The organism is Streptomyces sp. NPDC006430 (assembly GCF_040612395.1).
Taxonomy (GTDB): Bacteria; Actinomycetota; Actinomycetes; order Streptomycetales; family Streptomycetaceae; genus Streptomyces.
In genome coordinates this window covers 112,340-160,451 of record NZ_JBEXQA010000015.1, presented here as the reverse complement: position 1 = coordinate 160,451, position 48,112 = coordinate 112,340, and the positions used below count along the sequence as shown (strand labels likewise).

38 protein-coding genes and 3 pseudogenes are annotated in these 48,112 nt (G+C 70.2%); 22 read left to right on the top strand and 19 right to left on the bottom strand.

Annotated elements, in window-relative coordinates:
• A pseudogene (locus ABZZ20_RS22345) lies at positions 1-191 on the bottom strand (cytochrome P450); the annotation flags it as partial.
• Positions 192-374: 183 nt separating this feature from the next.
• On the opposite strand from ABZZ20_RS22345, the gene ABZZ20_RS22340 reads away from it, so the two are divergent.
• A complete protein-coding gene (locus ABZZ20_RS22340) occupies positions 375-1,049 on the top strand; it encodes a helix-turn-helix domain-containing protein (RefSeq protein ID WP_356872125.1) in 675 nt (224 codons plus the stop codon).
• Positions 1,050-1,306: 257 nt separating this feature from the next.
• Here ABZZ20_RS22340 and ugpC read toward each other — a convergent pair whose 3' ends face one another.
• The 8 genes from ugpC to ABZZ20_RS22300 form a co-directional block, all read right to left on the bottom strand.
• A complete protein-coding gene (gene ugpC / locus ABZZ20_RS22335; protein ID WP_356872123.1) occupies positions 1,307-2,494 on the bottom strand; it encodes a sn-glycerol-3-phosphate ABC transporter ATP-binding protein UgpC in 1,188 nt (395 codons plus the stop codon).
• A gap of 90 nt (positions 2,495-2,584) precedes the next feature.
• On the bottom strand, positions 2,585-3,418 hold the full coding sequence (locus ABZZ20_RS22330; protein ID WP_356872121.1) for a carbohydrate ABC transporter permease: 834 nt from the start codon (positions 3,416-3,418) through the stop codon (positions 2,585-2,587).
• Complete coding sequence (locus tag ABZZ20_RS22325) at positions 3,418-4,377, bottom strand: sugar ABC transporter permease (protein WP_356872119.1); 960 nt, start codon at positions 4,375-4,377, stop codon at positions 3,418-3,420. Before ABZZ20_RS22325 ends, ABZZ20_RS22330 begins: the two co-directional genes overlap by 1 nt.
• Positions 4,378-4,447: 70 nt before the next feature.
• The gene (locus ABZZ20_RS22320) at positions 4,448-5,656 is read right to left on the bottom strand and encodes an ABC transporter substrate-binding protein (RefSeq protein WP_356872117.1); all 1,209 of its coding nucleotides are present in this window, start codon (positions 5,654-5,656) and stop codon (positions 4,448-4,450) included.
• 227 nt (positions 5,657-5,883) lie between these two features.
• The gene (locus tag ABZZ20_RS22315; protein ID WP_356872115.1) at positions 5,884-7,131 is read right to left on the bottom strand and encodes a glycosyltransferase; all 1,248 of its coding nucleotides are present in this window, start codon (positions 7,129-7,131) and stop codon (positions 5,884-5,886) included.
• A 6-nt stretch (positions 7,132-7,137) separates the two neighbouring features.
• Entirely contained in the window at positions 7,138-7,986 is an 849-nt protein-coding gene (locus ABZZ20_RS22310; protein WP_356872113.1) for an alpha/beta hydrolase family protein, read from the bottom strand.
• 430 nt (positions 7,987-8,416) lie between these two features.
• On the bottom strand, positions 8,417-15,094 hold the full coding sequence (locus ABZZ20_RS22305) for an SDR family NAD(P)-dependent oxidoreductase (protein ID WP_356872111.1): 6,678 nt from the start codon (positions 15,092-15,094) through the stop codon (positions 8,417-8,419).
• Positions 15,091-16,860, bottom strand: coding sequence for a fatty acyl-AMP ligase (locus ABZZ20_RS22300; protein WP_356872109.1), 1,770 nt, complete (start codon positions 16,858-16,860; stop codon positions 15,091-15,093). Before ABZZ20_RS22300 ends, ABZZ20_RS22305 begins: the two co-directional genes overlap by 4 nt.
• 606 nt (positions 16,861-17,466) lie before the next feature.
• On the opposite strand from ABZZ20_RS22300, the gene ABZZ20_RS22295 reads away from it, so the two are divergent.
• Positions 17,467-18,912, top strand: a complete 1,446-nt coding sequence (locus ABZZ20_RS22295; protein ID WP_356872107.1) for an MFS transporter — start codon at positions 17,467-17,469, stop codon at positions 18,910-18,912.
• Positions 18,913-18,935: 23 nt separating this feature from the next.
• Here the strand turns inward: ABZZ20_RS22295 and ABZZ20_RS22290 are convergent, their stop codons facing one another.
• Together ABZZ20_RS22290 and ABZZ20_RS22285 are read right to left on the bottom strand one after the other, a co-directional pair.
• The gene (locus ABZZ20_RS22290; RefSeq protein ID WP_356872105.1) at positions 18,936-19,268 is read right to left on the bottom strand and encodes a DUF6766 family protein; all 333 of its coding nucleotides are present in this window, start codon (positions 19,266-19,268) and stop codon (positions 18,936-18,938) included.
• Positions 19,269-19,350: 82 nt separating this feature from the next.
• Positions 19,351-19,473: a hypothetical protein gene (locus ABZZ20_RS22285; RefSeq protein WP_356872103.1), complete on the bottom strand. Its 123-nt coding sequence runs from the start codon at positions 19,471-19,473 to the stop codon at positions 19,351-19,353.
• 41 nt (positions 19,474-19,514) lie between these two features.
• Between ABZZ20_RS22285 and ABZZ20_RS22280 the strand changes: the two are divergent.
• The 3 genes and pseudogenes from ABZZ20_RS22280 to ABZZ20_RS22270 form a co-directional block, all read left to right on the top strand.
• Positions 19,515-20,024, top strand: a pseudogene (locus tag ABZZ20_RS22280) (PHP domain-containing protein); the annotation flags it as partial.
• Between the two features lie 683 nt (positions 20,025-20,707).
• Positions 20,708-21,634: a hypothetical protein gene (locus ABZZ20_RS22275; protein WP_356872101.1), complete on the top strand. Its 927-nt coding sequence runs from the start codon at positions 20,708-20,710 to the stop codon at positions 21,632-21,634.
• A 206-nt stretch (positions 21,635-21,840) separates the two neighbouring features.
• On the top strand, positions 21,841-22,251 hold the full coding sequence (locus ABZZ20_RS22270; RefSeq protein ID WP_356872099.1) for a four-helix bundle copper-binding protein: 411 nt from the start codon (positions 21,841-21,843) through the stop codon (positions 22,249-22,251).
• Positions 22,252-22,374: 123 nt separating this feature from the next.
• On the opposite strand, the pseudogene ABZZ20_RS22265 reads toward ABZZ20_RS22270, so the two are convergent.
• Positions 22,375-22,484: pseudogene (locus tag ABZZ20_RS22265) on the bottom strand (IS5/IS1182 family transposase); the annotation flags it as partial.
• 254 nt (positions 22,485-22,738) lie between these two features.
• Here ABZZ20_RS22265 and ABZZ20_RS22260 point away from each other — a divergent pair.
• The 3 genes from ABZZ20_RS22260 to ABZZ20_RS22250 all read left to right on the top strand — a co-directional run bounded on the left by ABZZ20_RS22260 (position 22,739) and on the right by ABZZ20_RS22250 (position 26,180).
• Positions 22,739-23,983, top strand: coding sequence for a SpoIIE family protein phosphatase (locus ABZZ20_RS22260; protein ID WP_356872097.1), 1,245 nt, complete (start codon positions 22,739-22,741; stop codon positions 23,981-23,983).
• A 559-nt stretch (positions 23,984-24,542) separates the two neighbouring features.
• Complete coding sequence (locus tag ABZZ20_RS22255; protein ID WP_356872095.1) at positions 24,543-25,586, top strand: zinc-binding dehydrogenase; 1,044 nt, start codon at positions 24,543-24,545, stop codon at positions 25,584-25,586.
• Positions 25,587-25,772: 186 nt separating this feature from the next.
• The gene (locus ABZZ20_RS22250) at positions 25,773-26,180 is read left to right on the top strand and encodes a hypothetical protein (protein ID WP_356872093.1); all 408 of its coding nucleotides are present in this window, start codon (positions 25,773-25,775) and stop codon (positions 26,178-26,180) included.
• Positions 26,181-26,446: 266 nt separating this feature from the next.
• Here ABZZ20_RS22250 and ABZZ20_RS22245 read toward each other — a convergent pair whose 3' ends face one another.
• Positions 26,447-27,145: a substrate-binding domain-containing protein gene (locus ABZZ20_RS22245; protein WP_356872091.1), complete on the bottom strand. Its 699-nt coding sequence runs from the start codon at positions 27,143-27,145 to the stop codon at positions 26,447-26,449.
• 85 nt (positions 27,146-27,230) lie between these two features.
• Between ABZZ20_RS22245 and ABZZ20_RS22240 the strand changes: the two genes are divergently transcribed.
• The 7 genes from ABZZ20_RS22240 to ABZZ20_RS22210 all read left to right on the top strand — a co-directional run bounded on the left by ABZZ20_RS22240 (position 27,231) and on the right by ABZZ20_RS22210 (position 34,319).
• On the top strand, positions 27,231-27,998 hold the full coding sequence (locus ABZZ20_RS22240; protein WP_356872089.1) for an IclR family transcriptional regulator: 768 nt from the start codon (positions 27,231-27,233) through the stop codon (positions 27,996-27,998).
• Positions 27,999-28,102: 104 nt separating this feature from the next.
• On the top strand, positions 28,103-29,314 hold the full coding sequence (locus ABZZ20_RS22235) for a 4-hydroxybenzoate 3-monooxygenase (RefSeq protein WP_356872087.1): 1,212 nt from the start codon (positions 28,103-28,105) through the stop codon (positions 29,312-29,314).
• A 24-nt stretch (positions 29,315-29,338) separates the two neighbouring features.
• Entirely contained in the window at positions 29,339-30,364 is a 1,026-nt protein-coding gene (locus tag ABZZ20_RS22230) for an amidohydrolase family protein (protein ID WP_356872085.1), read from the top strand.
• Positions 30,365-30,396: 32 nt separating this feature from the next.
• On the top strand, positions 30,397-31,086 hold the full coding sequence (ligK, locus tag ABZZ20_RS22225) for a 4-carboxy-4-hydroxy-2-oxoadipate aldolase/oxaloacetate decarboxylase (protein ID WP_356872083.1): 690 nt from the start codon (positions 30,397-30,399) through the stop codon (positions 31,084-31,086).
• A 5-nt stretch (positions 31,087-31,091) separates the two neighbouring features.
• The gene (locus ABZZ20_RS22220) at positions 31,092-32,009 is read left to right on the top strand and encodes an amidohydrolase family protein (protein ID WP_356872149.1); all 918 of its coding nucleotides are present in this window, start codon (positions 31,092-31,094) and stop codon (positions 32,007-32,009) included.
• Between the two features lie 23 nt (positions 32,010-32,032).
• Positions 32,033-33,343 (top strand): protocatechuate 4,5-dioxygenase subunit alpha, encoded by a 1,311-nt coding sequence (gene ligA / locus ABZZ20_RS22215; RefSeq protein ID WP_356872081.1) that lies wholly within the window; start codon positions 32,033-32,035, stop codon positions 33,341-33,343.
• Position 33,344: 1 nt separating this feature from the next.
• The gene (locus ABZZ20_RS22210) at positions 33,345-34,319 is read left to right on the top strand and encodes a Gfo/Idh/MocA family oxidoreductase (RefSeq protein ID WP_356872079.1); all 975 of its coding nucleotides are present in this window, start codon (positions 33,345-33,347) and stop codon (positions 34,317-34,319) included.
• 98 nt (positions 34,320-34,417) lie between these two features.
• Here ABZZ20_RS22210 and ABZZ20_RS22205 read toward each other — a convergent pair whose 3' ends face one another.
• The 4 genes from ABZZ20_RS22205 to ABZZ20_RS22190 all read right to left on the bottom strand — a co-directional run bounded on the left by ABZZ20_RS22205 (position 34,418) and on the right by ABZZ20_RS22190 (position 38,337).
• Positions 34,418-34,879 carry a MaoC family dehydratase gene (locus ABZZ20_RS22205; protein WP_356872077.1) on the bottom strand — a complete coding sequence of 154 codons (462 nt, stop codon included), beginning with the start codon at positions 34,877-34,879 and terminating at the stop codon, positions 34,418-34,420.
• A 68-nt stretch (positions 34,880-34,947) separates the two neighbouring features.
• Complete coding sequence (locus ABZZ20_RS22200; RefSeq protein WP_356872075.1) at positions 34,948-36,513, bottom strand: long-chain fatty acid--CoA ligase; 1,566 nt, start codon at positions 36,511-36,513, stop codon at positions 34,948-34,950.
• Between the two features lie 11 nt (positions 36,514-36,524).
• Positions 36,525-37,424, bottom strand: a complete 900-nt coding sequence (locus ABZZ20_RS22195) for an amidohydrolase family protein (protein WP_356872073.1) — start codon at positions 37,422-37,424, stop codon at positions 36,525-36,527.
• A 1-nt stretch (position 37,425) separates the two neighbouring features.
• Positions 37,426-38,337 (bottom strand): SDR family NAD(P)-dependent oxidoreductase, encoded by a 912-nt coding sequence (locus tag ABZZ20_RS22190; protein ID WP_356872071.1) that lies wholly within the window; start codon positions 38,335-38,337, stop codon positions 37,426-37,428.
• A 157-nt stretch (positions 38,338-38,494) separates the two neighbouring features.
• Here ABZZ20_RS22190 and ABZZ20_RS22185 point away from each other — a divergent pair, with 157 nt between their 5' ends.
• On the top strand, positions 38,495-38,908 hold the full coding sequence (locus ABZZ20_RS22185; protein ID WP_356872069.1) for a MarR family transcriptional regulator: 414 nt from the start codon (positions 38,495-38,497) through the stop codon (positions 38,906-38,908).
• Between the two features lie 28 nt (positions 38,909-38,936).
• Here ABZZ20_RS22185 and ABZZ20_RS22180 read toward each other — a convergent pair whose 3' ends face one another.
• Positions 38,937-39,647, bottom strand: a complete 711-nt coding sequence (locus tag ABZZ20_RS22180) for a TetR/AcrR family transcriptional regulator (RefSeq protein WP_356872067.1) — start codon at positions 39,645-39,647, stop codon at positions 38,937-38,939.
• Positions 39,648-39,740: 93 nt separating this feature from the next.
• Here ABZZ20_RS22180 and ABZZ20_RS22175 point away from each other — a divergent pair, with 93 nt between their 5' ends.
• A complete protein-coding gene (locus ABZZ20_RS22175; RefSeq protein WP_356872065.1) occupies positions 39,741-41,375 on the top strand; it encodes an amidohydrolase in 1,635 nt (544 codons plus the stop codon).
• On the opposite strand, the gene ABZZ20_RS22170 is transcribed toward ABZZ20_RS22175, so the two are convergent.
• Complete coding sequence (locus ABZZ20_RS22170; protein WP_356872063.1) at positions 41,342-42,433, bottom strand: LacI family DNA-binding transcriptional regulator; 1,092 nt, start codon at positions 42,431-42,433, stop codon at positions 41,342-41,344. The genes ABZZ20_RS22175 and ABZZ20_RS22170 overlap by 34 nt on opposite strands.
• A gap of 131 nt (positions 42,434-42,564) precedes the next feature.
• Between ABZZ20_RS22170 and ABZZ20_RS22165 the strand changes: the two genes are divergently transcribed.
• The 5 genes from ABZZ20_RS22165 to ABZZ20_RS22145 are packed head-to-tail and all read left to right on the top strand — an operon-like array spanning position 42,565 to position 47,852.
• Entirely contained in the window at positions 42,565-44,199 is a 1,635-nt protein-coding gene (locus ABZZ20_RS22165; RefSeq protein ID WP_356872061.1) for an ABC transporter substrate-binding protein, read from the top strand.
• Entirely contained in the window at positions 44,196-45,149 is a 954-nt protein-coding gene (locus ABZZ20_RS22160) for an ABC transporter permease (protein ID WP_356872059.1), read from the top strand. The genes ABZZ20_RS22165 and ABZZ20_RS22160 overlap by 4 nt, the downstream gene beginning before the upstream one ends.
• The gene (locus ABZZ20_RS22155; RefSeq protein WP_356872058.1) at positions 45,146-46,024 is read left to right on the top strand and encodes an ABC transporter permease; all 879 of its coding nucleotides are present in this window, start codon (positions 45,146-45,148) and stop codon (positions 46,022-46,024) included. The genes ABZZ20_RS22160 and ABZZ20_RS22155 overlap by 4 nt, the downstream gene beginning before the upstream one ends.
• A gap of 26 nt (positions 46,025-46,050) precedes the next feature.
• Positions 46,051-47,049 (top strand): ABC transporter ATP-binding protein, encoded by a 999-nt coding sequence (locus ABZZ20_RS22150; protein ID WP_356872147.1) that lies wholly within the window; start codon positions 46,051-46,053, stop codon positions 47,047-47,049.
• Entirely contained in the window at positions 47,046-47,852 is an 807-nt protein-coding gene (locus ABZZ20_RS22145) for an ATP-binding cassette domain-containing protein (protein WP_356872056.1), read from the top strand. The genes ABZZ20_RS22150 and ABZZ20_RS22145 overlap by 4 nt, the downstream gene beginning before the upstream one ends.
• Positions 47,853-48,112 lie beyond the last annotated feature (260 nt).

The following is a 48,112-nucleotide window of genomic DNA, read 5'->3' as shown; positions in this document are numbered from 1 at the left end:
CGCGGGTCGGCCAGGACCGACCTGACCAGGTCGTATCCGGTGATCATCCAGCCGGGTTTCCCGCCGGGGTGGGTGTAGCGGCTGATGGGGCCGTGCCTGCGTGCGTCGATCAGCTCTGCCGGCGGGTCGAAGGGACAGCCGGACTGACGCGCCGTCGGCAGCGTCGTGACAGTGTGGAGGGATTCGCCCATGACTATTCCTCACCTCGCGATAGTGCGCGTTTGATGCATCTCGAAAGCTACGTTGCATTCAGAGTGACTGCAATCCACTGAAAGGCATAAGCGCAGGTAGATGGCATCAAATTGATGCAATGACGCTGAACTCGAACGCAATGGAGCGTTGCATTGAGTAGCGGTGAAGGCAATACTGACGGCATGCCCGGAGGACGGTTGACCCAGCAGGAACGCCAGCGCATCGCGGCCGGGCTCGCCGACCGGCTCCCCTACGCCGAGATCGCCAGGCGGCTCGACCGGCCGACCTCGACGATCAGCCGGGAGGTCGCCCGCAACGGCGGCCCCGGCGGCTACCGACCACAAGACGCGCACCAGGCGACGGTCCAGCGGGCGCGGCGTGGCACACCCTCACCCCCGAGCGCGGCCGGAGCGCCGGGCGGCGCGATGGAAGAGGAGATCATCGAGCTGGCCGTCAGGTCGGGGCTACCGAGGATGACGGCGCGCGTGCACGTCGACCTGTTGTTGTCCGAGGACGGCAGGCGCACCGCGGCCGAGCTGACCCGCAGGCTGGAGGTCAGCCCGGCCTCCGTCTCCGTGGCCGTGAACTTCCTGGTCCAGCAGGGATACGTCCGGCGCGAACGCGATCCGCAGCGGCGCCGCGACGTCTACGTGGTCGACGACGACGCGTGGTACCACTCGATCGTGATCAGCTCACGCCAGACGCTCGAGTCGGCGCAGGCCGCGACGGCAGCGGCGCAGACGTACGGGCTGGACAGCCCCGTGGGGCAGAGGCTGGCGAAGGTGGGCGCGTTCCTGGAACAGGTCAGCCTGGACCTGAGGGAGTCGGCCGACCGATGCCGCGACCTCCTGGCGTGATGGGTCCCCGCGGAACCCTCTGGGCAGCCGGCGGCCCAGATCCTGCCCATCATCACCGTCCCCACACGTCCTCGCAGCCGGCACCGACCCGGACGCCCGGGGGGGCACCGGCCCCGAGGCGGCCGTATGCACACGATGCCGGACGCAACTCGGTCGCCACCTGACGCGGTCGAGCGGGTTGGTCCCCGAGTGGTTCCCGAGCCGCCTCCTGAGTCGCCGGGGACACGGATGCGGATCGCGCCCTGTGTGGTGCGTCATCAGTCCGCCCTCACCGGATGCGTAAGGTTCGCTCCTGTCGCCGGGTCGAACACGTGGGCCTTGGCCATGTCGACCTGCAGCTCTACGGGTTCGCCCTCGCGGGCACGCGTGGCGGCGTCCAGGCGAGCCACGATCTGACGGGTGTCGGCGCCGGTGTCGCGCAGGCCCGAGTCCTTGGCGAGTTCCTCCAGTTCGGTGGTCGTCGCGGGCCCGCCCTCCGCGGTGAAGTAGACATACACGTCGGAGCCCAGCGACTCCAGTACCTCCACTGTGGTGGTGAAGACCGGGCCCGTCCGGTCCCGGTCGTGTGACAGGGCGACGTCCTCGAATGCCTCCGGCCGTAGCCCTACGATGACCTCGCGGGGCGCGTTCTGCCTTTCCAGCGCCTGCCTCGTGCGGTCGTCGAGGGGTAGGTCACCCAGGGGCGAGCGCAGGGCACCGCCCTCCAAGGTGGCGTTCAGGAAGTTCATCGCCGGGGAGCCGATGAAGCCCGCGACGAAGATGTTGCGCGGCAGGTCGTACAGCTCGGCGGGTGTGCCGATCTGCTGGACCAGACCCTGCCTCATGACCACGACGCGGTCGCCGAGCGTCATCGCCTCGGTCTGGTCGTGGGTGACGTACACGGTGGTCGTGCCGAGGCGCCGCTGCAGCCGGGAGATCTGGGTGCGCATCTGTACCCGGAGTTTGGCGTCCAGGTTGGACAACGGCTCGTCCATCAAGAACGCTTTGGGGTCACGGACGATCGCCCGCCCCATGGCCACCCGCTGGCGCTGACCGCCCGAGAGGTTGGCGGGCTTGCGGTCCAGGTGCTCGGTGAGGTCGAGGATCCGGGCGGCTTCCGTCACCTTGGCGTTGATGGTGTCCTTGTCCACCTTTGCCAGGCGCAGCGGGAAGCCCATGTTCTCCCGGACGTTCATGTGCGGGTACAGGGCATAGCTCTGGAACACCATGGCGACGTCGCGTTCCTTGGGAGCCAGGTCGTTGACGACTCGGTCTCCGATGCGCAGGGTGCCCTCGGTGATGTCCTCAAGTCCGGCGATCATGTTCAGGGTGGTGGACTTGCCGCATCCCGACGGACCGACCAGGATCACGAACTCGCCGTCGGCGATCTCAAGGTCCACGTCCTTCACGGCGAGGGCCCCGTCGGGAAAGCGCTTGGTGACTCCCTCAAGGATGATCTCGGCCATGGATGGTGCCTCCTTGCCCTCGTGCCTTCCGGGTCCGAGCACTGCGGTCGGCGTCTCGGACCGGTGGCCTGTCTGCCGCGGTCGGCCCGTTCACCCCTTGACTGCCCCGGAGGTCAGTCCGGCGACGATCCGTCGCTGGAAGAACAGGACGAAAACGATGATCGGGATGGTGATCACCACAGCGGCGGCGGCGATCGACCCCGTGGGCTGCTGGAACTGGGAGCTCCCGGTGAAGAACGCGATCGCGGCAGGCACGGTGCGCGCGGACTCGGTGGACGTCAGTGAGATCGCGAACAGGAAGTCGTTCCAGCAGAAGATGAACACGAGAATGGCCGTGGTGAACACGCCCGGCGCGGCCAGCGGCACGATGACCATCCGGAAAGCCTGCGCGGGTGTCGCCCCGTCGACCTTGGCGGCCTTCTCCAGATCCCAGGGGATCTCCCGGAAGAACGCCGACAGGGTGTAGATCGCCAGCGGCAGGGAGAAGGTCATGTACGGGATGATCAGCCCGATCCAGGTGTCGAAGATCCCGATGATCCGCTCGATGTTGAACAGCGGTGACACCAGGGAGATCGGCGGGAACATGGCGATCAGCAGTGACATGCCGATGAGTACGCGCTTGCCGGGGAAGCGCAGCCGGGCCACCGCGTAGGCGGCCATGGTGCCCAGTGCCACCGCGATCACCGTGGCGATCAGGGCGATACCGATCGAATTGATCAGTGCGCGGGTGAACTCGGAGGTCTCGAAGATGCCCCGGTAGTTCTCCAGGGTCCAGTCCCTGGGGATGTAGTCGCCGTCCGTGAGGGTGCTGGGGTCCTTGAACGACAGCGCGGCGATCCACCACACCGGGAACAGGGCGTACAGCACCACCACCACGTTCAGGACACCCCATCGGGCGGCATGCGTCCTTCCTGCCGCGGCCATCAGCGCTTCACCTCCGCGCCGGGTGCGGCCGTGCCGAACAGTTTGACGAAGGTGAAGGCGATGATCCCGACGCAGATGAAGATCAGGACCGAGATCGCCGACCCGATGCCCAGGTTCAACGCGGTGAACAGGTTGTCGTACCCGAGGATGGACAGAGAGCCGGTCCCGTGGGCGCCCGCGGTCAGGACGTAGATGTTGTCGAAGATCCGGAACGCGTCGAGCGTGCGGAAGAGCAGTGCCACCAGGATGGCCGGTTTCATCAACGGCAGCATGATCTTGGTGAAGCGCTGCCAGGCTGTGGCACCGTCCACCATGCCCGCCTTCAAGGTCTCCTCGGGGACCAGCGCGAGGCCCGCGAGCAGCAGCAGGGCCATGAACGGCGTCGTCTTCCACACCTCGGCGAGGATGATCAGCCAGAGGGCCGGCCACTGCTCGGTCAGCGGGGCCTCCCCGCTGGGCAACAGTGCGGCGAGGTATCCGAGCTCCGGGGTCCAGGCGTACTGCCAGGAGAAGGCGGCGACGACGGTGACGATCCCGTACGGAATGAGGACCGACGTGCGGACGACGCCGCGCCAGAAGATCGTACGATGCATCACCAGGGCGAGCCCCATTCCGAGGACCAGTTCGATCGTCACGGACACGGCGGTGATGAACAGCGTGACCCAGAAGGCGTCCCACCAGAACGGGGAGGACAGCACCGCCCCGTAGTTGCTCAGGCCCACGAACTCCGCTCGTCCGGGAAAGCGCAGGTCGTACCGCTGGAGAGACAGATAGACGGCGTACCCGATGGGGTAGGCGGTCACGGCGATCATGACGACGACCGCGGGCGCGCAGAGCAGCCAGCCGAGCCGCCGCTCCTGCCTGGCGCCCGCTGAGAGCGCCGCCCGGCCGGGTGCCGCTTGCTCCGTCTCCGCCTCGGGGAGCGGCGGGGTTCCGGCCGGTCGCGCCCACGTGCTCATCTCGGGCCGTCCGAGGACGAGGCCCGCGCCCTGCGGCGCCGGTTGATGCAGTGGTGCGGGAGAAAGTGGTTCACGGGATCACACCCTCGGATCGCAGGGCATCGTCGATCTGCTCCCTGATGGTGTCGACGGAGCTCTCCGGTTTGATCCCGGCCGGCGGAGACAGCGTGTGGGAGACCGCGACCGACACGTTCTGGTAGGCGGGAGTGAGCGGGCGCACGCTCGCCGACTCCAGGGCGGCCAGCACCGCCTCGGAGAAGGGGTACTCCTTCATGAACGCGGGCTCGTCGTACAGGGCGCGCAGGGTGGGCGGCAGACCGCCGTCGAGCGCGGCGGTGAGTTGGTTCTCCCGGTTGCGCAGGCACAGCGCCGCCTCGAAGGCCAGGTCGGGGTGGCGCGAGTAGGCGCTCACAGCCAGATCGATACCGCCGATGGTCGGCCGTGCCGGACGGTTCGCGTCGACCCGGGGGTACGGCGCCCAGCGGAAGTTCTTGAACAGCTCGGCGTTGTTCGCCTTCATCGACGGATAGACGAACGGGTAGTTGAGCTCGAACGCCGCCGTCCCCGACTCCATGGCGAGGCGGTTCTGGTCCTCCATCTGGTTGGGCAGGGAGGGGTCCGCGGCCGGGGACGTCGCCAGATCACGCATGATCCCCGCGGCCCGTACGGCAGGAGGACCGAGGGAAGGCCCGGTCGCGCTCGCGTTGAGGATGGAGCCGCCCGCACTGTTGATCAGCGTGTTGAACCAGACCGTCAGGCCCTCGTATTGGGCGCCCTGGATCTCCACGAAGTGCGGTTTGCCCTGCCGGGCGAGGGCGCCGGCCATGTCCAGCATCTCGGCCCAGGTCTTGGGTGGGGTGGGCACCAGGTCCTCGCGATACCACAGGAGCTGGGTGTTGGTGTTGTACGGGACGGCGTACAGCTTGCCTTTCCAGGTCGAGGTCTGCAGCGGTACCCGCAGGGTGCCCTCGACTGCCTGCTGCTTCGCCGCCCCCGTCCATTCCCGGATCCAGCGCGCCTCGGCGAACTCCGCCGCCCAGGTGACGTCCAGGCCCAGGATGTCGAGCGAGTCGTCCTCGGCGGCGAGTCTGCGTACGAGCTGCTGGCGCTGGCCGTCCGCGGCCCGCGGAAGCTTGTTGTAGCTGATCCTGTAGCGGCCTCCCGACGCCTGGCTGCACCGGTCGGCCGCCTTCTGGAGCGCACCGGAGTCGTCGGGGAAGTTGTACCAGTTGAGGGTGGGTCTGCCGGAGCCCTCGTCACCGCCGCAAGCGGCGAGCACCGACGCAAGCAATGACAGTACGGCGAACGCCCGCAGCCAGCGCGGCCCTCCGGGAGGTCCCTTCTGACCCGGAACCGGCTGGCAGCCGCACCTCGCGTGCACGCGCTCCACACCTCGATTCCGGACGGTGGCACGGACCTCGGACCTCGCAGCGTTTCCCTCGCGGCTCCCACAAGTGGCTCCGGGCCCGGCAACGGAAGCGTTCGACGACGGCTTGATCACCGTGATCACCCGGATCCGACCCCGTATTGGTCCAGGACCTGACAGGCCCGGGCGGTGCCGTCCTCCGCTTCCAGGGCCCGGCCGAGCCGGCGTGCGGCCTCGGCGTAGGAGGCCTGCTGGGTGAGGGCCTGCAGGCGTTGGGCGAGGGCCGCAACGGTGAGCTCGCGGACCGGCAGGGGCGCGGGCCCCGCGCCGAGCTGGTGCACCCGTGCGGCCCAGTAGGGCTGGTCCCCGAAGAACGGGCAGATCAGGGATGGTCTACCGGCGCGCAGCGCCGAGGCCGTCGTGCCTGCCCCGCCGTGGTGGACTACAGCGGCCATCCGGGGAAACAACCAGTCGTGGGGGGTGTCGCCGACCACGAGGATGTCGTCCTCGCTGGCGGCGGGGTTGCCTGGCAACACTCCGCGCAGGTTCGCCCGACGCAGTGCCGTCCGTACGAGGTCCTCGGTCGCCTTGGGGTCGCCGGTCCTCATGCTGCCGAATCCGACGTAGACGGGCGGGGGGCCGTCGGCCAGGAAGGCAAGCAGTCGCCGTGAGGGTTTCCACAGCGGCTGGTCGTGCTGCCAGAAGCCGGTGACGTGGACGTTCGGTCCCCAGTCGGACGGCCGCGGTACGACCGTGGGGCTGAACGCACACAGCACGGGGGCTTGGCGAACCTGCCGGAAGGGGGCCGACAGGGAGAGCGCCGGGAGGCCGAGGCTCTCCCGGCGCCATGTGTTGACGAACCGCCGGAACACCATCCACGACCCGAGGTCGACCGCACCGTAACTGAGCCGGTTGCCCACGCCCCCCAGCAGCCGGGCGGCCGGTGCGAACGGGTGCGGAAAGGCCTTCGTGGGCTGGCTCGGCTGGAAGTGAATGACGGCGTGCGGGACGTGGAGGTACTGGCTCAGGTGAACGCCGAGGAAGCTGAAGGTTGGTGCCAGAACCAGATCGGCTCCCTTCGCACCGGCCTGCGTCTCCTCCAGCATCGGCATCATGTAGGGCCGCAGGACCCGGTCCATACGGCGGATGAACGCCACCGGGTTCCGTCGTCCGGCGAGGAGTTCCTGCCCCTCGGCGGACTCGATGATCTCCGTGGGGTCAACCGGAAGGGGATGGAGGTCCAGGCCCGCCTCGGCGATCAGACGCCGATAGCGGACGCTGGCCAGGATCCTTACCGTGTCGCCCCGACGGAGCAGTGCTCGCCCCAGGGCCAGGCAAGGCTGGACATCGCCGCGGGATCCCGCCGCGAAGATCACCACTGTACGCATGAACCGCTACCTGAGTGACTTCATGACCGTCGGCCAGATGGCGTGCAACTCGTTCTGCCAGTACGGCCAGGAATGCGTTCCCGGCGTGTACACATGCGTCGTGACGTTGACACCCTCCGAGCGGAGCGACCCCGCGAATCTCTCGATCTGCTTCGACAGCGGTGCCTCGCCCAGCACGCTCACCAGCAGCGCATCGGGTGAGCGTCCCGTGTCCAACGGTCCGGGATTGCTGCTGCCCGCGGATAGATGGACTTGCGTCCCGCGGAAGGAACGCGGCATGGCAACGGGGTTGTGGGCTCGCCATACTCCGGCGTTCTCCACCGGATCGCCCCACACTTCTCTGATGTCGATGCCCTCCCTCCACGTACCGAGTGAGAGTTCCAGGCGCACGGCAGGGTCGTCCAGGTCCACGTAAGAACTCATTGAGGCCACATACCGGAACATCCCCCGGTGGTGCGCCGCGTAGTTGAGGGCGCCGAGGCCGCCCATGGACAGTCCCACGACGGCTCGCGAGGGGCCCGCACGGTACTTCTTCTCCATGAGCCTCACGAGTTCGCCGGTGTGGAAGGTTTCCCAGCGGGGAGCACCGGCGAACCAGTCGCTGTAGTAGCCGGCCCTTCCGGCGTCCGGCATGACGACGAGAACGTCGGAGTTCTTCGCCAACTCTTCCACATCCGTCTCGCGCACCCAGGACGTGTAGTCGTCGTCGCCGCCGTGGTACATGTAGAGGACGGGAAAGGTGGCTTTCGGCTTTTTTCTCCAGCTCGTGGGAAGAATGACGCGGACCGGGATCGACATTCCCATCGCCGGGGAATTGACCGTGAGATCACGCGTCCGGTCGTCGATGATTTTCACGGCAGTGACACGAGCCTCTGCATGGTGAGGTCCGGACGTTCCGTCCGGTCTCCGCTCAGCCGCATGCGCATCGGTCGAGAGGAGAGCGGCGGTGAGCCAGAGGCACACCAGATTCATTCTCGCGTACTTCAGAAAAGTGACCCACACAGGCGGGAGCATGACGAAATGCGTTGGTCATCACCAGCAGACACTCCGTTAAACGGAGGGCAGTAGCCCGCACAGCCGAGCAGCGTTGGCAGGGGCAGCGTTGTTCCCGCTTTGTCGACGACGTATCCGCCGGCACAGGCCCGGGGCGCCGCACGGCCTGTCCAGCCATCAGCACGTCGGCACACCGGCAAGGCCGGTGTGCCGTGTCCCGGCTCCGCGTACCAAGTTCGGCGTCATCGTCTCGCAGGCCCGTGCTCGGGTGGGTGAGGAGCAGTTGCGCCTGTCACTGGGTGGGCCACCCCATGGCACGGGTGACGTGCTGCGCGATGACCTGGACGTGCGGGGGGTCGATGAGGGAGAGGTGGTCGCCCTCGACGGGGACGATCTCGAGGGTCTGGCACAGGGGCGCCCATCCGAGGTCGGCGTCCTGCCGGAGGTAGCGCGGGTCCAGAGCGGTGGTGAGCTGCTGCGCTTGCTTGGCACGGTAGAGGACTACGTGGCCCTCTTGGGGACCGGGGACATACCGCTCGCCGACGCGGGCATCGACGTACGAGGTCCTTTGGTGCTCCATGATCCCTGGGCTCATGTCGAGGCCCGCGTCGGCGACCAGACGCATGATCACGTCGATCTGCTGATCGTCCGGGGTGGCCGCCAGCTCTTCGTACGGCAGGTCAAGATGGTGCCCGTACGTCTTCTCGATGTATTCGGCGAAACGGCCGAAACGCTCCAGCAGGAACGCCTGTGATTCCGGTTGCGGCAAGGCGGGGGGCAGGATGGTATCGATCAGTCCGAGGAACCCGATGCCCTGTCCTTCTTGCCTCAGTTGACGAGCCACCTCATAGGCGAGACACCCTCCGAAGGACCAGCCGATCAGGTGATAGGGCCCTTCCGGCTGGATGCTACGGATGAGTGTGCGGTAGTGGGCCGCCTTCTCCTCCATGGTGTTCAACTCGTCGACGCGTTCCAGGCCATACACGGGCTGTCCGGCCGGCAACAGCTCCATCAGGGGAAGGTAGACCGAGGTCGGGCCGCCCGCGGGGTGGAAGGCGAACAGCGGGGGCTGTTGCGACCCGGCGAGTGGGGGGCGCAAGGTGGTCAGCGCCGACCGGCCGGTCCGGTTGACGACCGGCCGGATCAGTTCGGCGACGGCGGCGACAGTGCGCTGGGCGAGGATGGCGTCGGCCGTCAGGCTCAACTCGGTGTCGTCGCCGAGGCGCCGGCGAATGGCGTCCGCCATGGCCGCGGCGGCGCCCTGGTCCCCGCCGGCGGTTGCGAAGTCCTCCCGGATGTCCTCGGGCCCTTGTGGCAGGACTTCGGCCCAGGCGCTCGCAACCAGCCGCTCCGCGGCGTCCCTGGGGCCGAGGAAGCTCGGCAGCGTGGGCGTGGACGGCCCCGCCTCTCGTGTGTCGTCGGGCGCCGTCAGCTGGAAAGCGGCAGTCGGCTCCGGAGCGTCCAGACCGAGTTGTTCAAGCACCGCGCGGCCGAGTTCACGCAGGCTGGCGCCACGCAGCAGCCGGGGGGCCGGCAGGTCGATGCCGAAGTCCTGGCGGAACGCGTTGCGGATGCGCACCGCCACCAGGGAGTCCAGGCCCAATTCGGTCAGCGGGATCGTCTCGCTGAGTTCGGCGGCCATGAACCCCATGATGGCCGCTGTTCTTTTGACCAGGCGTGCGTACACCGTGTCTGCGGCGGAGCTGCCGAGACCCGCGATGCCGTGGGGGCCGACCCAGTCGTCGGCGCCGGGTGAACCGTCCTCGAGGACGTCGGAGAAGAAGGGGATAGCGGACAGGCCGGGGAACGCCCCCAGTACGCGGTCCGTGTCGAGGTGGACGACGCCTACGTGCGCGCGATTGAGTGTGACGAGTGCCTGTAGGACATCCATTCCCTCGCTCATCTGGATGGGTTCCAGGGCCGACACCGGGTTCCTGGCCGCCATGCCGACGTTCGCCCAGGGGCCCCAGGCGATGGAGGTCGCGGGCAGACCGCTGGCTCTGCGGTGGTGGGCAATGGCGTCGAGCCAGGCGTTGGCGGCTGCGTAGGCGGACTGTCCGGGCGAGCCGAGAAGTGCCGCGGCGGAGCTGTAGATCACCCACCAGTCCAGATCATGGTCTGCGATGGCCGCCTCAAGGTTGCGGGCTCCGACGGCCTTCGGCCGCAGCACCGTGTCGATGTCCGCCGGTTCGAGGTCGGTGATCACGCGGTCGTGCAGGACGCCGGCACAGTGCGCGATGCCACGCAGGGTGTGGCCTTCGGCGAGGGCGGCACGCACCAGGTTCGTGGACACGTCTGGGTCTGTGATGTCCCCTTGGACCACGACGACAGAGGTTCCCCGGTCCTGCAGCTCGGCCAGGGCGGCCTGGGCATCGGGTCCCGGGGCACGGCGTCCGTTGAGGACGATGCGCCCGGCACCCTGCTCGGCGAGCCGGCCCGCTGTCGCCAGGCCCAGTCCGGTCAGGCCCCCGGTGATGATGTACGCGCCGTCGGGACGGGTGAAGGCCACCTTGTCGTTGCGCTGTGCGCTGAGGTCGGCCCGGGCGAGACGGGCGGTCAGGCGTGTGCCGGCCCTCCAGGCGACCTCGTCCGCGTCGCCGCCCGCGAGGAGTTCGCGGGCGAGGTCGTCGACCGCGTCGGGCTGTTTGTCGATGTCCACCAGCGAGGCGCGCAGATGAGGGTGTTCGAGCGCGAGGACCCGGACGAGTCCGCGCAGGCAAGCGAGATAGGGCGTCCCTGGTTCCCCGGAACCCGTCGCCTGTGCCAGCACGGTGGCCATCCACAGGCGCGGGGGTTCCCGGTGCGTGGCGTCGGCCAGGCGGCGCGCCATCCGGGCCGCCCTGTGCAGTGGCCGCGTGTCGTCGTCGCTTTCGTGCTGCTGGAAGAACAGGACGACGGTGCTCGGGCCGTCCTGCGGGGCCTCCAGCCAGGCGTCGAGTGCGGCGTCGCAGGCGTCGTCCCGGGCACCGGTCGGCGTGACGTCGACGCCCTCGGCTTCCAGAGCCGCCACGAGCAAGGCCGTGGCACCGCCCGCGGCGTCCGGTTCGTCGCTGACGATCAGGGCACGTTGCAGGCGGCGCGCCGGCAGGGGAACGGTGGACTTCTCCCACTGGATGTCGTAGACGAACGTCTCCAGGGACCGGGGCACTTCGCACTGCTCGACGGGCCGCAGCTGAACGAACCGGGCGACGATCTCGCTCGTGGCGCCCCGGGCGGAGACGTGCCACTGGTCGACGCCTGCCTGCGCCGGGCCGACGCCGTCGACGGGGGTGCAGTGGATGTCATAGCCGGTGTCGAGGAGGCCCTGCCCCTTGATGTGCAGGGACCGTACGCCGACCGGGACGGTGTGTGCGGCGGCCTCGACGGCGCGGTCGCTGCCCGGTGGTGCAGCCGCAGCGCTCTGCGCCTCCAGCATGGCGGTCAGAACCTGTGCGTAGGACGATCGCCGGGTGGACGCAGGGCCCTCGGGGACGAAGTGCCGGACGAGGGCCGACGCCGGTTCCGACTCCAGGTCGTGCTCGCCCTGGGGTTCCGGGTCGCGGGTGACGCGGGCCGAGGCGTAGCAGCGCCATGTGGTGCCGGGGCCGCGGGCGTGGAGGGTGATGGTTCCGTGGGTTTCGGAGGCCGGTTCCCACACCGCGGTCAGGGGGGTGCTGCCGGAGATGGCGAGCCACTGATGGATCTGCAGGTCCTCGACGGCGAGGTGGGTGACGCCCTCCCGGGCCCACAGGTCCAGGCCGGCTTCGATCACCAGCTCCGCCGCCTCGACGAGGGTCAGCACCGCTCTGCCGTGGACCGTGCTGCGGGTGCCGTGCCGACGTGTGCCGACGTCTCCCCGCCACAGCACGGCGCCGGTCCTCGGGTCGTCGATGCGGCCCCCCAGCAGAGGATGGCCGCCGGCTTCCGTCGAGTGGGTGGAGCGGGAGAACCAGAAACGTTCGTGCCGCCACGCGGGAGTGGGTAGTGCGGTGCGCGCGCCGGCGGGCCACAGCCCGGGGTTCAGCGTGACGCCGGCGAAGTGCAGCCTGGCCAGCGCGGCCCGTAGCTGAACGGCGTCGTCGGTGTTCTTGTACAGGGTCGGCACGACCAGCGCCTGGTCCCCCGCCGATGTCGCTTCGAGGCTCTCCGAGAGAGGGACGATGGCGATGGGGTGGGGCGAGATCTCCAGGAACAGGGTGTGGCCGTCCTCCGCTGCCGCTGTCACCGCCTGTTGCAGGTGCACCGGACGACGGACGTTGGCGCACCAGTAGCTCGCATCGGCTGCCGTGCCTGCGCGCGGATCATCGAGGGCTGTGCTGTACCAGGGTGTGGTGGGGGTGTGCGGGTGCAGATCGGCAAGATCTTCGCGCAGTGGCGTCACGATGGGATCGACGAAGGCCGAGTGTACGGCTGCGCCGGTCTCCAGCAGTCGGGCGAGCCGGCCCTGCTCGGTCAGCTCGTCCACCAGGTCGCGCACCGCTTGGGTCGGTCCGGCGACCGTGCAGCGTTGGGGCGAGGAATGGACGGCGATCTCGACCCCGGGAAAGCGGCTGAGGATGGCCGTCCGGGACTCCACGGGAAGCTCCACCGCGGCCGTCGCGCCTGCGTGTCCGGCTGCGAGGGAAGCGAGGTGGGCCGATCGGCGGGCGATGACGCGCAGTCCGGCGCGGTCGTCGAGAGCGCCGGCGACCACGGCGGCCGTGACCTCGCCCATCGAGTGGCCGATGACGGCGGCGGGTTCCACGCCGTAGGCCTGCATGGTCCGCGCCAGGGCCAGCTGGAGTCCGAAGAGCAGCGGCTGGAGCCGGTCCACCGTCCCGGCGGAATCGGACATGAGCATGTCGGTCAGTGAGGAGCCGGTCTCCGCGAGGAAGTTCGTATCGAGCGCGGACACCTGGGCGGCGAAGAGAGCGTCGTCGCTCAGCAGGCGCCGCCCCATGCCCTCCCACTGTGAGCCGTAACCGGAGAAGACGAAGACCGGTCGGCGCGCTGTGCTCGACTGCGCGACTCGGGCGTCGGTGCACGCGGTGACCACACCGGGCACCGTCTCCCCCCGGGCCAGCGCAGCCAGCCCGGCAGCCGCCTCGGAGCGGGTCCGCGCGACGACGGCCGCGCAGGACGGGCCACGGCGGTGCAAGGCGAGCGTGTGGGCGACGTCGGTGAGGGCCGGTGCGTCGTCGGCGGCCACCCATCGCGACAGGCTCGCGGCCACGTCGGGGAGCCGGTCCGAGGTGCGGGCGGACACCACCAGGATGTGCGGGTGGTCGGCCTCTTCGTCCTCGGCCCGCGTAGGCTGCGCGGCATTCGCAGCGGTCGGCGGCGCCTGCTCAAGTACGACGTGGGCGTTCGTACCGCCGAAGCCGAAGGCGGACACACCGGCGCGCCCCGGACGGTCCCCGGAGGTGGGCCATGCGGTCGGTTCGGTGACCACGCGCAGGCCCAGCTCGGTGAAGTCGATGTGGGGGTTGGGACTGTGGAAGTGCAGGCTGACCGGGATACGGCCGTGATGCAGGGCCAGCGCGGTCTTGATCAGGCCGATGATGCCGGCCGCGCCTTCGAGGTGACCCAGATTGCTCTTGACCGATCCGATCAACAGTGGCCGGTCGGGCTCCCTGTCACGTCCGACGACCGCTCCGAGGGCGGTCGCCTCGATGGGGTCCCCCAGCAGGGTGCCCGTCCCGTGCGCCTCGACGTAGTCGACGTCGGCCGCGTCGATGCGTGCGTCGCGCAGGGCGTCGCGCAGCAGCGCTTCCTGCGCCGCCGGGTTGGGTGCCATGAGCCCCGCCGACCGGCCGTCCTGGTTCACGGCAGTGCCCCTGATGACGGCGAGCACCCTGTCGCCGTCGCGCCGGGCGTCGGCGAGCCGCTTGAGCACGACGACGCCGCAGCCCTCACCGCGGGTGATTCCGTCCGCCGCGGCGTCGAAGGGTTTGCACCTGCCGTCCGCGGCCAGCAGGCCGGCCTGTTCGAGTGAGGCCGTGACCGAGGGGGACAGGAGCAGGTTGACTCCTGCGGCCAGTGCCGTGTCGCACTCCCGGCTGCGCAGGCTGCGGCAGGCCTGGTGTACGGCCACGAGGGAGGACGAACAGGCCGTGTCGGTGGTGATGCTGGGGCCGCGGAGGTCGAGCTGGTAGGACACGCGGTTGGCCACGATGCTGGCGGCGGCTCCGGTGCTGGTCCACGCAGTCAGTCGCGCGGGATCCGAGGTAGTCAGATGCCCGTACTCGAGGGCGCTCACGCCGACGAAGACGCCGGTGGGCGTGGACTGCAGGGCGTGGGCGGGTACACCCGCATGGTCCAGCGCCTCGCAGATGACTTCGAGCACCAGCCGTTGCTGGGGATCCATGACTTCGGCCTCATGGGGCGTGATGCCGAAGAACTTGGCGTCGAATCCCTCGATGTCGTCCAGAAAGGCGCCCCACCGTGTGGTGGATTCCATCAGGGCGGTGACGTCGGGCGCCGTGCCGGCGAAGTTCGGCCAGCGTTCTTCGGGCACCTGGCCGACGGCGTCCGTTCCCGCCGTGAGCTGCTCCCAAAACGCGTCCGGCCCATGGACGTTGCCGGGCAGGCGGCAGCCGATGCCGACGACGGCGATGGCACCGTCGTCGGTGCTGGCGGTGGTGGCCGCCTCGTCGGGCGCACGGGGCTGCCGGTCCGACTGCGCGGCATCGGCCTGGTCGGCCTTCGTCAGGGTGGCGACGAGTTGTCCAATGGTGGGGTACTCCCACAGCAGCGTGGCGGGCAGTGATCGGTCGAGCATCTTCTCCAGTTCGCCGGTCAGTCCGACGGCGTCGCGGGAGGTGAGGCCGTACTCCGCCAGAGGTCGGCCGTCATCGAGTTGATCCGGCGCGATGCCGCTGATGTTCGAGACCAACTGCACCAGTGCGTTCCGCAGTTCGGCAACGCCCGGTCCGGAGCGGCCATCCGTGGTGAAGGTGGTGGCCTGGGCGTTGTTCTCGACCGACTCCTGGTGTCCGCCTGGCTGGTTCATACGTTGTCGGTTTCCCTCTGTACGTGGGTGTCGGAGGTCCAGGCACCCCGGAGGTAGTTCTCACGGCAGGCGCTGCGGGCGACCTTCCCGCTGGTGGTGTGGGGTACGGTGCCGGGCTGGGCGAGGACGAAGTCGTGCATCGCGATGGCGTGACCGGCGGACACCGCCACGCGTACGGCGCGCGTCGCCTCGTCCCGGACCGTGTGGGGTTCCGCGAGGTCACGGGCGTGCTCAGCGACGACGACCAGGCGTTCTCCGTCGTCACCGGGGACGGAGAACGCCGCGGTGTGATGGCGGCGGATCGCCGGGTGGGCGTTCTCGACAGTGTGCTCGATGTCCTGCGGATAGTGATTGGTCCCGTCGATAATCACGAGATCCTTGATGCGACCGGTGATGTAGAGGTGCTCGTCGTGCCACAGACCAAGGTCTCCCGTGCGCAGCCAGTGATGCGTCCCCTCGCCCGGGTTGTCGCCTTGGAGGGTGGCGCGGAAGGTGGCCTCGCTCTGCTCCGGGCGTCCCCAGTAGCCGCGTCCGACGTTGGGGCCGCGCAGCCAGATCTCGCCCACGCGCCCGTCCTCCAGCCGGACGAGGTGGGCCGGGTCGACGATGGCGGCCTCCTGGTCGGTGGGCCGTCCGCAGCCGACCAGGCGGGTCACGGCCTGTCCCTCGGTGCCCTCGGCCGGCCGGGCGGTGCCGGCCGCCAGCGCGTCACGGTCGAAGGAGGTGACGGTCGGTTCCGCACCGGCCGGTGAGGCGGAAACGAACACCGTCGCCTCCGCCAGCCCGTAGGACGGGCGCATCGCCGTGGGCACCGCGCCGGCCTGGGCGAAGGCCTGCTGGAACCGCCGGAGCGTCTGCTCGGCAATGGGTTCACTGCCGTTGACCATGGCGGCGACCGATCCCAGCGACAGCTTCGCGCGCTCCTCTTCGGTGACGCGGCGCACACAGTAGTCGTACGCGAAGTTGGGGGCGGCGGTGAGCGCTCCCGGGTATTCGCTGAGCAGCCGCAGCCATCGGACGGGCTGTTGCACAAAGGCCAGCGGATCCATGAGCACGGAGTGGATGCGACCGACGACGGGAACGGCGATCGCCAGCACCAGTCCCATGTCGTGGTACAGCGGAAGCCAGCCGACGGTGCAGTTGCGCCCGGCTCGGATGTCGTACGCCTTCAGGGCCTGGCGTGCGTTGGCGCAGACGTTGGCGTGGGAGATCTCCACGCCGGACGGCATGCGGGTGGAGCCCGAGGTGTACTGCAGGTAGGCACAGTCCTCGGGGCGCGGATGAGAGGGCTCACCGCCCGTCGGTTCGGCCCCTGCCGCCCAACCCGAAAGCAGCTCCTCCTCGGTGACCACGCGCACGCGCAGGCCGTCCTGGTTGGCGCAGAACTTCTCCGCGGCCTGAAGCGAGTCGGGGCTGGTCAGGGCGAGCACCGGGTCGGCGTCGGCGAGTGCGGCGGCCAGTTTCTCCGCATGGCCCGGCAGAGCCGGGGGGAAAAGAGGAACGGCGATCGCACCGGCACACGTGGCCGCGAGGAAGCCCACGACGTAGTCCAGGTTCTGCGGACCCACGATGGCCACCCGCTCGCCGGGCGCGCCGGCGTGACGCAGAGCCGTCGCGAGCGTACGTACCCGCTGCTCCAGTTGGCGCCACGTCAGGCAGCTGGAGACGCCGTTACGATCGGTGCTGAAATCCACTAGAGTGAAAGCTTTTTCCTCGGGGGTCTGCGCCGCGGCTCGGGCGAGATGATGACTGATCGTGTCTTCCATGGTTTTCAGCACTAACTCACCGAACCTTCGTTCTCGACGGGCAACGGGACTCCTCAGCCGTCAGCCTGTCAGGCGAATTGATGACCGTCGCCGCCCATCACCCATTCCCCATGGATAGTGGCAGTGGTGAGCGATCAGCCAAGCACGGCGACATACCGAGAACGCAGCGCCACGCCGAGAGCCCGGCCCGGTCGGCGTACGGAAACCGGGCGGTTTTTTCTGGCAGCACACCGGAAACCGTAATCAGGGTGTCTCAGGTCCCCCGAGACGCGGGGAAAGGTGACAGCAGGCCAGATGGGACATGGGAGGAGCCCAGACGATGGGGGCATCCGACAACCCCCGCGTATCCGGAGACGGCTCGGCTGCCTCAGCCCGATCGGCTGCGAGGAGAAGCACTACGCCAACCAGGCAGCCGCCGAACAGGCGAACCTGAAAACAGGTCGACCCACCCTGACCAGCTAGTCAGCACCTCCCGCCCAGCGGGGGAACCGCGGGCCGGAAGTCGCGCCTGCCATGCCCACGGCGCAGAGTACGCAGAGTACGCAGAAAGGGCGCGCAGAACGTGGCGGCCCCTTACCACCGCCCGCCCCGCTCAAGGCAGGTCTCGTGAGCCGACTGCGTGTCCTCGCAATCCTCGTGGCTGTACTGGTGCCGTCCTTCATGACGGCCCTGGACAACACCATCGTCAATGTGGCGCTGCCTCAGATCCAGGCCGAACTCTCTTTGCGCGACGCCGACCTCAAATGGGTTGCGGCCATTTATCCTCTCACCCTCGCCAGCCTCCTGCTGTTGGGCGGGCATCTGGCCGACACCGTAGGGCGGCGTACGACGCTGTCGCTCGGTGTCGCCCTGTTCACCCTCGCATCGGTCGGGTGCAGTGCGTCATCCTCGGGGGTGGCGCTGATCGCCTGCCGGGGGCTGCAGGGGGCGGGCGCGGCGCTGATCCTGCCGGCCTCCCTGGCGGTCCTGTCGCACGATCTGCCGCCTCGCGCGCGCAATGCGGCATTCAGTGCCACCACCGCCGCGTTGGCTTCCGCGCTGGCCTGCGGCCCCGTGATCTCCGGTGTTATGACACAGCACCTGGGCTGGCAGTCCGTGTTCGCCATCAACACGCCACTGGGCTGCACGAGTCTCCTCGTCGGCTTCCTCGTCCCCCGGCCCGGATCCTCGCCCCGTGCCGCGTCCACGCCCTCGGCCACGCTGCCGCTCCGCGTCGTGGCGTTGGCCTGTTGCTCGCTGGCGGCCCTCGCCTACTGCCTGATCGAAGGGCCTGAACAGGGTTTCGGCAGCATTCCCCTCGCCACGGCAGGGGGCATCATCGCCGCATCGGCCGTCGGTCTTTCCTACGAACTGACATCGCGCCGGAACACCGTGCTACGACTCCTCTTCCGGCAACGCCCTTTCGTCGGCGGAGTCATTACTCAACTGCTGTGGGGTCTGAGCGTGAGCGGAGTCTATTTCTTCACGTCCCAGTTCCTGCAGAATGGCCTCGGCCTCGCCCCGACGCCAGCCGGGCTGGCATTCATTCCCGTGGCCTTCTTCCTGATCGTCACCACCCCTTTCATCGCGCGTTTGGCGCGCCGCTGGGGAGACGACCGGATCTCTGCTGCGGGTCTGGTCCTGGTCGGCCTGGGGTTGCTGATGGTCGCGCTGGGCAGCTCCGGCGGGAGTCTTGTCCATATCCTGCCCGGCCTTTCGGCCGTTGGCTTCGGCTCTGCGCTGGCCGTTCCGCTGACCACCCGCGCTCTGGAGTCCTCACCCGATCACCTTTCCGGAATCGCGGCCGGATTGTTCAGCGCCGTCCGCGAGGCGTCCGGAGTCGTCGGGATCGGTCTAGTGGGCGCCATCGTGTCGTTCGTGGAACATGCCGCCGCCGCAGCCGGAGCCGAGGACTCGGATGCCTTTCTCTCCGGCTACCAGGCCGGTCTGTGTGTGGCGTCAGCGATGGTCGGGGCAGGAGCTCCCATCGCACTGTGGGCGCTTCGACACCGCAGAGGTACACCAGAAGGCGGCAGGGGAGCGTCCGAATTCACCTCGAAGCCAGGACCGTAACGGGGCAGACCCGCCGGAGCCGGTCAGCCTTCGACCCCGGTGGTGGTGTGGGCGGCGCCGACCGGCTTGGATTCGGGGGAACCGCGCTGGACGAGGTAGACGGTGCCGAAGATGTAGAGGAAGAACTGCAGGAACTCCGGCTGCCAGTTCTCGGTGACGTCCACGGCGAAGTCCGAGGACGTCAGGTACTCGCCGAAGCTGAGCGGCTGGAGGCTTTCGACCGTCATCTGTTCGTTGAACTCGGCGTGCCCGGCGATGGCCTGGCAGACCAACACCACCAGGAAGGCGATGCCAAAGGCGACGGTCAGGCTGTTCTCCCGCCAGAACCCTCTGCGCGGTTCGCGGCTGTCGGTCATCGCTGGAGCACCCCGATGATGACGAAGTAGCCGAGCCCGCCGAGGATGACCACCAGGGTGGTGACGAAGAGGATCCGCACCCTCACGCCCCCTTGATCAGGCAGTCGTAGGGCTGGTCGGGCCTCGGTGTGCAGCCGGCGGCCACCACTTTCCAGCCGGCGGTGAACAGCGACAGGAACAGGGTGTCGCCCGCCATCCGCACCATCGCCTGCCGCCCATACGCCTCGATGCCCTGGATCCCGCGCGTTGAGGAGCCAGCTGCAGGCCGTGGCCGCCGTGAACTCCAGGCTGGGCCCGGATTTCCAGCTGCTCACCAGCATCGAGTGCGACATCCTCGACGACGGCTCACTGGACCAGGACGAAGACCTGCTCGCCCGGCTCGACATCGTCGTGGCATCCGTGCACTCCAATCTCCGCTCGGAACCGGAACCGATGACCGCCCGCCTGGTGACCGCAGTGCGCAACCCGCATGTCGACGTCCTGGGGCACTGCACGGGACGGATCATCACCGGCCGGGGACGCCCCCAGTCCCGCTTCGACGCCGAGGCCGTGTTCGCCGCCTGCGCGGAGGCCGGTACCGCCGTGGAGATCAACTGCCGGCCCGAACGGCGCGACCCCCCGGACGACCTGCTCCTACAGGCGGCCGCCGCGGGCTGCCGGTTCGCCGTGGACACCGACGCCCACGCCCCCGAACAGCTGCACTGGCAGAGCACGGGTTACGCACGCGCGGCACGGGTCGGCCTGGGAGCGGACCGGCCTACGCCAGGCCCCCGAACTGCCGAGTGCCCCCGGCGAAGCGGTCCAGCCCCGTCGGAGAGAAGCGCACATGCACCGACGTACCCCGCCGGGGTAATGTCGGAGCTCATCCCTCGAGACAGCAGCGATCGAAAGGCAGAGCGGTGGGTAGCGGACAGCAAGGCAGACGGGGCGTCCCCCGGCTCCTGGCAGTGTGCGCAGTCCTGCTCGGCCTGTTCCTCATGCACGGCACGCCGGCCACTGCCGCCGAGGGCTGTCACAGTGCAATGTCCCACGTCATTCCCATGACCGACGGCCACGACCATGCGGCAATGAGCCCGGCGGCCGAGGCCGCCGCCGGTCATGGAGCGACCCTCAAGGCCTCCCCGATGCCGGGAACGGGCGGATGGTCCTGCGTCTCCACCCCCGCACACGAACGGATTCCGCCGCCTGCCCCCGGCCTCCTGGCCGTGGCCGGCCTCGGGGCGCTCATGGCAGGGCTGCCGGCGCGCCTGCGGGCAGCCAGAGGCGGGGCCGGATGGCGCGGCCCACCTGACGGCGGGCGAGATCTACTGAATCGGGTCTGCATCGCGCGGACGTGACCGGCACCGCCGAGCCCCGACCACCGGCCGGGCTCAAGCGCCGCCCCTTCACGTTCCCGCGCGCCATCGCTGTGGTGCGCCCACCCGGAGAGACCCCGACAGATGTTCGCTTCCCACCGCTTCACCGTCCGGCGCCGCGCTCTTGCCGCGGCCGGCACCGCCGTGGCCCTGGCCCTTGCCCTGGCCGCCTGCGGTTCGTCCGACGGCTCCTCGGCCATGCCCGGCATGAACCACGGCAGCACCCACTCCTCCGCCTCGCCGAGCGCATCGTCGCCGATGGGTGACATGCCCGGCATGGATCACATGGCCGCGGCGGGCCCGGGCCTGTCCGACAGCCAGGACGGCTACCGCCTCACCTCCCCGGAGACGACCCTGGCGTCCGGCAAGCCGGGCGCGTACCGGTTCACGATCAGCGGTTCGGACGGCAATCCGGTCACCGTGTTCACGCTCGAGCAGACCCAGCGGATGCACTTCTACGCCATCCGCTCCGACCTGACCGGCTTCCAGCACATCCACCCCGTCATGGCCCCCGACGGCACCTGGACCGCCGACCTGGCCGCCCTCACGCCCGGCACCTGGCGGATGTTCACCTCCTTCACCCCGGACAGCGGGAGCGGCAAGGGCAAGGACCTGGTGCTGTCGCGCACGGTGACCGTGCCCGGCAACGCCGCCGACACCCCGCTGCCCGCACCGGCGACCACGGCCGAGGTCGACGGGTACACCATCACCGTCAAGGGCCGGCCCATGGCGGGCATGGCGCACCCCCTCACCGTCTCGGTCACCAAGGACGGCAAGCCCGTCGCCGACCTCCAGCCGTACCTGGACACCTACGCCCACCTGACCGCCTTCCACGAAGGCGACCAGGCGTTCGCCCACCTGCACCCGACCACAGAGGTCACCGGCGACAACGGCGGGCCGGACCTCGCCTTCCACGCGGAGCTGCCCACCGCGGGCAACTGGCGGCTGTTCCTGCAGTTCCAGACCGGCGGGAAGCTCCACACCGCCGCCCTGACCCTGAACATCGGCTGAACCCGGCGGGCGTCGCCCAGAAGGGCGGCGCCCGGCCCGGCCACACGGTCGGCATCAAGGGTCGGAGCATCGGCTTCTCCCCACGCCACGGGATGCCCCGAAGGTGTTTGCGCGCCACGCTGGTGGTGAACCGCATGATGCCGGGGGTCTCTTCCAGGCGCGGCTGCCCCGGCCCGCCGGCCCGCGGCGCGAAGGAGGCTGCCGCGATGTCCAGCACTGTCAAAGACATGCTCGCCACCTACCCCGCCGACCTCGGCGATGTCGACCAGGCGAAGCTGACCCGCTGCATCGAGGAGTGCATCGCCTGTGCGCAGGCGTGTACGGCATGCGCGGACGCGTGCCTTTCCGAGGGAATGGTCGGCGATCTGGCCAAGTGCATCCGCACCGACATGGACTGCGCCGACATCTGCAGCGCCACCGCCGCGGTCCTCTCCCGCCACACCGGCTACGACGCCAACATCACCCGCGCGATCCTCACCGCCTGCGCCACCGCCTGCAAGGCCTGTGCGGACGAATGCGCCCGCCACGCCGACATGCACGAGCACTGCCGCATCTGCGCGGAAGCGTGCCGCTCCTGCCAGCAGGCGTGCGACGGCCTCCTCGGGGCCCTCGGCTGAAACCCGCGCCCGAAGCCGGAAGGAGTCCAAGCTCTCGCGGACCGCAGCCGGCTCGGCCAAGGACCGCTGACCTGCCAGGAGATGGCCGCCCGCTGCGGCCTTGACCCAGTGCTGGGCGGCGGCACGGTCGCCGACGTCCGCTGCGGTGACCGTCACCCCGGGGGCAGGCCAAGTGTGTCGACCACGGCGTGCCGCTTCTGGCCGTTGATCAGCTTGCTGCCGTCGAAGCCCCGGCTGTCGGCGCCGACCACCGCATCCGCCTTGACCGTGCTCGGCCACCTCGCACCGCATGCCGGAACCCGGCGCGACGGCGCCGGTGAGGCAGAGGACAGCGCCCCGGGCCCAGCAGGCGGCGTAAGACCGGCCGGCCACATGTGTGGCGCGCCGTCCACGGACCGCCGGTTGGCGGATCACGACGGGCGCACGGCCGCGCTCCCCGATTGGATGGGCGAGAACTCGGGGACCGGAGAGGACTGGCACAACGACCGTGACGTTGGAGATCGACTACAAGGCGCTGTTCGTGGCCACGCCCAGCCCGTACCTGGTCCTCGGCCCCGATCTGGTGATCGTCGATGTCAACGAGGCTTACCTGCGGGCTACCAGCCGTAGCCGGGAGGAGCTGGTCGGGCAGTACCTGTTCGACGCCTTCCCCGACAATCCGGCGGACCCGAGCGCGGACGGGGTGCGCAACCTGGACGCCTCCCTGCACCGGGCCCTGCGCTCGAAGGAGCCGGACGCGATGGCGGTGCAGAAGTACGACATCGCCGTCCCCGGCCGGCCCGGGGTGTTCGAGGAGCGGTGGTGGTCTCCGATCAACACCCCAGTGCTGGGCCCGGACGGGCAGGTGGCGTGGATCATCCACCGGGTGGAGGACGTGACCGAGTTCGTGCTGTCCCACACCGGCCGCCCGTCCGGCGGCGGGGGCGGGGCGCTGTCCGGGCGGGAGGCGATGGAGGCCGAGCTGTACGCGCGGGCGCGCGAGCTGCTGCGACTGAACGAGGAACTGCACCAGGCCCACGCCCGGGAGCGCCAGATCGCCGTCACCTTGCAGGAAGCCATGCTCCACTCACCGGATCTGGCCCGGCATCCCGATATCGCGGTGCGCTACCTGCCCGCCGCCGGGTCCTTGAACGTGTGCGGCGACTGGTACGACGTCGTCGACCTGCCCGACGGCGGCTTCGCCGTCGCGGTCGGTGACGTCGTCGGGCACGGCCTGGAAGCGGCCGCCGTCATGGGCATGCTCCGCAGCGCGCTGTCCGCCGCGGTCCGGGCGTTGCCCGAGCCGGCCAGGTCGCTGGAGGTCCTGGGCCTGTACTCCCGGTCCGTCGAGGGGGCGCTGGCCACCACAGCCCTGCAGGCGGTCATCGACGCCGGCAGGCGAACGATCACCTACAGCAGCGCCGGTCATCCCCCGCCGATCCTGTTGCACCCCAACGGCACCTGCGACCTGCTGGACCAGGCCACCGACCCGCCGCTGGGCGCGCGCCCCCAGCACGCCTCACGGCCCCAGGCCGGCCTGTCCTACACCCCCGGCGACACGCTCGTTCTGTATACCGACGGGCTCATCGAACGACGGGGCGAGGACATCGACGCCGGTCTGCACCGGCTCATGGACGCCCTGGCCCGCTACGCCCAGTACGGCACCGAACGCCTCGCCGACGCGCTGCTGGCCCGCCTCGGCGTGGTCAGCGGCGCCCGCGACGACATCGCCCTGATCATCGTGCGCCTGTGACACCCGACAGCACGCCGCCACTCGTCCGGCCGGCGCAGATCGGCCACATCCCGATCGTTCGCCTGACCGCGACAGCACAGACCCACCGCCCGCCCCGTCACGACGCGGCCAGCTAGGGTGTGGCTGAGCTGTGCCGACACCTCCGATGCACGATTCGCAGACCCGCTGGGCGGGGCGGACCATGGGAAGTGATCCATGTGTCCGATCGCGGAGGTGAACTGCGATAACGCTGCCCGTACACCGCCGGCCCGGCCGGCTCTGAGACGGCCAGGCCGCCGCACGTCGAGATCAGCGGAAGCTGACCGCAGCGCGGAGGAGGAACATCGACTCCGTACGGGGCGCCGACGAGCGGCGCTCCGACCATGCCGAACGGCAGGCCGGGTGCGCCGACACACGCGGTCCGCGCGGTGGGCGCGCGGGCGCGCGGGCGCGCGGGACGAGCCCGACCCGGCTGGTGACGCCGAAACCCATTGCGCCGTACCGCCCCTTGGCGCCGACAGCGCCCCTGCGCCGAGCAGTCGGTTCCCGGCACGGCGTCCGGGCTCGCGGAGGTGAAACGATGACACCGAAGACCATGCGTGCGGCGCGTTTTTCCCGCGAAGGCCGCCGACTGCGGGTGGCGGAGGTGCCGGTTCCGGCTCCGGGGGCGGGCGAGGTAGTGGTCCGCGTCGAAGCCTGCGGCATCTGCCTGTCGGACGTCCACATGATCGACGGCACTCTGCCCTGTCCGCTGGAGCAGGTCACCCCCGGCCACGAGCCGGCGGGCACGGTCGCCCGGTTGGGGTCCGGGGTGCCGTTCTGGCAGCCGGGTCAGCGAGTGGTCATCGCGCCCGGAAGGGGCTGCGGTACGTGTCGCCACTGCGGGGACGGCCAGCCCTGCCTCGCCCCCCAGGTGATGGGGCAAGACTGGGACGGAGCCTGGGCCGAGTACGTCACCGCCCCGTACCAGACGCTGGTAGAGGTGCCCGACAGCGTGCCGATCGAGCAAGCGGCGATCTGTGCCGACGCGGTGGCCACACCGTTCTCCGGGCTCATCGACCGCGGTGGCCTGCGCCCGGGCGAGACCGTCGGTGTGTGGGGCGTCGGCGGCCTCGGTGTCCACGCCGTCCAGATCGCCCGCCTGGCCGGTGCGAGCCTGATCATCGCCGTGGACACCCTGGAAGCCGCCCGCCGGCGGGCCCTGGAGGCCGGAGCCGACCACGCGCTGGACCCCCGTACGGGCGGGTTCCGCGAGGAGGTCCTGAAGCTGACCGACGGTGAGGGACTGGAGTTGGCGGTCGAGTTGTCGGGGGTCGGCAGCGCGCTGGACCAGGCGGTCTCCAGTCTCGGCCGGCACGGGCGGGCGGTCATGATCGGCATGTCGCCGGAGTCGATCCACCTCGCCGAGAGCACGGTCCTCTTCGGCTGGTACAACCACTCCGTCCTCGGCCACGACGGGTACACCACGCGCCATCTCACCCGCCTGATGCGCCTGCTGGCCTCCGGGCGTCTCGATCTGACGCGCTCGGTCTCCGACGTACTGCCCCTGGAAGAGATCACCCGGGGTGTCGAGCGACTGCGGACGAAGGAGGGCAACCCCGTCCGCATCGTGGTCAAGCCGTAGCCAGGACAGCGACCCGTAGAGCGTGGAGAGCTCATCGGTCGATGCCGGTACGGCGGGCACGGGCGACTGAGTCCGGAACCGCCCGGAGGTCCCCTCCGGTTGCCGTGGCTCAGGGCCCCGGCGATGGTGGAAAGCGGGGTTCCGGGGCCGGCGAAATTCGGGCAAGCCCAATGGAGGTGCACGGAGATGAGATGGCGACTCGCGAGCGCCGCAACAGCGGGCGCTGCTGCGGTTCTCATGATGCTCGGCGCGTGTTCCGATGACTCGACTCCCGCACAGACGCCCACCACCCAGGCCTCGTCGCAGTCGGTGACGCCGTCCAGGACGGCTTCCGGGCCGATCCCCACATATCCGGGCGCAACCGTGGTCAGCCACGTCGGTGGGTTCACGCTGCTGCACACCGACGACTCGGTCAGCAAGGTGGGTTCGTTCTATGTGGACGCTCTCGCCCGGGACGGATGGACCACGGTCTCCAAATATCAAGGGGAGTTCAGTGTCAACCTCATGGCCAGGCGGGACGGCAAGGGAGTAACCGTCCAGGTCAGCCCGACCGGTTCGGGCACCTCGATCTCCATCACGACCTACTCCGTGTAGCAGTGACCGGATCGGCCCGGCGCCGGACGGCCAGACCACCGGCGGCCCGGCGCTCCTCCAGGAGCACCGCGGGGAGCCCCGCGGGGGCGAGCTGCCGGCAGCACATGGCCCCCACCTTCACCACCAACGACGGGCTCACCCACGTGGGCTTCCCGGCGAAGGACTGCCTGCCCCAGTTCACCGCAGAGCGGCAAGGCGCGTTCGACCGGTTCATCGGGTGCCTGCCGGGCGCCGCAGCTGCCCCGGGCTGCCCGGCACGCGGTGCGTCATGCGCTGCGGCTGTTCCCCGAAGCCCGCATGCCCCTGGCACGAGCGGTCCTGGACCCCATGTCGGAACCGAAGAGATCGAGGACCTCGAGAGCGAGGCCCGGCTGGGAGGCTGAGGACAGTACGCCTCCGCCGAATGTCGAGTTTATGGCGCTGTCACCTGGCAGCGGTCCGGCGATGACTACGCCCGGCAGGTCCATCAGCTCGCTGCGTTGCTGAAACGCCAAGTCGGCCTGGCCACAGGACAGCAGGCTTCCGGCCGGCACGCCCGGCGGTGCCTGGACAAGCCGGCCGGCGAGCGCGTCGGCAAGACCCAGCCGGCTGATCAGATCGATCAGGTCCGTCCCGCTGGGACCGGTGGAGTAAGCGATCTTCTTCGCGGACCGCAGAACGGCCCGCAGGTCGGATTCCGAGTCGAGCACCGGAACCGGTGAGCCCTCTGGCACGGCGGCGACGACCTGGGAGGTCCACAGCGGTCGCGCCGTGCCTGCCAGAAGAAGTCCCTCCTTCTCCAGCGCGGCCAGCGCTCCGTCAGCGAGCACGAGCAGATCGGCCTCGGCGCCCTCGCGCACCCGCCGCGCGATCTCGACCCCGCCGGCGGCCTCGAAACGCACGGGGAGTCCGTGCACGAGCCGGATGTGCTCGGACAGCTCGGCCAGCAGCGGTCGTGTCGCCATCGAGGACAGCCCGGAGATCACTCTGTTCACGTCGCCTCCTTGGTGTCCGGCAGATGGTACGGCGCTCGGTGCGGGCTGCCCAACGCGGATTTGCGAGACTGACCGCGTGAGCGCAACCGGGAGCACAGCAGCAGGAAAAGTCCTCGAGGTGCTCGCGGCCTTCGACCGCGAGCACGCGTCGCAGACACTGTCGGAGATCGCCCAGCGCACCGGACTGGCCCTGAGCACGACGCACCGCGTGGTCGCCGAGCTGGCGGGGTGGGGAGCATTGGAGCGCGGGGAGGACGGGTCGTGGCACGTCGGGCTGAGGCTGTGGGAGATCGCCTCGGGATGCCCGCGCACCCAGATCCTGCGTGACGTGGCGCTGCCGTTCATGCAGGACCTCTACGAGGCGACGCACGAGAACGTCCAACTCGCGGTACGTGAAGGCACGGAGCTCGTGTTCATCGAGCGGATCGCCGGGCATCGGTCGGTGGAGCTGCTGACGATGGTGGGAACCCGTTTCCCGATCGGCTCCACCGGGATGGGGCGGGTTCTGCTGGCCCACGCGCCGCCGGACATCCAGGAGGAGGTCCTCGCATCACCTCTGCGGGCCTGGACCCCGCACACCGTCACCGACCCGAAGACGCTGCGGGCGCAGTTGGACCGGATCCGCCGCGAACAGGTCTTCGTCAGCGACCGGCAGCTCTCGCAGAGCACGGTCGCGGTGGCCGCTCCTGTACGTATCGGCCGCAACGGTCCTGTCAGCGCCACTTTGGGGATCGTGATCACGGCACGCGGTGCGAGCCGTGCGCGCGGGCTGCGTGAACCGCTGCTGAGGGCCGCATACGGGATCTCCGACGAGCTCGGCCGGCGTACCCGCCCCTCTGCCTGATGCACCTGCCTGCTTCCGCCTGACGGAAAGGCCAGAGACCGGCCGATGCCCTGGGTGTCAACGTTCGACGTGTTCGGAACGTTCACAGTTGCTCAGGAGATGCCATGGCCGACGCCGTCGTCGACACCGTTGCCTCGGTTCCCGTCGCAGTCATCGGCGCCGGCCCAGCGGGCCTGATGCTGGCGCACCGGCTGGGGAGTGCCGGAGTCGACGCGATCGTGCTCGACACCCGTACCCGGCGTGAGATCGAGACGACTCAGCGGGCCGGAATCCTGGAGGCCGATGCGGCCCGCGACCTCGTCGAGACCGGCGTCTGCGACCGGATCCTGCGCGAGGGCCGCGAACACGAAGGCACCGAGCTGCGGTTCGGCGGCCGGGCGCACCGGATCGACTTCAAGGCTCTGGTCGGCGAGTCCGTCTGGCTCTACCCGCAGACCGACGTGTTCATCGACCTGGCCGACGCGCGGGAACGCGACGGCGGCACGGTCCACTTCGGCGTCAGCGACACCGAGGCTCTCGACGTCACGACCACCGCTCCACGGGTCCGGTACACCGCTGCCGACGGATCTCGGCACGAGATCCGCGCACGGTACGTGGTCGGCGCGGACGGATCCCGCAGCATGTGCCGCAACCTCGTGCCCGAAGACCGGCGGGTGCGGTACGGCAAGGAGTATCCCTTCGCCTGGTTCGGCATCATGACCGAGGCGCCGGCGAGCGCGCCGGAGCTCGTCTACGCCCACTCCGAGCACGGCTTCGCGCTGATCAGCCAGCGGACCGAGACCGTGCAGCGGATGTACTTCCAGTGCTCCCCCGGCGAATCCGTCGACGCCTGGCCGGAGGACCGCATCTGGGAGACGCTCCAGGCCCGGGTGGCCGGCGAGGACGGCTTCCGGCTCAAGGAGGGGCCGGTCCTGGAGAAAACCGTTCTGAGGTTCCGCTCGTTCGTGCAGGAACCGATGCGCTGGGGCTCGATGGCGCTCGCCGGCGATGCTGCCCACACCGTGCCACCGACCGGCGCCCGCGGGCTCAACCTCGCGCTGCACGACGTGAGGGTCCTGACCGAGGTGCTCCTGCGGGCGCTCGGACCGGCGGGCGGGGCCGCGCTCGACGAATACCAGCCACGCGCCCTGCAGCGGGTGTGGCGGGCGCAGAACTTCTCCCACTGGATGACCCAGTTGTTGCACACCGCGCCGGGCGGGTCGCCGTTCGACCTGAGGCGCCAGCTCGGCGAGCTGGACAACGTGGTGGGCACCCGCGCCGGCCGCACCTACCTCGCCGAGCAGTACACCGGCTGGCCCGTCGGTTCCCAGGGCTGACCCCGACGACTCCCAGGAGACCTCATGATCATCGACTGTCACGGGCACTTCACCACGGCTCCGCCCCAGCTGGCGCGGTGGCGGAACCGGCAGGTGGCGGCAGTCGGCTCCCCCGCGGAGGCCCCCGACCCCGACGACTTGGTCATCACGGACGACGACCTGCGGGAGGCGATCGAGGGCAACCAGCTGCACCTCATGGACGAGCGCGGCAGCGACCTGACGGTCTTCTCCCCGCGGGCCAGCTTCATGGCCCACCACATCGGCGACTTCCGGGTTTCCTCGACGTGGGCGCGGATCTGCAACGACCTCGTCCACCGCGTCAGCACGCTCTATCCCGACCGCTTCGCGATGGGCGCGATGCTGCCGCAGTCCCCCGGCGTCGACCCGTCGACCTGCCTGCCGGAACTGCGCCGCGCGGTCGAGGAGCTCGGGGCGGTTACCGTCAACCTCAACCCGGATCCGTCGGGCGGCAAGTGGACCGCACCGCCTCTGACGGACCGCAGCTGGTACCCGCTCTACGAGGCGATGGCCGAGTACGACATCCCCGCGATGCTCCACGTCAGCACCTCGTGCAACCCCGCCTTCCACACCACCGGCGCGCACTACCTCAACGCGGACACCACGGCGTTCATGCAGCTCGTCCAGGGCGACCTGTTCTCCGACTTCCCGACCCTCCGGTTCGTCATCCCGCACGGCGGCGGCGCCGTCCCGTACCACTGGGGACGATTCCGCGGCCTGGCGATGGCGCTCGGCAGGCCGGACCCGGAAGCGCTGTTCGACAACGTCTTCTTCGACACCTGCGTCTACCACCAGGCCGGCATCGACCTGCTGACCCGAGTGATCCCCAGCCGGTCCGTCCTCTTCGCCAGCGAGATGATCGGCGCGGTCCGCGACATCGACCCGCGCACCGGTCACCACTTCGACGACACGAAGCGGTATGTCGACGCCACCCCGCACCTCTCGGACGAGGAGCGCGCCGCCGTCTACTCCGGCAACGCCCTGCGCGTCTACCCCCGACTCGCCGCCCGGCTCACCTCCGCCGGCCACTGACCCACTGACCCACTGACCCAGGAGAAGGACACATGGAACACACCCGGCTCGGTGTCGTCCAGACTGCGATCACCCGCGCCGACCCGCAGGACGTCGCCGCACTGTCGCAGTTCGGCGTCGCGACCATCCACGAGGCGATGGGCCGGGTCGGCCTGATGCGCCCCTACCTGCGCCCGATCTACCCGAAGGCCCAGATGTGCGGCACGGCCGTGACCGTGCTGCTCCAGCCCGGCGACAACTGGATGCTGCACGTCGCCGCCGAGCAGGTCCAGGACGGGGACGTGGTGGTGGCGGCCTGCACGACGGAGTCCGAGGACGGCTTCTTCGGCGAGCTGCTCGCCACCTCCTTCCGCGCACGCGGCTGCCGCGGGCTCGTCATCGACGGCGGCGTCCGGGACACAGCCGACCTGGAGAACATGGATTTCCCCGTCTTCTCCCGGGCGATCAATGCCAAGGGCACGGTCAAGGCCACCCTCGGCTCGGTCAACGTCCCGGTCGTCTGCGCCAACGCCCTCGTCCGGCCCGGCGATGTCGTCGTGGCGGACCGCGACGGCGTCGTGGTGGTGCCGCGCGAGCGGGCCACCGAGGTCGCCGAGGCGGCGGCGCGGCGGGAGGCCAACGAGGAGAGCAAGCGCGCCCAGTTCCGCGTGGGCGAGCTCGGCCTGGACCTGTACGGCATGCGCGGCCCGCTGGCCGAGCTCGGGCTGCGCTACGAGGACTGACGATGATGACGAGCTTCGAGAGGACTCCCGGCTGGCTGGACTGGTACGCCGATCCGAGCCGCCCTCGCTTCCGGATCCCCGAGGGTGCCGTCGACGCGCACTGCCACGTCTTCGGGCCGGGCGTCGAGTTCCCGTACGCGCCGGAGCGGAAGTACACCCCCTGCGACGCGTCGAAGGACCAGCTCTTCGCGCTCCGCGACCACCTGGGTTTCGCCCGGAACATCGTGGTCCAGGCGACCTGCCATGGCGCCGACAACCGCGCGATGGTCGACGCGCTGCGGGCTTCGAAAGGCATGGCCCGGGGCGTGGCGACGGTACGGCCCGACGTCTCCGATGAGGAGCTGCGCGAGCTGCACGAGGCGGGGGTGCGCGGCGTGAGGTTCAACTTCGTCAAGCGGCTCGTCGACACAGCCCCGCGACAGGACCTCATGGACGTCGTCGGGCGGATCGCACCGTACGGGTGGCACGTCGTCGTCTACTTCGAGGCCGCCGACCTCGCCGGCCTGCGCGACTTCTTCCTGTCCGTACCAGTGCCGCTGGTCATCGACCACATGGGCCGGCCGGACACCTCCAAGGACCCGGACGGCGCCGAGTTCGAGACGTTCCTCGACTTCATGCGGGCCCGGCCCGACATCTGGTGCAAGGTCACCTGCCCGGAGCGGCTGACGCTGAGCGGCCCACCGGCCCTCGACGGCGAGCATGAGGCGTACCGCGATGTCGTCCCGTTTGCCCGGCGCGTGGTCGGGGAGTTCCCCGACCGGGTGTTGTGGGGCACGGACTGGCCTCACCCGAACCTCGTCTCCCACATGCCCGACGACGGTCTGCTCGTCGACTTCATCCCGCACATCGCACCGGCGCCGGACCTGCAGCAGAGGCTCCTCGTCGAGAACCCCATGCGCCTGTACTGGCCGGACGCCGGCTGACCCGCCCACGACCGGAGGCCACCATGTCACTGGACAAAACCTACAAGTTGGTGCCGGGCACCACGATCTTCGACACCGAACAGTCCGCCAAGGGCTACCACCTCAACCAGTTCTGCATGTCGCTGATGACGGCGGAGAACCGCGCCCTGTACCTCGCCGGCGAGCGCACCTACCTGGATGCGTGGCCGCTGCGGGAGGAACAGAAGCGAGCGCTGCTCGACCGCGACCTCAACGCCGCCGTGGACGAGGGCGGAAACATCTACTTCCTCGCCAAGTGGGGTGCCACGCTGGGGCTTTCGTTCCAGCAGATGGCGGGTTCGATGACCGGTATGACCGAGGCGGAGTACCGCGCCATGATGGTCGGCGGCGGCCGCTCCGTCGAGGGCAACCGCATCGACCACGCCGTCCTGGAGGCGGCGCACGCCGACCAGGCACCCCCCGCCGAGCACGCCACCGTCACCGGCGCGGTCTTCACTTCTCATGTGCCGGCCATCGGCGCGGCGATGGACCACGGCAAGACCGAAGAGCCGTATTGGAAGCCGGTCTTCGAGGGGTACGAGTTCTCCAAGGAGTGGGAGCGGGAAAACCTGCCCGATGTGATCTTCCTGGTCTACAACGACCATGCGTCCGCGTTCGACCTGACGTTGATCCCGACGTTCGTACTCGGCACCGGCGCGGCCTACGCCACCGCCGATGAGGGGTACGGGCCCCGCCCCGTCCCCGGCATCGAGGGCGACCCCGACCTGGCCGCGCACATCGCGCACTCGCTCGTCAGGGACGACTTCGACCTCACGCTCGCCAACGAGATGAGCGTCGACCACGGCCTGACCGTCCCGCTGTCGCTGATGTTCGGGGACGTCGAGAAGTGGCCGTGCAAGGTCATCCCATTCCACGTCAACGTGGTGCAGTACCCCGTGCCCTCGGGCGCCCGGTGCTTCCGGCTCGGTCAGGCGCTGCGCAAGGCGATCGAGTCGTACGACAGACCGCTGAAGGTCCAGGTCTGGGGCACCGGCGGCATGAGCCACCAGCTCCAGGGCCCGCGCGCCGGTCTGATCAACCAGGAGTGGGACAACGCCTTCCTCGACCGGCTGATCGCCGACCCGGCCGGCCTGGCACAGGTCCCGCACCTGGAGTACGTCGAGGAAGCCGGCTCGGAGGGCATCGAGCTGGTCATGTGGCTGATCGCCCGCGGGGCGATGAGCGACGTGGACGGGTCCGGACGGGTCGACGTCAAACACCGCTTTTACCATGTGCCGGCGTCCAACACGGCCGTCGGCCATCTGATCCTCGACAACCACCCCCGGGCTCAGGAGCCCGCCGAAGGAGTGAACTGACATGACCGACGATCGAGCCCTCAGGATCGCCCTGGCCGGCGGCGGCGCCTTCGGCGCCAAGCACGCGGCCGCGCTCCGGCGCATCGAGGGTGTCGAGGTGACCGCCGTCGTGAGCAGCAGCCTCGAACGCGCGCAGAAGTTCGCCGCGGAGCAGGGTGTGGGCCGCGCCGTCGCCTCCCTGGACGAGGTGCTGGCGATGGACGACATCGACGCTGTCATCCTCGCCACCCCCACGCAGCTGCACGCCGCGCAGACGCTGGCCTGCCTCGAAGCGGGCAAGCACGTCCAGGTCGAGATCCCGCTCGCCGACTCGCTCGCGGACGCCGAGGCGTGCCTGGCGGCGCAGCAGCGCACGGGGCTCGTCGCGATGGTGGGCCACACCCGCCGCTTCAACCCCAGCCACCAGTGGGCACGCCGGCGGATCGAGGCGGGCGAGTTCGCCGTCCAGCAGATGGACGTGCAAACGTACTTCTTCCGCCGGAAGAACCTCAACGCGCTCGGCGAGCCGCGCTCCTGGACCGACCACCTGCTGTGGCACCACGCCGCGCACACCGTCGATCTCTTCGCGTACCAGACCGGCTCGCCGGTCGTGCAGGCCAACGCCGTCCAAGGCCCCATCCACCCCGGGCTGGGCATCGCGATGGACATGTCGATCCAGCTGCGCGCGGCGAACGGTGCCATCTGCACCCTGTCGCTGTCGTTCAACAACGACGGTCCGCTCGGTACGTTCTTCCGCTACATCGGCGACACCGGAACCTACCTCGCCCGCTACGACGACCTCGTCACCGGCAAGGACGAGCCGATCGACGTCAGCCGCGTCGACGTGTCGATGGACGGCATCGAGCTCCAGGACCGCGAGTTCGTCGCCGCCATCCTTGAGGGCCGCGAACCGAACTCCTCCATCGCCCAGGTCATGCCCTGCTACCGGACGCTGGCGGCCCTGGAGGAGCAGCTCAACGCCGCCTCGGCCTCGTAACCCGGGAAGGGGCCGGTCACACCACGAGAACGAGCTCACCGTGCCGGCCACCACGTACAAGTGGTGGCCGGCACGGTGAGCTCGTTCTCGTGGTGCGGTCAGGCGTAGTGGCGGTAGACGGCCTCGGCGACGCAGGCCGGCTTGTCACTGCCCTCGACCTCGACGGTGAAGGTGACCGGCATCTGCACGCCGTTGCCCTTGACCTCCTCCACCGTGCCGACGACGCCGTGGAGACGGATCCTCGCGCCGACGCGGACGGGGCTGGGGAACCGGACCTTGTCCAGGCCGTAGTTGACGCTCATCTTGGTTCCGGTGATGCCGAGCAGCTCGCCGAAGAGCGGGATGATCAGGGAGAGAGTGAGGTAGCCGTGGGCGATGGGGCCGCCGAAGGGCCCGTCCGCGGCCTTCTCCGGGTCCGTGTGGATCCACTGGTGGTCGTCGGTGGCGTCGGCGAAGGTGTTCACCCGGTCCTGGGTGATCTCCAGCCACTCGGTGCGGCCGAGGTCGGCTCCGCTGAGGGAGGTGAGTGCGTCGAGACCGTCGGCGATGGCGATGGGCATGCGGAAACCTTTCGATGGGGCGGGCGACGCTGAACGCGCCCTGGGCGAACGTCTTGCGCGAAGGCCGGTCACGGTTGGGGGAGTTCGGCGGGACCGGTCGTGAAGGTGTCGCGGACGGCGGACTTGACGATCTTGCCGGAGGCCGTACGGGGCAGGCCGCCCGTGAGGACGACCGACTTCGGGATCTTGTACTTGGCGAGCCTGCCCCGCAGGTGGCCGAGGAGGTCTTCCTCGCCGGCGCCGGCGCGGGCCCCGGGCTTGAGGACGACGACGGCCCGGCCGACCTCGCCCCAGACCGGGTCGGGGATGCCGATGACCGCGCATTCGGCGACGGCGGGGTGGTCGAGGAGTGCGTCCTCGACCTCGGCCGGGTAGACGTTCTCTCCGCCGGAGACATACATGTCCTTGACCCGGTCGACGAGGTAGGCGTAGCCGTCGGCGTCCGTCCGGGCGATGTCGCCGGTGCGCAGCCAGTCGCCGTCGGTGAAGGCGGCCGCGGTGTCCTCGGGCCGGTTCCAGTAGCCGGTCATGACGTGGGGGCCCTGGACGAGGACCTCGCCGCGTTCGCCGGGTGCGGTGTCGCTGCCGTCGGGCCGGACGATGCGGGTGTCGGTGAAGAAGTGCGGGACGCCCGCGGAGCCGGCCTTGGCGGCCGCCTGCTCCCGGTCGAGGAAGAGGACGCCGGGGGACGCCTCGGTCATGCCGTAGCCCTGGCTGAAGGCGAGGCCGCGGTCGATGTACGCGGCTATGGTGCGGGCCGGGACCGGTGCGCCGCCGCAGTTGAGGGTGCGCAGGCTGGAGAGGTCGGTGCTCGCCCAGCGCGGCCGGGCGGCCATGGCGTCGTACATCGTCGGGACGCCGAACAGGTACGTGACGCGCCGGCGTTCGACGGTGTCGAGGACCAGGTCGGCGTCGAAGGCCGAGAGCAGAACCACCAGGCCGCCCTTGAGGAAGGTGGGCAGGCAGGTCATGTTGAGGGCGCCGGTGTGGAACAGCGGGGCCACCACCAAGGTGACCTCGTCAGCGGTGAGATCGGTGTCGACGAGGACGTTGACGCTGTTCCAGACGATGTTGCCGTGGGAGAGGACTGCTCCCTTGGGACGACCCGTGGTCCCGGAGGTGTACATGATCATGCACGGGTCCTCGGGGCGCACGGCCACGTCCACGGACTCCGTGGCGCCGGTCAGCAACTCCTCGTACTCGAGGGCGTCGTCGCCGGGCTCGTCGCCTCCGTCGCCTCCTTCGAGTGCGATGCGGTGGCGCACCCCGGCCTCGACGGCGGCGGCCCGGGCGGCCCCGGCCTGCTCGGGGGCGTGGACGAGGACGACGCTGCCCGAGTCGGAGAGGTTGTACGCAAGCTCCGCGGCGGCCAGGCGGGTGTTGAGCGGGACGAAGACCGCGCCGAGCGCTCCGGCGGCGAACAGCGTCTCCAGGAAGGCCGGGTGGTTGGGGCCCAGGTAGGCGATCCGGTCGCCGCTCGCCACACCCAGGGCGCGCAGGCCGTGGGCGAGCCGCAGGACGCGCTGGTGGAGCTCCCGGTAGGTCAGGGTGCGGTCCCCGTGGACGACGGCGGTCCGGTCGGGTGTCTTGCGGGCCCGGCGCGCCGGCCAGGAGCCGATGCCTTGGTTCAGCACGAGCGTTTCCTTCAGTCGGTGGACAGGCCGAGCAGACGGGCGGCATTCTCCTTGAGGATCTTCGGGCGGACCTCGGGCTTGATATCGAGCCCGGCGAAGTCGGCGAGCCACCGGTCGGGGGTGATGACCGGATAGTCGGAGCCGAACAGGACCTTGTCCTTGAGCAGGGTGTTGGCGTACCGCACGAGCTGCGGCGGGAAGTACTTGGGCGACCAGCCGGACAGGTCGATGTAGACGTGCGGCTTGTGGGTGGCGACCGCGAGCGCCTCGTCCTGCCAGGGGAAGGACGGGTGTGCGAGGACGATCCTCAGCTCGGGGAAGTCGACGGCGACGTCGTCGACGGCCATCGGGTTCGAGTACTTCAGCCGGATGCCGCCGCCGCCCGGAACGCCGGCGCCGATCCCGGTCTGGCCGGTGTGGAAGAGGGCCGGTACGCCGAGTTCCTCGATGGCCTCGTACAGCGGGTAGGCGAGGCGGTCGTCCGGGGAGAAGGCCTGGATGCTGGGGTGGAACTTGAAACCGCGCACCCCGTACGCCTCCACCAGGCGCCGGGCCTCGCGGACCCCCGCGCGGCCCTTGTGCGGGTCGACGCTGGCGAACGGAATCAGGACGTCGGCGTGGGCGGCGCAGCTCTCGGCGATCTCCTCGTTGGAAATCCGCGGGTGGCCGGTGGCGTGCTCGGCGTCGACCGTGAAGACGACAGCCGCCATGCGGCGTTCGCGGTAGTGCGCGGCCATCTCGTCGATGGTGGGCTGCCGGTGGCCGTGGGCCTTGAAGTGGGCCTCGGACGCGCCCAACAGCTCGGGGCTGAGGGCCCCGTGGCCGTCCTTGGAGACCTCCGCGTGGGTGTGCACGTCGATGGCGGTCAGCGCGTCGAGGTCGAGTGCGCGTTCGTGGATGCGGTCGGCCATCTCACGCCTCCGGGGCCTGGGGCGCGGGAATGCCGTAGGTCTCGGGGTCGGCGCCCACGCCGCCCGGCCACGCGGCGGCGATGGCGTCGCCGCTCCAGCCTCCGTCGGCGAACGCGACCGCCTTCTCCTTCGGGTGCGCCCACAGCGCCAGCCGGTCGCCACCGATGCCGATGGCCTGCCCGGTCACCGCGCCGGAGGCGTCCGAGGCCAGGAAGGTGATCAGGCCGGCGACGTCCTCGACGCTGCCGAGGCCCTCGCCCTTGCGCAGCCAGTCCGGCAGCGGCTCGCCGCTGCGCTCGGACTCCTCGATGACCGGGGCGAACGCCGGGATGGTCCTGGTCATCTCGGTCGCGGCGACGGGGACGACGGCGTTGACGGTGATGCCGGCACGGCCCAGTTCCATGGCCCAGGTGCGGGCCATGGCGACGATGCCGGCCTTGGCGGCGGCGTAGTTGGTCTGGCCGAAGTTGCCGCGCTGGCCGGCGGGCGAGGAGATCAGGACGAGCCGGCCGCCGGCGCCCTGCTCGCGCATGCGGACGGCGGCGGCGCGTGCGCAGGTGAACGTGCCGCGCAGGTGGACGCGGACGACGTCGTCGAAGTCCTCGTCGGTCATCTTCCACAGCACGCGGTCGCGCAGGATGCCGGCGTTGGTGACGAGTACGTCCAAGCGCCCGAACTCCTCGGCCGCCGCGTCCACGAGCCGCTGGGCCGCCTCGCTGTCGCCCACGGCCGCGACGACGCCGGTCGCCGCGCCTCCCCGGGACGTGATCGAGGCGACGGCGGCATCCACCGTGTCCTTGTCGACATCGTTGACGACGACGGCGGCACCCGCGGCGGCGAGGGCCTGAGCGTATGCCAGCCCGAGGCCGCGTCCGCTGCCGGTGACGACGGCGACCTTGCCCTGAAGATCCATGAGAGGTGCCTCTCGAAAGGGGGTGGGAGAAGGAATGCCGAAAGCGCCGGCACGAGCCGAGATCGACAGGAATCCTGATGAACACAGTCTGGACAATCAGCAGGATTCCTGTCAATGACCTAGGATGTGGATGCGCCGTCACGACGGAAGGATGAACGTGAGCACTTCACTGCTCTACCTGATCAAGAGAACGGAACTGGTGGTACGCGCCAGGCTGGAGGAGCTGCTCAAGCCCGCCGGGGTCACGGCACTGCAGTACACCGCCCTGACGGTGCTGGAGCGGCACGACGGCATCTCCGCGGCGCAGCTCGCCCGCGACTCCTTCGTCACCGCCCAGTCGATGGCCGACATGGTCCGCGCACTGGAGAGCCGCGGCCTGATCCGCCGCGAGCCCAACCCGGCCAACCGCCGCGAACGCCTCATTCTGCTCGCCGACCCCGGGCGGCGACTGCTCGCCGAGTACGCCGGGCCGGCACGCCGCATCGAGAAACGCATGACCGCCGGCCTGAGCCCCGAGGAGACCCACGCGTTCCGCCTGGCACTGAACGAGGCCTGGCGGGCCCTGTCCTGACGAGGCACACGCGCGGGGCGGACACGTCTCAGGCCTCGGTCGCCGCCGGGCGGAGCGCCGCCAGCGCGCTGAGCGTCAGTTCCAGGGCGAAAGGGTAGCCGCTGTCCCGCATGTCGGCGGCCAGCAGCGGAAAGACCGCGGCGATGTGCGGGTGGGTGTCGACCGACAGCCTGCCGTAGACCGAGTTCCAGACCGCCTCGTCCGCCTCCCGGGCGGCCTTCGGCAGCGCGAGCGCGGCGGCGTCCTGGGCGGCGAACGCCAGGGCCTGGTCGACGAACGCGTGGTAGGCGCGGACGGCTAGGGGGTCCGGGAAGCCCGCCGAGCGGAGGATGCCGAGGATGCGCTCGACGGCCCGGCTCTCGTGGGGGCGTCCCGTGGTGCGGTACGCGCCGAGGACGGCGGCCTGCGGGTGGGAGAGGTAGCAGGCGTGGATCCGCAGGCCCATCGACCGCAGGTCCTCCCGCCAGTCTCCGGTTGCCTGCCAGCCCTCCTGCGCCCTGCCGATCAGTTCGTCCGCGAGGGCCAGGAGGAGGGCGTCGGTGTTGCGGAAGTAGCGGTAGAGCGCGGTCGGGTCGGCGCCGAGCGCGGCGCCCAGTCTCCGTACGGAGAGCGCTTCGGCGCCGTGCTGGGCTACCAGCCGCAGCGCCGTCTCGACGATGAGCTGCTCCGAGAGGACGGCGCCCTGCTTGGTGGGCCTGCGGCGCCGGCGTCCGCCTTCGGGGATGACACGTTCGGACATGGCCGGGACCTTACGTCAACACCATTGACGTGTAAACGGCCTTGCCGGTTCCATGGCGCCCACCCCCGTCGCCTCACGCTCTGGAGCTTTCGAATGGCCAAGGCCGATCTGGTCTTCACCCGCGGCCCCGTCTTCACGGTGGACCCGGCCCGCACCCGCGCGACCTCGCTCGCCGTCATCGGCGACAGGATCACGGCCGTCGGCCACGACGAGGTACGGGAACTCGTGGGGCCCGGCACCGAAGTGGTCGACCTGACGGGGAAGCTGCTGCTCCCCGGCTTCCAGGACGCCCACGTGCACCCGGCTTTCGCCGGGGTGGAACTGGCCGAGTGCGATCTGAGCGAGACCGTCGGCGTGGACGACTACCTGGCTCTGGTCCGCGCGTACGCGGACGCGCACCCCGACCGCGAGTGGATCACCGGTGGCGGCTGGTCGATGGAGAGCTTCGAGGGTGGACTGCCGACCCGGCAACTGCTCGACTCCGTCGTCCCGGACCGCCCGGTCCTCCTGTCCAACCGGGACCACCACGGCGCCTGGGCCAACACCCGGGCGCTCGAACTCGCCGGGGTCACGGCCGCCACTCCCGATCCCGCCGACGGCCGCATCGAGCGCGAGCCGGACGGCACTCCCAGCGGCATGCTCCAGGAGGGTGCCACCTCGCTGGTCGGCCGGCTGCTGCCGACGAGCACGCCGGCGGAACTCCTCGCCGGGCTGCTCCGGGCCCAGAAGCTGCTCCACTCCCTCGGCATCACGGGCTGGCAGGACGCCATGCTCGGTGACCTCAACGGCCGGCCCGACCCCTCGGACGCGTACATGACCGCCGCGGGGGACGGCTCGCTCACCGCCCGCGTGACCGGAGCGCTCTGGTGGGACCGGGCACGGGGCGCCGAGCAGATCCCCGAACTGGTGGCCCGCCGCGAGAAGCTGCGGGCCGGACGGTTCCGCGCCACCTCGGTGAAGATCATGCAGGACGGTGTCGCAGAGAACTTCACCGCTGCCATGACCTCCCCCTATCTGGACGGCTGCGGCTGCGCCACCGCCAACAGTGGTCTGAGTTTCGTCGAGCCCGGGGCGCTGCGCGGATACGTGACGGAGCTCGACGCCCTCGGCTTCCAGGTGCACTTCCACGCCCTCGGCGACCGGGCCGTGCGCGAGGCCCTGGACGCGATCGAGTCGGCGGTGGCGGCCAACGGACACCGCGGCAACCGGCACCACCTCGCCCATCTCCAGGTCGTCCACCCCGAGGACCTCTCCCGCTTCGCCTCGCTCGGCGCCCTGGCCAACATCCAGCCCCTGTGGGCGGCCCACGAGCCCCAGATGGATGACCTGACCATCCCGTTCCTGGGTCCGGAGCGTGCCGCCTGGCAGTACCCGTTCGGCGACCTGGTGCGCGCGGGCGCGACCCTCGCCGCGGGCAGCGACTGGCCTGTGAGCAGCCCTGATCCGCTGGCGGGCCTTCACGTGGCCGTGAACCGCCGGGATCCCGAGGCCGACCACGACCGGGGCTTCTACCCCGAGCAGCGGCTCGACCTGCCGACCGCGCTGGCTGCCTACACAGCCGGGGCCGCCCATGTGAACGGTCACGACGACGCGGGCAGCCTGCGGGTCGGCAACCTCGCGGACCTTGTCGTCCTGGACCGCGACATCCTCACGGCGCCTGCGGAGGAGATCGCGGAGGCCCGGGTGGAGCGGACCTATGTCGGCGGCCGGCTCGTGTACTCGGGCTGAGCTGACCGAACCGATGACGCCCGAACGTCGAGGCGGGTCGGGACGAGCACCCCCGCCGTCTCCCGGTCGCCGTGTTCCAGGACCGCTACGAGTATGTCGATGCCCGCCTCCGCGATCGCCTCGGGCCGCAGGCTCAGGGTGGTCACGGGCGGCTCGGTGTGCTCCGCGGTGACGTCCTCGCTCACACAGACGAGGAGCAGGTCGCCGGGGACCTCGTAGCCGAGCCGGCGTGCCGCGTCCAGGACGAGGGGCGGACTCGCCTCGGCCACGACGAGGAGGGCGTCGGGCCGCGCCGAACCGGCCGCCGGGTCACCCGCGAGGGCGGTCTCGACGGCGCGGACGACGGGACCGTTGCCCAGCCCCTCGACGCGTACCACCCGTTCCGGCATGTCGTGGGCGGCGCACCACTCCCGGTGTGCGGCGAACACCTCGATGTGGAAACGGGTGGTGCTGTCCGGCACCACGAGGACGGGCCGTCGAGCGCCCTGCTCCCGCAGGTGGTCGAGGGCCCCGCGCACGGCGCCGCCCGCGTCCACGTCCACCCAGTACGCCCCGGGCCGTCCCTCGACGGAGCGGTCGCTGAACACGGGGATGCGGGCGGCGAGGAGGTCCTCGACGACCGGGTCGTCGGCGACCGGGTCTGCGACGACCACCGCGTCGAGCGACAGATCGGCCCACTCGCTCTGCAGGGACCCGGCGGGCAGCAGCACCATGGCGTAGCCGCGTCGCAGCGATGTCGCCGCGGTGGCCCCGGTCAGCCGGGCGAAGTACGGCGACTCCAGGAAGGTCCAGGGGGCGTCGGCGAACTCCCCGACCACGTATCCGATCAATCTGGCCCGTCCCGCACGCAGCCGGCGCGCGGTGGCATTGGGCCGGTAGCCCATTCTGCGCGCGGTCTCGCGGGCTCTCTCCCGGACTTCGGGAGAGAGCCTTCCGGTGCCGTTCAGTGCCGCCGAGACGGTCGTCTTGGACAGGCCCGCCTCGCGGGCCACGTCGACGAGGCGGACGCGTGGGAGGGGCGGCGAGGGCTGCCCTCCCTGCGGTGAGGCTTCGGTCATGCGACTGATGCTGCCACCCTCGCGACCTTTGCAAAACCGTTCCCGCACGGCCTTGTGCGGGAACGTTCCCGCATCAATACTCGCTCCATCCCACAGCGCCCGTCACTACACCCGTAAAGGGGTGGGTCTGCATGCGCATGTCCCGAAACATGGCGTTTCTCCTTTGCGCCGCCGCTCTCGCGGCCACCACCAGTGCCTGTTCCGGCGCCACCACGCCCAAGACCGCCGGCGGCACCGACTACAAGGTCACTCCGCTCTCGCCGGCCGCCCAGGGCCCGCTGGACTCCTTCACCTGGTCCCTGTACGCCGAGCCCTACACGCTCGACTACGCCCTCGCGTACGACTACCCGCCGAACACCGTGCTCGCCAACGTGTGCGAGCAACTCATGCGGGTCACGCCCGACATGAAGATCGAGCCCGGCCTCGCGGTGAAGTACGACCGCCCCGACCCGCTCACGCTGGTCTACACCCTGCGCCCCGGGGTGAAGTTCCACGACGGCACGACCATGACGGCCGACGACGTGGTCGCCTCCCTCCAGCGCCAGATGGCCCCGGAGACCGGCTCCCCCTGGGCGTCGGCGTTCAAGAACGTCCGCGCCGTCGAGAAGACCGGACCGCTGGAGGTGACGCTCCGGCTCACCAAGCCGGACGTCCTGCTCCACGAGCTGATGGCCGCCTCCCCCGGCACCATCGAGAGCGCCGCCACCCTCGCCAAGGCCGGCAAGGACTACGGCACCCCCGCGGGCAAGGTCAACTGCACCGGTCCGTACGCCCTCGACACCTGGTCCCAGGGCACCGAGATCACCCTGAAGAGGCACGACGCCTACTGGGACCCCCAGCTCGCACCCAAGTCCACCGCCGTGAAGTTCACCTTCATCGAGGACCCGGCGGCCCGCACCAACGCCTTCCTCTCCGGCACCGCCGACGGCGGATACATGGTGGCCCCCGCCACGATCGGACAGCTGCGTTCCAGCGGCAAGGGCAGCGTCCTCTTCGGCCCCAACACCGCCGCGTCGAACCTCGCCGTACTCGACTTCGGCGGGCCGCTCGGCGACGTGAAGGTGCGCGAGGCCCTCTCCCTGGCGCTCGACCGGAAGAACATCATCAAGGCCGCGGCCGGCGGCATCGGCGTCCCCGCCAAGGCCCCCGCCGCGCGCGGCGCGTGGGCGCTGGCCCCGGAGAAGACCGCCGCGCTCTACGACACCCTGCCCGATCCCGGTTACGACATCGACGCCGCGAAGAAGCTCGTCCAGGAGTCCGGTGCCGCCGACCGCAAGATCACCCTGGTCACCAGCACGCTCGCCCCCGAGATCAGCGTCGTCGCCAACGCCGTGCAGGCCGCCGGCCGGGAGATCGGCCTCGACGTCGAGCTGAAGTCGGTGCCCCCTGAGGCGTACAGCAGCATCTTCGTCGACCCCACCGCACGCGCCGGCCTGGACCTGGTCATCACCAACGGGTACGACAACACTCCGGACCCGCTGGAGTTCTACCAGTACCTGCGCACCGGCGACTTCGGGAACTACGGCAACTGGTCGAACGCCGAGTTCGACGCCGCCTTCGACCGGGCCAACGCCGAACCCGACGCGGGCAAACGCGCGGAGCTGACCGCCGAACTCCAGAAGATCGCGATGCGCGAACTGCCGGTCATCCCCGTCTATGAAGCGCCCTACGTGCTCTTCCTCGGCAAGCGCGCGACCGGCGCCCCGACCGGGATCGCCCAGCTGTACTACCCGTGGGCCGCTACGATCGGGGCCGCGGCGAAATGACGCGCTACCTCGTCGGACGCGTCCTCGGCCTGGTGGCGGTGCTGTTCGTGACCTCCCTCGTGGTCTTCGGCAGCATCCACCTGGCCCCCGGCGACCCGGTGTCCTTCCTGCTCCACGGGCGCCCCGCGACCCCCGAGGCCGTGGCGGCCCTGCGCGCCCATTACCACCTGGACGACCCGCTGACCGTGCAGTACGCAAAGTGGCTCGGCGGCGTCCTTCAGGGCGACTTCGGCAGCTCGGCCCAATTCCACCAGGACGTCTCCGCGCTCATCGGATCCCGGCTGCCCGGCACTGCCCTGCTCGTGGGGTACGCGGCGCTGCTCGTCGCCCTCATCGGCATGGCGGCAGGTGTCCTCGCCGCGCTGCGGCCCGGGCCGCTGGACCGCGCGGTGCTCCTCGGCAGCGGCCTCGCCACGGCCACGCCGTCCTTCGTGACCGCGATCGCGCTGGTGTCCCTGTTCTCAGTCCGTCTGGGCTGGTTCCCCGGCCCCGGCGGCACACCCGTCGGATTCTCCGAAAGCCTGTACCACCTGACCCTGCCGGCCATCGCCCTGGCGCTGACCTTCGCGGGGCTGCTCGCCCGGGTGACCCGGTCGGCGATGCTCGACGAACTCGGCCGGGAACACGTCGAGGTGGCACGCGCCCGCGGCGTCCCGGGGCGGACCGTGGTCCGTCGGCACGTCCTGCGCAACGCGCTCGGCCCGGTCGTCACCGTCGGTGGCACGATGCTCGCCGGACTCCTCATCAGCACCTCGATCGTCGAGACCGCCTTCGACGTGCCCGGCCTCGGCTCGCTGCTCGTACAGTCGGTCACCGCCAAGGACTTCGCCGTCGTGCAGGCGATCACCCTCCTGAGTGTGGGCGCCTTCGTCCTCGTCAACCTCGCGGTCGACCTGCTCGTACCCCTCATCGACCCCCGGCTGTCGCTCCACGGGGAAGGCTCCTCATGACCACCACCGCACCTCCGGAGCCCGCCGTCCTGCGCCGCAGGCCCGGGCTACGCCCCCTGCGCCTCTTCGCCCAGGGGCCGTTGTTCACCGCTTCGGTCGTGGTGCTCGCCGCTCTCGTCCTGATCGCCGTGCTCGCCCCCGTCCTCGCGCCGTACGACCCCGAGGCCCTCGACCTCTCGGCGAGCCTGGCCGGGACCACCGGCGAGCACCTCCTCGGCACCGACCAGTCCGGGCGGGACATCCTGTCGAGGCTGATGTACGGGGCCCTCACCGGGCTGCTCGGCCCGCTGCTCGTCGTCGGCATCTCCACCCTGGCCGGCACCCTGCTCGGCGTGGTGGCGGCCTGGCGCGGCGGTTGGGCGGACTCGGTCCTGTCCCGCTCGATGGACATGGTCTTCGCTATCCCCGGACTCCTGCTCGCCATCCTGCTCGTCTCCGTCGTCGGCCCGGGGATGACCGCGCCCGTCATCGCGATGGCGGTGGCCTACACCCCGTACGTGGGCCGCCTGGTCCGCGGCATCGCGCGCCAGGAGAAGGCCCGCCCGTACATCGAGTCCTACCAGGTGCAGGGCTGGTCCGGCTGGAACGTCTGCCTGCGCCACCTGCTGCCCAACATCGCCCCCACCGTCTTCGCCCAGTCCGCGATGAACTTCGGGTACGCGCTGATGGACCTGGCGGCGCTCTCCTACCTCGGCTTCGGCGTGCAGCCGCCGACCGCCGACTGGGGCGCCATGATCAACGAGGGCCAGTCGGCCGTCCAGCAAGGGGCGATGCTGCCCGCCCTCGCACCCTCCGCGTGCATCGTGCTCGCCGTGGTGGCGTTCGGCATCGTCGGCGAGGGCCTCGCCGACCGGATCGCGAGGCGGAAGCGGTGAACCGCGTGAAGGAACAGCGGGAAGAGATGGACTCAACTCCGGTTCCGGCCGGCGGCAGGGGTCCGGTCCTGGAGATCGACGGGCTCGGGGTCCGGCTGACCGGCGACCGGGCCGCGCGGCCGATCCTGGACGGAGTCGGCCTGCGGGTACGGCCCGGCGAGAGCGTCGGCCTCGTCGGCGAGTCGGGCTCCGGGAAGTCCGTCGCATGCCGCAGCGTCCTCGGGCTGCTGCCCGCCGGCGCACGCGCCAGCGGCGAGGTCCGGGTCGCCGGCCGGGACGTACTCACCATGAGCCGCGCGGAGCTGACCGAGCTTCGGGCCCGGCAGGTCGCGATGGTCTTCCAGGACCCGCGTGCCTCCGTGAACCCGCTGCGCCGCGTCGGCGACTTCCTCACCGAAGGGCTGCGCGCGGCCGGGACCCCGGCCGCCACGGCGACCATGCGGGCCCTTGAACTCCTTGACGCGGTCGGTATCCGAGACCCGCGCGGCGCCCTGCGCCGCCGTCCGCACGAGTTCTCCGGCGGCATGCTCCAACGGGTGGTCATCGCCGCCGCGCTCGCGGCCGAACCCGCGCTGATCGTCGCCGACGAGCCGACCACCGCCCTGGACGTCACGACCCAGGCGGAGATCGTCGAACTCCTCACCCGGCTGCGGACCGAGCGCGGCACTGGCCTGCTCTTCGTCACCCACGACCTCGAACTGGCCGCCACCGTCTGTGACCGGGTGTACGTGATGTACGCGGGCCGGATCGTGGAGACGCGCGGTACCGACGAGCTGTTCGCCCGCCCGCGGCACCCGTACACCGCAGGGCTGCTCGCCTGCACGCCGAGCATCGAAGCGGGTGCGCCCGCTCCCCGTCCCGTCCCCGGGCGTCCCGTCTCCCTGGCCGAGGCGCCGCCGGGCTGCGCCTTCGCCGCGCGCTGCGCCCACGCGGTACCGCGCTGCTCCGAGGAGAAGCCCGCACTCACCCGGCATGGCGACGGACTCGCCGCCTGCCACCGCGCCGACGAAGGGATCACGCTGTGACCGCCTCAGTGAAAGAGGAACCGGTCGTCGAGAGACTGGTCGTCGAGGGTCTGCGGAAGCGGTACGGGGACCACACGGCGGTCGACGGCGTGTCGTTCTCCCTGGCGCCCGGGGCCTGCCTCGCGATCGTCGGTGAGTCGGGCAGCGGCAAGACGACCACGGTGCGGATGCTCGTCGGCCTGGAGCGCCCGGACGGCGGGACCGTCCGCCTGGACGGCCGGGACCGCTCCACGCGGCCCCGGCGGCGGGCGGAACGGCTGGCCAGGGCCCGGGAGATCCAGATGGTCTTCCAGGATCCGTACCTCTCGCTCGATCCCCGGGTGACCGTCTCCGGATGCCTGGACGAGGTGCTGCGCCTCCACACGGCTCTCGACGCCCCGGGCCGCGGCGCCCGGGCCGCCCAACTCCTGGACCAGGTCGGCCTCGGCACACGCGAGGCGTCCGCCCTCCCCCGTGACCTCTCCGGCGGCCAGCGACAGCGCGTGGCGATCGCCCGCGCCCTTGCCGTGGAGCCCCGGGTCCTCGTCCTCGACGAGGCCGTCGCCGCGCTCGACGTGTCGATCCAGGCACAGATACTCGAACTCCTCGGTCAGATCCGCAGCGCATCGGGAATCGGCTACCTGTTCGTCACGCACGACTTGGCGGTGGTCCGGCACATCGCCGACGAGGTCCTCGTGCTCAAGTCCGGTCACGTCGTGGAGACGGGCCCGGCCTCGCGGGTCCTGGAGGCTCCGCAACACCCGTACACCCGGCTCCTCCTGGACTCGGTGCCCCGGCGCGGGCGGTCGCCTCGTCGAGCATGACCACGCGGGGATGGGCGAGGAGCACCCGGGCGATGGCCGGGCGCCTGCGCTCCCCGGACCGATCACGAAGACGGTGAGGACGATGGCGATGACCTGGGCCACCTGCACCCACTTCTACGACGCCATCTGGGCAGGCAGCGCGCCTTGACCGGGTCAAGGTGCTCTTCGGATCAGTCAAGTGCGCTGGTCCCCAGCTGGTCCCCGAAAACGATCAAGGGGCCGTTTTGGATTGCTCCAAAACGGCCCCTGACCTGCGACTC

What these genes read in the sequence shown, in the direction of transcription:
- ABZZ20_RS22340 (WP_356872125.1), top strand. Translation starts at nt 375, where the DNA reads ATGCCCGGAGGACGGTTGACCCAGCAGGAACGCCAGCGCATCGCGGCC.
- ugpC (WP_356872123.1), bottom strand. Translation starts at nt 2,494, where the DNA reads ATGGCCGAGATCATCCTTGAGGGAGTCACCAAGCGCTTTCCCGACGGG.
- ABZZ20_RS22330 (WP_356872121.1), bottom strand. Translation starts at nt 3,418, where the DNA reads ATGGCCGCGGCAGGAAGGACGCATGCCGCCCGATGGGGTGTCCTGAAC.
- ABZZ20_RS22325 (WP_356872119.1), bottom strand. Translation starts at nt 4,377, where the DNA reads ATGAGCACGTGGGCGCGACCGGCCGGAACCCCGCCGCTCCCCGAGGCG.
- ABZZ20_RS22315 (WP_356872115.1), bottom strand. Translation starts at nt 7,131, where the DNA reads ATGCGTACAGTGGTGATCTTCGCGGCGGGATCCCGCGGCGATGTCCAG.
- ABZZ20_RS22305 (WP_356872111.1), bottom strand. Translation starts at nt 15,094, where the DNA reads ATGAACCAGCCAGGCGGACACCAGGAGTCGGTCGAGAACAACGCCCAG.
- ABZZ20_RS22300 (WP_356872109.1), bottom strand. Translation starts at nt 16,860, where the DNA reads ATGGAAGACACGATCAGTCATCATCTCGCCCGAGCCGCGGCGCAGACC.
- ABZZ20_RS22290 (WP_356872105.1), bottom strand. Translation starts at nt 19,268, where the DNA reads ATGACCGACAGCCGCGAACCGCGCAGAGGGTTCTGGCGGGAGAACAGC.
- ABZZ20_RS22285 (WP_356872103.1), bottom strand. Translation starts at nt 19,473, where the DNA reads ATGGTGCGGATGGCGGGCGACACCCTGTTCCTGTCGCTGTTCACCGCC.
- ABZZ20_RS22275 (WP_356872101.1), top strand. Translation starts at nt 20,708, where the DNA reads ATGTTCGCTTCCCACCGCTTCACCGTCCGGCGCCGCGCTCTTGCCGCG.
- ABZZ20_RS22270 (WP_356872099.1), top strand. Translation starts at nt 21,841, where the DNA reads ATGTCCAGCACTGTCAAAGACATGCTCGCCACCTACCCCGCCGACCTC.
- ABZZ20_RS22255 (WP_356872095.1), top strand. Translation starts at nt 24,543, where the DNA reads ATGACACCGAAGACCATGCGTGCGGCGCGTTTTTCCCGCGAAGGCCGC.
- ABZZ20_RS22250 (WP_356872093.1), top strand. Translation starts at nt 25,773, where the DNA reads ATGAGATGGCGACTCGCGAGCGCCGCAACAGCGGGCGCTGCTGCGGTT.
- ABZZ20_RS22235 (WP_356872087.1), top strand. Translation starts at nt 28,103, where the DNA reads ATGGCCGACGCCGTCGTCGACACCGTTGCCTCGGTTCCCGTCGCAGTC.
- ABZZ20_RS22230 (WP_356872085.1), top strand. Translation starts at nt 29,339, where the DNA reads ATGATCATCGACTGTCACGGGCACTTCACCACGGCTCCGCCCCAGCTG.
- ligK (WP_356872083.1), top strand. Translation starts at nt 30,397, where the DNA reads ATGGAACACACCCGGCTCGGTGTCGTCCAGACTGCGATCACCCGCGCC.
- ABZZ20_RS22220 (WP_356872149.1), top strand. Translation starts at nt 31,092, where the DNA reads ATGACGAGCTTCGAGAGGACTCCCGGCTGGCTGGACTGGTACGCCGAT.
- ligA (WP_356872081.1), top strand. Translation starts at nt 32,033, where the DNA reads ATGTCACTGGACAAAACCTACAAGTTGGTGCCGGGCACCACGATCTTC.
- ABZZ20_RS22210 (WP_356872079.1), top strand. Translation starts at nt 33,345, where the DNA reads ATGACCGACGATCGAGCCCTCAGGATCGCCCTGGCCGGCGGCGGCGCC.
- ABZZ20_RS22205 (WP_356872077.1), bottom strand. Translation starts at nt 34,879, where the DNA reads ATGCCCATCGCCATCGCCGACGGTCTCGACGCACTCACCTCCCTCAGC.
- ABZZ20_RS22195 (WP_356872073.1), bottom strand. Translation starts at nt 37,424, where the DNA reads ATGGCCGACCGCATCCACGAACGCGCACTCGACCTCGACGCGCTGACC.
- ABZZ20_RS22190 (WP_356872071.1), bottom strand. Translation starts at nt 38,337, where the DNA reads ATGGATCTTCAGGGCAAGGTCGCCGTCGTCACCGGCAGCGGACGCGGC.
- ABZZ20_RS22180 (WP_356872067.1), bottom strand. Translation starts at nt 39,647, where the DNA reads ATGTCCGAACGTGTCATCCCCGAAGGCGGACGCCGGCGCCGCAGGCCC.
- ABZZ20_RS22175 (WP_356872065.1), top strand. Translation starts at nt 39,741, where the DNA reads ATGGCCAAGGCCGATCTGGTCTTCACCCGCGGCCCCGTCTTCACGGTG.
- ABZZ20_RS22170 (WP_356872063.1), bottom strand. Translation starts at nt 42,433, where the DNA reads ATGACCGAAGCCTCACCGCAGGGAGGGCAGCCCTCGCCGCCCCTCCCA.
- ABZZ20_RS22165 (WP_356872061.1), top strand. Translation starts at nt 42,565, where the DNA reads ATGCGCATGTCCCGAAACATGGCGTTTCTCCTTTGCGCCGCCGCTCTC.
- ABZZ20_RS22160 (WP_356872059.1), top strand. Translation starts at nt 44,196, where the DNA reads ATGACGCGCTACCTCGTCGGACGCGTCCTCGGCCTGGTGGCGGTGCTG.
- ABZZ20_RS22155 (WP_356872058.1), top strand. Translation starts at nt 45,146, where the DNA reads ATGACCACCACCGCACCTCCGGAGCCCGCCGTCCTGCGCCGCAGGCCC.
- ABZZ20_RS22150 (WP_356872147.1), top strand. Translation starts at nt 46,051, where the DNA reads ATGGACTCAACTCCGGTTCCGGCCGGCGGCAGGGGTCCGGTCCTGGAG.